Source organism: Virgibacillus sediminis, assembly GCF_042643265.1.
In the GTDB taxonomy this organism is placed as follows: domain Bacteria; phylum Bacillota; class Bacilli; order Bacillales; family Amphibacillaceae; genus Virgibacillus_O; species Virgibacillus_O sediminis.
Window position 1 is genome coordinate 173,014 of record NZ_JBHRRZ010000040.1, and the last position, 57,671, is coordinate 230,684.

Sequence of the window (57,671 nt, forward strand, 5' to 3'; positions counted from 1 at the left end):
ATAAGCAGAATGAATATGTCACAACAAAATTGGCTCATCGTGATGATATATGGCTGCATACAAAGGATATTCCTGGCTCTCATGTAATCATCCGCTCTTCCGATCCTTCAGAGGAAACATTATTGGAGGCAGCAGAGATTGCCGCATATTTCAGCAAATCCCAGGCCTCTTCATCTGTACCGGTGGATTATACAAAAATTCGTCATGTGAAGAAACCGAACGGTGCGAAGCCAGGCTTTGTCACTTATGACCATCAGAAAACTCTCTACGTCACACCAAGAGAGAAAACGATTCAGTCACTTAGGGCGGACTCCTGATCAATTACCGCAATAAATACAAAACGGATGGCTCTTTGAAGCCATCCGTTTTGTATTTTATACAGCTTTAGGATTCAATTTCACTTCTATATTTCCTCTGGTAGCTTTTGAATAGGGACAGAACTGATGAGCTGCTTCTGCAAGCTCTTCAGCCTCTCCCTGGCTGACACCTTGAATTTCAATATTTAAGGTAGCACCAATTTTAAAGCCGCCGTCTTCTTCATCCTTCAGAAAGCTTACTTCGACAGTTGTTTCTGAATCTATTTCTTTATTCTGTTCCCCCGCGACATGGCTTAATGCCCCGTCATAACAGGCAGAGTACGCTGCTGCAAATAACTGTTCCGGATTCGAGCCTTTATCCGTTTTATTATTAACCGGATTGACAAGGTCTAAATCAATTAAACCATCGTCAGATTTTACATGGCCATCCCGGCCATTCTTTGCAGTTGCCTTTGAGGTGAACAATACTTTACTCATCATTAGCCTCCTTTAAGAATCTCTTAAAGAACTATTCCTCCAGGGGAAATATTCTAAACTTCCAGGAAGGATTGTTTGGTCAAAGCTTCAATGAAATGATCCACCTGCGGAAGGCTTCGGACACCCTCCTGATAACATACCCATGTCCCACGGGTAACCGGCTTTCCATTCAGCAACAACGGCAGGTGTGGGTACTCATCCTTCATGCTGTCGGATACGCTTTCCGGGAGCACTGCCATGCCAATCCCCTGCTTCATAAACTGTTTGCATGTTTCAATCTGATCCACGGTAATCGTCTTTACAGGCTTTATCTCCTCCTGATGGTCGTACAGCCATGTATCAACCACTTCATGCATACTATCATCACTGCTGAAAGAGATAAGCGGACGCTCCTTCAATTTATTTTCAGGAAACGGTTCGGTATCGAATATAAATAAGGGATCATCAAATAGACGGACAGAGGTGCACTCCTTTAGTTTTTCTCCGCGTATGATGCATAAATGATAGTTTTTATGCTCCCTACGGATGTTTTCACTGATTCCAGTAACCAGGTCAACCGCCACCTGAGGATATGTAGCCGTATACTCACCCAATATTGCGGGGAGGAACCGCTGGCTGATCAAGGAAGAACAGGCAATGGACAGTGTCCCTTGCACACGCTTTGATGAAGATGCCAGCAAGTTCTCCAGCTCATTTTCTCCCTTTATTACATTATCTGCATGTTCAAGAATCAACTCTCCTGCAGGTGTGGGAAGAAGCCTCTTGGGTGTCCGAATGAATATGGAATGGCCGAAATAATCTTCGATATATTTAAGACGCTGGGTTACTGCCGGCTGTGAAATGAGGATTGCTTTAGCAGTACCCCTTATCGTCCCTACCTCATTTAACTTAAGAAGTAAATTATAGTCATCTATTTTCATACGCTGCAGCTCCTATTTAAGCTTTCTTATTCCCTTATTATAAAACATCTCCCTCCATAATGCATTTTCAGCCCATAAAAAAGATGGCCTGCTTAACAAGCCACCTCTCTCGTATTACATATGGTCACGCCATGCCAGCAGTTCCATTTTACTTTGTTCATCCAATTTCCCATCAGCAGCCAAGGCTTCCAGCAGTTGATCAAACCCAGTAATGGTCGACAGAGGTATTCCAGCCTCCTGGAATGTCTCTTTCGCCTTCTCCAGCCCATAAGTGAAAATAGCTGCAACTCCTGTAACTATTCCGCCTTCCTGACGAATCGCATCGGCAGCTTGCAGGGATGAGCCCCCAGTGGAGATGAGATCTTCAATCACCAGTACTTTTTTTCCTGCCGGCAATTCCCCTTCCACTTGATTTCCTTTTCCATGTGCTTTCGGCTTGGAACGTACGTAAATCATCGGAAGACCCAGACGATCTGCAAGCCATGCAGCATGCGGAATCCCTGCCGTCGCACAACCAGCAATGATTTCCGGCTGTTCTTCCATGCCTTCTACCAAGCTGACAAATTCTTCTGTGATCTTTTTTCGTACATTTGGATAGGACAACGTTAGCCGGTTATCACAATATATCGGTGATTTAATACCAGATGTCCATGTGAAATAGTTATCTTTATCAATTTGAACAGCCTTAATGTCCAATAAATCTCTCGCTAAATTATCCTTCACTTTCATCCTGCCACTCCTTTACAGCTTGTTTATACGCTTTAAGCGGATCAAAAGCTTGTGTAATACTTCGCCCAATCACCAACACATCAGCCCCATTCTCTTTTGCATATGCCGGGGTGGACACCCGCTTCTGATCATTGCTGTCTGTTCCAGCCAGCCGAATGCCAGGTGTAACGGTAAGGAAGTCAGAATTGCAAGCTTCCTTGATCAACGCTGCTTCATGTACAGAACATACAACACCATCTGCACCATTGGCATTTGAAAGTTCCGATAGATGCACTGTGTTGGATTCCAGGCTTCCGGAGAGCCTCAATTCCTGTTGCAATGTTGTTTCATCCATCGAGGTAAGTACTGTTACAGCAATCAGTTTAGGGTCCTTTCCAGGAGAAGAGCCGGCAAGCAGACCTTCTTTTGCGTAATGGATCATTTTTGCCCCGCCTAAGGCATGGACATTGACCATATCAACCTGCAGTCTTGCCAGATTAGTCATTGCTTTCATGACCGTAGTCGGTATGTCGTGCAGCTTCAGATCCAAGAAGATAGGATGTCCTTTATCTTTCAATTTCTCGATGATGGTCGGGCCTTCCCGATAGAAAAGCTCCATCCCTACCTTAACTGGAACACCGTCCAGCTCATTACGTTCTAGAAAGCGTTCTGCTGCTGCCCCTTCTGGAAAATCGAGGGCAATATATATATCCTTACTCATATATGGGCACCCCTTTTCCAGTTGCTGCTTTTACTGAATCAATTCCATAAGTATGCAGGACCTCTGGCAGCTTCTCTATAATTTCGGGGCACACAAAGGGGTTCTGGAAGTTAGCTGTCCCAACTGCCACCGCATCCGCTCCCGCTAGTAAAAATTCAAGGACATCCTCTGCACTGGTAATTCCCCCCATTCCGATAATAGGAATGTTGACCTGCTGTTTGACCTCATAGATCATTCGGATTGCAACCGGCTTAATGGCCGGGCCGGATAATCCCCCTGTGCCATTAGCAAGAAGAGGTTTCTTTGACGGAAGGTCCATCTGCATTCCGGATAATGTATTGATCATGGATAGGCCGGCTGCCCCTGCGTCTTCTACTGCTTTTGCCATAGAGGCAATGTCCGAGACATTCGGAGAGAGTTTTACGTAGACAGGCAGCCTGCTTGCCTGTTTGACCGCCTGCGTCACTTCTGCCGCCATGCCCGGATCGGTACCAAACTGGAGACCTCCTTCTTTCACATTAGGACAAGAAATATTCAGTTCCAGTGCATGAACATCATCCGTATGGTTGAATGCTTCCGCTACCTTTTGATACTCTTCAACGGTGCTTCCTGCTATATTCGCAATAACAGGCACGTCGTAATCTGCCAGAAAAGGAACTTCCGTTTCGATAATTTTCTCTACCCCAGGGTTTTGCAGGCCAATTGCGTTCAGCATACCGGAGGCTGTCTCCGCTACCCTAGGTGTCGAATTGCCATATCTTGCTGTACCTGTGGCCGCCTTCATGATTACTGCTCCTAATCTGCTTAAATCATAAAACTCACTATATTCTCGGCCAAAACCAAAGCAGCCTGATGCCGGCATCACCGGATTTTTCAAGTTAAGGCCAGGCAGCTGTACCGATAAATCTGTCATAGTGCGACCTCCTCTGCACGGAAAACCGGGCCATCCTTACAAATTTTTCGGTAACCTGATGTTCCGGCCTCTGGAATGACACAGGCAAAACATGCCCCGATACCGCATCCCATTCTCTCCTCCAGTGAAATATACCCTTCTTTATCTGTGAGCTGCTTCTTAACAGCCTGAAGCATCGGTAACGGGCCGCAGGTATAATATTGATCGAACTCACCTATGTCCCCAAGCAGATCGGTAACAAAACCGGACGCCCCGTAGGAACCATCATCTGTAACTATATAAGTTTCTGCAAACTCTTGGAATTCCGTCTCATAAAAGACATGGCGGTCTGTTTGAAACCCTAAAACAGCAATGACGTGCTTCCCCTGCTCAGCAAGCGTCTTCCCAAGGTAGTGGAGAGGAGGCACCCCAATTCCTCCGCCGATTAATAGGATAGTCTGTTCTCTCTCATTTGTGAGAGGGAAACCATTACCAGATGGTCCAAGTACGTCGAAACTCATTCCCTGTTGATAAGCGGCCAGACTCTCTGTTCCTGATCCGGTAATTTTAAACAAAATCGTAGTGGTACCGGCATCCTTGTTTATATCGGCAATGGATATCGGCCGGCGCAATGTGTGCCCGGGCACGCTGATATGAAGAAACTGGCCAGGCACAGCTTTTTGGCTGATCCATTGATTTTCCAGCACCATTTCGATGGTGTCTTCCGCTATTTGCTCCCGGCTCTGAATGTACATATTCTCTTTATTTATCATGAAAGCACAACCTCTTTATCGACCATCGCCTGCGCACTAAAGGTCGTTGAATCAATGACATGAAGTATGGCATTCGCCGTGTCCAGATTGGTCAGACATGCAATCCCATGTTCCACAGCTCCTCTTCTAATCTTAAAACCATCAGACCTAGGCTGTTGACCAGACGTGAGGGTATTGATGACAAACTGAACGCTTCCTTCTTCGATAACCGACAGAACATCTGGATTGCCTGACCCTATTTTGGCCACTTCCTTCACAGGAATGCCGGACTGGCGTAGATAAGCGGCTGTTCCTTCCGTTCCAAACAATTGGAATCCGAGCTGATGGAAGTGTTCAGCAATCTGGCTTGCTTCTTGTTTATCTTTATCCGCAACAGTCAGCAGAACAGATCCTTCCTGCGGGATTTTCACTCCAGAAGCAATCAGTCCTTTATATAATGCTTTTTCCAATGTTTTGTCATGGCCGATTGCTTCTCCGGTCGATTTCATTTCCGGTCCGAGGATCGTGTCCACCCTCTGAAGCTTCTCAAAGGAGAAGACAGGTACTTTGACGGAAACTTCTTCCGCCTCGGGAAGAATACCGGTTGTATATCCAAGCGAAGACAATTTTTCACCGAGAATACATCTTGTTGCCAGATTAGCCATCGTCACTCCGGTAATCTTACTCAGGAATGGAATCGTCCTGCTTGCACGAGGATTTACCTCCAACACATATACTTCTTCATTTTGAATAATGAATTGGATATTTATCAATCCTCTTACATCAATGCCCCGTGCTATTTTGGCAGCTGCTTCCATACATTTGTCCTTGACCCTGTCACTGAGCCGCTGAGGGGGATAGACGGCAATGGAATCGCCGGAGTGGACACCCGATCGTTCAATATGTTCCATAATACCGGGAACCACCACTGTGTCACCATCACTGATGGCATCTACTTCCACTTCAATACCTGTAACATATTTATCGATCAGAATAGGATGCTCACTGTTGACATTTGCTGATTTGTCCAGGTAGGCTTTTAGCTCCGTATCGCTGTAGACAATCTCCATTCTACTTCCGCCAATGACATAGGAAGGACGGACAAGAACAGGGTAGCCAATGGACTTCGCCGCTTCAACAGCATGCGCTAGCTTCTTGACGGCCTTTCCTTTTGGACGCAGTAGATCAAGGTCGTTCAGCAAGATTTCAAATTTATCCCGGTCTTCCGCCTGGTCTATAGCCTCCAGGCTTGTACCGAGGATTTTCACTCCACGGCGTTCGAGGCCGGCTGCAAGATTAATAGCTGTTTGTCCGCCAAATTGGACAATGACACCCTCTGGTTTTTCCAAGTCGATGACGTGCATGACATCCTCTAAAGTAAGTGGTTCGAAATATAATTTATCGGAGATGCTGAAGTCGGTCGAAACTGTTTCTGGATTGTTATTCATAATGATAGCTTCATAGCCCATTTCTTTGATTGCCAGAACCGAATGTACCGTAGCATAATCAAATTCAATTCCCTGTCCAATTCGAATTGGCCCGGATCCAAGCACTAGCACTTTCTTTCTGTCTGTAACATTGGACTCGTTTTCCTCTTCGAAGGTGCTGTAGAAATATGGTGTTTCTGATTCGAATTCAGCCGCACAGGTATCAACCATTTTATAGACTGGCAGTATTTTCTCTTCTTTTCTATAGTGGTAGACGTCATCAACAGGTACATTCCAAAGCCTTGCGAGATGGGCATCCGGAATGCCTAACTTTTTAGCCTGTTCTGTTATGGCAGCATTGAATTTATTCTCTTTCAGCACAGCTTCAAACTTGATCAGCTTCTGGATTTTCACTAGGAAGAACCGGTCAATCTTAGTCAGTTCGAAGATTTCCTCGACCGACATTCCTCGCCGGAACGCTTCTGCCAACATGAATACCCGCTCGTCTCCCGGCTTTTTCAGATGCTTGATAATCTTTGAATCTGGCAGATTTTCAACACTAGCCAAGCCAAGCTCTTCTGTTCCGATATCAAGAGAACGTATACCCTTCAGGAAAGATTCTTCAAAATTCCTGCCAATCGCCATCACTTCACCAGTAGCCTTCATCTGGGTACCAAGATAACGGTCTCCGCTGCTGAATTTATCAAATGGAAAACGTGGAATCTTAGTTACTACGTAATCCAAGGATGGTTCGAACATGGCATAGGTCGTACCTGTAATGGGGTTAATGATCTCATCCAAAGTTAACCCCACAGCAATTTTTGCTGCCATCTTGGCAATAGGATACCCAGTTGCTTTGGAGGCAAGCGCACTGGAACGGGATACGCGCGGATTTACTTCTATAATATAGTAATTGAAGCTGTCGGGATCCAATGCTAGCTGGACATTACATCCTCCTTCAATTTTCAAGGCGCGGATAATTTTCAGGGATGCGTTGCGAAGCATTTGGTATTCCCGGTCGCTCAGTGTCTGGGATGGTGCAACCACAATGGAATCTCCCGTATGTATACCGACCGGGTCCACATTCTCCATATTACAGACAACGATTGCCTGATCATTTTGATCCCTCATCACTTCATACTCAATTTCTTTATATCCAGCAATGTTCTTTTCGATGAGACATTGGTTCACCGGTGATAGCGATAAGCCATTCCTGGCAATCTCCCTGAGTTCCTTCTCGTCGTTACACATTCCGCCTCCAGTGCCGCCAAGTGTATAAGCGGGCCGGACAATAACGGGATAACCGATCTCTTTAGCGAAATCGCATGCTTGGTCTACGGAATTGACAATGGAACTGTCTGGCACCGGCTCATTCAATTCTCCCATCAATGTCCGGAATTGTTCACGGTCCTCTGCTTTCTGAATAGCCTCCAACGAAGTCCCAAGCAGATTTACACCATATTGGTTCAGAATTCCCGTCTTCTCCAGTTCCATAGCCAGATTAAGACCGGTCTGCCCGCCGAGTGTAGGCAGCAATGCATCAGGCATCTCTTTCCGGATGATCTTGGTTAGGAATTCGACAGTCAAAGGCTCCATATATACTTTATCCGCCACCGTATGATCCGTCATGATGGTTGCCGGATTTGAATTGGCCAGAATGACTGTATAGCCTTCTTCACGGAGGGCTTGGCAAGCCTGTGTTCCTGAATAGTCAAATTCCGCAGCCTGGCCGATGATAATGGGACCAGAACCGATCACCAGTATTTTTTGGATGTCGTTATTTTTAGGCATAGGTATGCTCCTCCTTTTTAAGTTGGCCGACTTCCACCATTTTCAGAAATTCATCGAACAAGTAGCCTGTATCTTCCGGTCCCGGTGAGCTTTCTGGGTGATACTGAACCGAAAACGCGGGATGTGTCTGATGTCTGATACCTTCGACGGTGTTATCATTTAGGGCAATTTGTGTCAGGTCCAGCTTCGTTTGCGCTAATGACTCCCTGCGTACTGCATAGCTGTGATTCTGTGACGTAATGTATGTCCGCCCAGTTTCTAAATCTTTTACTGGATGATTTGCCCCTCTATGGCCGAATTTCAGTTTTTCAGTATCTGCATCACAAGCAAGTGCGAAAAGCTGATGGCCGAGGCATATACCGAACAAAGGCAATTTTCCAATAATTTCCTTAATCATATTGATAGCTTCCGGTACATCCTTAGGATCACCAGGTCCATTGGTAAGCATGATGCCATCAGGCTTTAGTCTTAAGATGGATGCAGCATCGTAATGGTAGGGAACAACAGTGATGTGGCAGTCACGCTGTGTCAGTTCACGCAATATGCCATGTTTCATACCAAAATCCACCATAACAATGCGCTTTCCCCTGCCTGGTACAACGTAAGGCTTTACAGTAGACGTCCGTTCCACTTGATTTCTGTCCAATTGAGCAGTATTTAGCTGCCTGGCAATATCTTCAGCTGTTTCTTCCACTGGTCTAATTGTCGCTTTCATTGTCCCGTGCCGGCGGATGATCTTTGTCAGCTTTCTCGTATCAATACCGGAAATGCCGGGAATATCGTGAGCTTTTAAAAACTCATCCAGCGTCTCACCGCTTCGGAAATTAGAAGGCTCCTCACACACTTCCTTCACAATAAAACCATGGATGAACGGATGAACTGTTTCGAAGTCATCCCGGTTAATCCCATAATTTCCTACTTGAGGATAAGTCATCATTACAATCTGACCGCAATACGAAGGATCACTGATCACCTCTTGATAACCTGTCATCCCTGTATTGAATACTACTTCACCTGTTATGGCCCGTTCACTTCCAAAACTTTCTCCAATAAATATAGTACCGTCTTCTAGAACAAGCTGTCGTTTAGCCATTATTATAATCCTCCTTATAGACAATCCTTCCTTCTGAGATGGTGAGAATAGGTATCCCTTCCACATCCCATCCATGGAATGGAGTGTTTCTACCTTTTGAATAGAAATGGTCTTTATTGATAATAGACTGTTTATCCAAGTCGATGAGGGTAATATCTGCCACTGCATTCACCTCAAGCGTGCCATAAGGAAGGTTGAATACCTCCGCAGGCCTCACGGTCAGCCAGTCGACCAGTTGCTTTAAGGTGATTTTATTGGTTTTCACCATATATGTATAAAGAAGTGGAAATGCCGTCTCCAGGCCGACAATTCCAAAAGGAGCTTTCAGGAATCCGTCTGCTTTTTCTTCTGAAGCATGTGGAGCATGATCAGTAGCTATGAAATCAATTGTCCCATCCAGAAGGCCTTCTATTAATGCCTGCTGATCCTCTCGGGCTCTTAGGGGCGGGTTCATTTTATAGTTGGCATCGTTCCCTGGGACATCCTCTTCATTAAGCAGCAGGTGATGGGGAGTGACTTCCGCCGTGACCTTGATACCTGCCTTCTTAGCATCCCGGATGACACGCACTGATTCTTTCGTACTTACATGGCAGACATGGTAGTGGCAGTCAGCTGCTTCCGCCAACAGGACATCACGGGCTATCTGCACGGATTCGCTTAAGGAAGGAATCCCCGGCAGGTCCAACCGTTCGCTTACTTTTCCATCATGCAGAACCCCGCCATATACAATGGAATTATCTTCACAATGGGCTACAATCGGCTTGCCGGCTTGTGCTGCTTCCCGCATAGCCCGAAGCATCTGATCAGCCGTTTGGATGCCGACACCGTCATCCGTAAAAGCAAAAATTTCCTCTTTGGCCAGTTCACTGATATCTGTCAGTTCTTTTCCTTTTAGCCCTTTTGTTATCGCTGCATAAGGGAGCACTCGGACGGCAGCATCCTGTTCAATCTTTTCGAGCAATGCCTGTACATCTTCCGTATTGTCGGGTACAGGAGTGGTATTTGGCATGGCGCAAACCGTGGTGAAACCACCGCACGCGGCAGCCAGGCTTCCTGTTCTAATTGTTTCCTTATGTTCTCCGCCTGGTTCACGCAAATGGATATGGACATCAATGAAACCCGGTACAGCCAGCTTCCCTGTACAGTCAATCACCTCGTCTGCTTTTTCATTAATATTTTGGTCCATCTTTTTTATTTGTCTATCCTCTATCAAAATGTCGCAAGTATACTGTTCATCTTCCTGCCAGAGCTGGTTTGTATTTTTCAATAATATTTTCACCCATAATCCCCCACTCTTCTAAAATTTTTGACATTATTGCCATTCGCATATATACACCATTCTCCATTTGCTTAAAAATACGGGAGCGGCTGCATTCTACAAGATCTGAATCTATCTCCACCCCACGGTTCACTGGAGCAGGATGAAGAATAATGGAGTGCTGCTTCATCTTCTTTTCCCTTTGTTTGGTGAGGCCATACTCTGTCAGATAGTCAACGGAAGGACCAGCAACCCCATGATGCCTCTCATGCTGTATACGAAGGAGCATAAGAACATCACTCACTTTAACGGCCTCATCCATGCTGATATAGGGAAAGTCAAGAGACTCATCCTGGAATCCAGGCGGGGCGCAAAGATAGACTTCAGCCCCAAGAGACTTTAATGCTCTCGCATTGGAATGCGCTACCCTGCTATGCCTGATATCTCCTGCAACCACTATCTTCAAGCCCGAAAAGCCTGAGAACTCTTGATAGATTGTCATGAGATCCAGCATACACTGCGATGGATGTTCCGCCTTCCCGGCTCCTGCATTTATTACCGGAATGGAAAGCTTGTCTTGAAGCTCATCTGCCCATACATCCGAGGGGTGCCGAATGACCAGCAGATTTGCTCCTATTGCCTGCAGGGTCCTGGATGTGTCGTACAGTGTCTCCCCTTTTTTGGTACTGGACGTGTCTGTGTGGAAATCAAGGACTTCCATTCCCAATCTCTTTTGTGCCATAGTAAAACTCATTTTCGTTCTTGTGCTAGGTTCAAAGAAAAGGTTCGCTGCATACAACGGCTTCGAAAAGCCCGGTACTCTTCCCATACTAAATTGTTCAGCCCTGTGCAAAAGGTTCCATATTTCTCCTTCAGAGAATTGATCTACAGAGATAAAGTGCCGCATCAAACCACTCCCGCCTTTTAGGATATATTTCTTTTTTCCTTCGGTGCTTCATTTTCATCAAACAATTCTTCTGCCTCGCCTGCCTTCTCTTTGTCAGGAAGAACAAGGTTGAGTATGACTCCCACAATTGCCGATAAAGCCATACCAGCAATTTGTACTTCATTAGTTATTTCAATAAATGCACCGCCAACACCAAGCACCATGATAACGGATGCGATTACCAGATTCCTGTTGTTGCCAAGGTCGATATTACTGTCTGTCAGCATTCTCAGCCCGTTAGATGCAATGATCCCGAATAACAGGATGGAAACACCGCCCATTACTGGGGATGGAACGGAACTGATGGCCGCCGTGATGATGCCGACAAATCCAAATAGAATGGCCAGTATAGCTGCACCGGCTACGACAAAGATGCTGAATACCCTTGTAATGGAAAGTACACCAATGTTTTCGCCGTAAGTGGTATTAGGCGGTCCACCCAGCATAGAACCGATAATCGTTGCAACTCCGTCACCAAGAATGGAGCGGTGCAATCCAGGATCTTTTAGGAAATTGCGCTCGGCGACTTTGGAAAGCACCATTTGGTCCCCAATATGCTCAGCAATTGTAACCAGCGCCACAGGCACCATGATAAAGAGAATTTGCATGCTGAAAACTTCGGTTGGTGAATAATCAACAAACGGAATGATAAATTCTGGCGTCTGGAATACCGCCAAGAAAAACTCTCCAATTGAGCCTGCTTCTGTGATCTGTGCCCATTCCGCTTTTATTCCTGCCGTATCAACAATTCCTTGGAACAATGCAAAAGCATATCCGGAAAGGATACCGATCAAGATTGGCACAAGTCCAAAAAACCCTTTGAAATAAACTGATGCTATTACTGTCACCGCGAGGGTAACCAACGCCGTCAACATGAAACTTCCATTATAAACACCGTCTTCATTCATCGCCATATCAATGGCAGTCGGAGCAAGCCCCAACCCAATGACAATGATTACCGGTCCGACCACTACTGGCGGAAGAAGCTTCATCAACCAATCTGTCCCGATAAATCCTATCAGGAGTGCAACTAATCCATAAACAATACCTGCCATAAAGCTCCCTATCATTGCCCCTGCAGGTCCGGAAGCAGCGCTGGCTGCGAGTATTGGAGCAATAAATGCAAAGCTTGATCCTAGATATGCAGGAATTTTCCCGCGGGTGATTAAAATATAAGCAAGTGTACCTGCTCCACTCGATATAAGTGCAACTGCCGGTGATAAGCCAGTAAGGAACGGAACGAGAATCGTAGAGCCGAACATGGCGAATAAATGCTGAATGCTCAAGAGCAGCCATTTATTAAGTTTGGGCCTTTCATGTATGTCCATTACCATCTTTTTTTCTGTCATATCTTACCCCTCCAATTTTTTCTGTGTTTTATCTTGATGCCTTTATAAGGAACATGGATATTCTGCTCATCCATGGAATAAGGCCATAAAAAAACGTGTACCTCTCTGCATAAGATTGCAAAGAGGTACACGTGTATACAAATTCCACGTCTACTTATACAACCTTATAAATCTCTCTGGATTCATTTAAAGGTCTTTTTCGGTAGATACTCGGCCTCACGGGGCCTTACTGATATGATGCCTATTCTTTCTCATAAATGGACACATGGTCTGCCTGGTCTACCTCATCCAGCTGGACGACTACCACTTCCTTCTCTGATGTAGGGATATTTTTCCCAACGTAATCAGCCCGAATCGGGAGTTCTCTGTGGCCTCGGTCCACTAAAACTGCCAGCTGGATTCCGGATGGACGCCCGCTGTCCATCACAGCGTCCATCGCAGCCCGGATTGTCCTTCCGGTATATAAAACATCATCTACAAGGATCACTTTCTTCTCTGTTACATCTACTTCAATATTGACAGCTTTCAACTCCGGATCCTCATTATCCGAAACTTTTTCCAGGTCGTCCCGGTAAAGGGTGATGTCCAACTCACCAATAGGGACAGTAATATTTTCTATCTGTCTAATCTTCTCCTGCAGCCTACTGGCTAGCGGAACGCCCCTCGTTTTTACACCAACTAGCAACAGGTTGTCCCCGCCTTTGTTCTTCTCCAGGATTTCATGGGCAATCCTAGTCAATGCACGGTTAACCGCTGGCTGGTCAAGAATTTCTGTTTTCTTCTTCATTGATTTGCCCCCCCTGTTCATAAAAAAATCCCTTTTTCCGTGAGGAAAAAGGGATTGGCTGCAAGAATCGAACCCAATGGTTCATCTCCGTTTCCTTTTAAGCCTCACTGGACTATGTTAAAGGGTCATATTCAACTTGTTTAATTATCACAGAAACTCTTCGATATGTCAATACAGTTTTTCAATATAGGAGAGAATCTCCAAAAAAACCTCCGGAGGATCCGTCTCAAATTCCATCCATTCGCCTGAACGTGGATGGGTGAAACCTAACGTTTTAGCATGTAATGCCTGGCCGTCTACATTCAATGTCTTCCTTGGGCCATATTTTGGATCTCCGACCAGCGGGAATCCGGCATAACGCATATGCACTCTGATTTGGTGGGTCCGTCCAGTCTCCAGTTGACATTCAATATGAGAATAATCCGGATAGCTTTTCAACACTCGAAAATGGGTTACAGCATTTCTACCGCCTTCTACAACACCCATTTTTTGCCGGTCTTTTGGATCCCTGCCAATAGGTGCGTCCACCATCCCTGTCTCATGCGGAATCTCCCCATGGACTACAGCCTCATATTTACGGGTGATTTCCTTGTTCGCCAGCTGTTCCGATAGTTCAGCATGTGCATAATCACTTTTCGCTACCACCAGAAGCCCGCTGGTATCCTTATCTATTCGATGGACAATCCCCGGCCTCTCCACTCCATTAATACCGGAGAGATCTGTACAATGATGAAGAAGGGCATTCACTAATGTGCCACTCTCATGTCCCGCAGATGGATGTACGACCATCCCCTTTGGCTTATTGATGACTAGGAGATCGCGGTCTTCATAAAGAATGGAAAGGGGTATATCCTCTGCAACAATGTCAAGTGGTTCCGGTTCCGGGATGGTCCAACTAATTTCATCATTTACCTGGCATTTATAATTGGCTTTCACTTTCCTGCCGTTCACCTGAGCAAACCCCCCTGAAATCCAGGATTGAATTTGGGACCGGGAGTTTTCTTTATTAAGTTCTGTAAGCAGTTTGTCTAATCGTTGATTTGCCTGACTTTCTGTAACTTGATGGCTGAATGAACTCATTTATCTGCCTTTCCTTTCTTTGTTTCCTCCATGATTGTTCCTATAATTACCAGTATGACACCGATTGTCAGAGCAGAGTCGGCAATATTAAAGATAGGAAAATCATATCCAAAGATGATGACATCCAAAAAATCGACCACTTCCTGATATAGCAGCCGGTCGATAAAATTGCCGATGGCCCCGCCTAAAATGAAGCCAAGCGCTGTCGCCAGCAATTTATCCTTTCTCGCATACCTTTGCATATAGTACACAACTCCGACAATCACTAGTAGGGTGATGATGTAGAAAAACAGCATCTGGCCTTGGAATATACCCCAAGCGGCCCCGGCATTACGATGGGATGTAAAATAGAAAAAACCCTCAATAATGGTTAACTGCTCACCAATTTCCATGGTTCGTATAATAGCCAATTTGGTGATCTGATCAATGACAACAACAATCAATGCCAGAAGATAATAGACATACATTCCTTTTCCTCCGATTTCATTTCCTGTGTCCACACTATCTTATACTGTCCGAAATTCTTTTTCAACGAAAAATCCCCCTTGTAGACCAAGGGGGGATGTTTCTAATTATCATAATGTTCTTTGACAACATCTGCACAGCGGGAGCATAATTCCGGATGGTCATGATCATGACCCACCGTCTCAGAGGCTACCCAGCAGCGGGAACATTTTTCCCCAGGATGTTTTTCTACGGTAACATCCACATATTTATAACTCTTTTCCGCTTGATTACTTATTTCCGCTTCGGAAACAATCAGGAATTGATGCAGATGCTCCATAGCTTCAAGAACTTGTTTTGTCTGTTCATCCTTAGGTGCCAGAGTCACTTTTGCTTCCAGTGACTTACCGATTACTTTTTCATTTCTTGCTTCTTCCAATGCTTTTAGCACATCATCACGGATTGCCATGAAATGATCCCATTTTTCCCCAATCTGTTCATAGCCGGCAATATTTCTCGGCTCAGGGATATCGGTCAACTGGACACTTTCCGCTTCAACACCTGGGATATATTCCCATACTTCGTCTGTAGTATGTGGAATGATAGGTGCCAGCAATTTTACCAAGGTAGTAAGGATTTCATAATATCCGGTCTGAATACTGCGACGTCGTTTATGATCCTTCGACTCGATATAAAGTACATCCTTTGCAAAATCCAGATAGAAGGAACTTAAATCAATGGTACAGAAATTATGAATCTGATGGAAAATTGGTGAATATTCATACCTTTCATAGCTCTCTCTAACATTCGTGAGCAACTGTTGCAATCGGTGCAGCATATAACGGTCCACTTCTTCCAACTCTTCCTCTGGGATCCGGTCTGTCTCCGGATTGAAATCAGACAGGTTGGCGAGCATGAACCTAAACGTATTTCGAATCTTTCGGTAGGCTTCGGACATTTGCTTTAAGATTTCCTGCGAGATTCGAACATCTGCCTGGTAGTCCACCGAAGAAACCCAAAGTCTCAAAATATCTGCTCCCAATTGCTTCTGTACCTTGGATGGAACAATCACGTTTCCTAAAGACTTGCTCATTTTTCGCCCGTTGCCATCCAAGACAAACCCATGACTGATAATGTTTTCGTATGGAGCTTTTCCTGTTACTGCTACGGAAGTAGAGATAGAGGAGTTAAACCAGCCTCGGTATTGGTCGCTTCCCTCTAAATAGACATCAGCTGGACGGCGATGGTCCTCTCTGTTCATTAGTACAGCTTCATGAGAGGAACCTGAGTCGAACCAAACGTCCATAATATCCGTTTCCTTCGTAAATTTGCCGTTTGGACTGTGTTCAGAAGTGAACCCTTCTGGAAGAAGGTCTTTAGCTTCTCTTTCAAACCAGATATTGGAACCATGCTCCTTGAACAGATTGGACACATGTTCGATAGTCTCATCGGTAATGATTGGTGTATTATCTTCCGCATAAAATACCGGAATTGGTACGCCCCATGTACGTTGGCGGGAAATACACCAATCTTCTCTGTCACGCACCATATTATGCAAGCGTGTCTGGCCCCACGATGGATACCAGTTAATCCGGTTGATTTCCTCGAGGATATCCTGACGGAAGTCCTTAATGGATGCAAACCATTGGGCAGTTGCACGGAAAATAGTCGGCTTTTTCGTGCGCCAGTCATGCGGATAAGAGTGGGTGATGAATGAAAGCTTCAGCAAGGCGCCCACTTCTTCCAGCTTTTCTGTAATGTTCTTGTTTGCCTTGTCATAGAAGAGTCCTTCAAAGCCAGGTGCTTCGGAGGTGAATACCCCTTTATCATCTACAGGTGATAATGGCTCTAGACCATAGGCCTTACTAACAACAAAGTCGTCTTCCCCGTGGCCAGGTGCCGTATGAACACAACCTGTACCAGCATCAGTGGTAACATGCTCTCCAAGCATGATGAGAGACTCACGGTCATAAAATGGATGCTTGGCAACGATTTTGTCCGCTTCTTTACCCTGGAAAGTTTTTACTACTTGAGGATCTTTCCAACCGAGCTCTTCAGAGACATGTTCAAGCAATGCATGGGCGATGACGAACTTATCCTCCCCAACCCTTACTACATTGTACTCAAGATCAGGATGAATGCTTATACCTAGATTAGCAGGAATGGTCCAAGGAGTAGTGGTCCAGATAACGAACTTCTCATCACCCTCCAGCAGACCTTTTCCATCTACTACTTCAAATGATACATAAATGGATGGAGAACGCTTTTCATGGTACTCGATTTCCGCTTCCGCCAGGGCTGACTCCGAGGAAGGCGACCAATAGACAGGCTTTAGCCCTTTGTAGATATAACCCTTCTTGGCCATTTCACCGAACACACGGATTTGAGCTGCCTCATAATCCTTTGTCAAAGTTAGATAAGGATTATCCCAGTCACCACGTACACCCATTTGCTTGAATTGGGTTCTCTGACTGTCGACTTGGCCCATGGCATATTCTGCACACATTTCACGGAACTCAGCAATTCCAAGCTCTTTCCTTTTGATTTTTTTCTTTTTGGTAAGAGCAGTTTCAATCGGCAGGCCGTGTGTATCCCAGCCTGGAATATATGGCGCATGGTAGCCGCTCATTGACTTATAGCGCACGATAAAATCTTTCAGCACTTTATTCAGCGCATGGCCGATATGAAGGTCTCCATTCGCATAAGGAGGCCCATCATGCAGGACGAACAATGGACGGCCCTTGGTCCTTTCCTGCACTTTCTCATAAATGTTCTCCTCCTCCCATTGCTCCTGTCTTTTTGGCTCTTTATTCGGCAGATTGCCACGCATTGGGAAATCTGTTTTTGGCATTAACAACGTATCTTTATAATCCATCTGCTGTTCCTCCTGTTCTGTATTGAAAACTTAAATGGAATGCCTTCCTTACACGAGATCGATACCCGGCAATTCAGCTGTCCTGCATATTCTGAAAGTTGAATTCCGGATAAAAAAACGAGCCTCTGCATCCCAAAAAGGGACGAGAAGACTCGCGGTACCACCCTTATAAATTTAAAATAAGCATCATTTTAAATTCACTCGATATTCGTAACGGGAATGAACCGTCCATTATTACTATAATTCATAATGGATACTCAGGAGTGATGTTCCAATAGTATCACTGTGCCGGGCTTCCACCATATCCCGGCTCGCTGAACAGCGGTCTCTACTGTACTGTCTCCATCATTGTAACTTATACTTTATTCAATTGAATAATATCTGTATGAATTATATGTAATATTTTACTGCGAGTCAAGTCTATGACCTATTTTCAATCAACTCGAGCTCATCTCCGATTTCTTCATCAAAAAGATCTTCCCAATCATTGTTCTCAATCATTTCCAACTGCGCTTCCACCAGCATCTTCAGGCGCGTACGGAATACTTTTGCCTGTTTCTTCAATTCTTCCACATCCATAGAAATTCTGCGAGACTTGCTCAATGCATCATTAATGATGCGGTCAGCATTCTTTTCCGCCTCTTTTATTATTAATTTCGACTCCTTGGATGCACTGCCTTTCACCTCTTCAGCGGTTTCCTGTGCCACTAGGATCGACTTGTTCAGTGTCTCTTCTATATTGGTGAAATGTCCCAGCTTTTCTTCCAGTCTGGTTACTTTCTCTTGCAAGTCTTTCTTTTCCCGGATGGTTGTCTCATAATCTTTAATGATTTGATCCAAAAATTCATTGACTTCATCCTCATCATAGCCTCGGAATCCTCTGGTAAATTCCTTGTTATGAATATCCAATGGTGTTAATGGCATATAAGCCACCTCCTAAAGAGAAATGATTATTATATATGTTCGACATTCCCTTGATTAATCCTGTCTAGGATAACTATTTTAATACTGCAATAGTTATTTTCCATTTATCTTTTTTCGTACGACCGTTCACTGCAGCAAGTTTACTTCTTCCCTTGCCCCTAAGTGACAGCAGATCTCCCTCCTGCAGTATGAATTTGCTGTCATCCACCACTCTGAAGTTCACTTTCACCTGCTGCCTCGAGATGAATTCAGCCGCGTCCTTCCTCGATATGTGATAAATCTCTTTTAAAACGGCATCCAGCCTGAGGGAAGAGACAGTTTTATCGGATTCCTCCCACTCCTTTTCTTCCTCCAGCAAATATGTAAAAGGTTTTTCTTCCAGACGGACCTTTGCTTTCTTTACCTCCGTAAGATTTGCCAATATATATGGGGCGACTTCATCTGCTGCCACTATTTGAATGATTCCGTTGTCGACCAGCATATCCCCAATTTTCTTTCGCTTTAAACCTAGTGACATGCACGCACCCATCACATCACGGTGGGACAAAGTTACAAATTTAGATGGATACTCCGCCTGCAGAAGAGTAAGCTGATAGTCAGCTGCAGATACTTCCTCGTAAAAAGGAGCAATGATCGCCCTCTTTCTTTCCGCATGCATCCCTCCGCCATTTGCATATAGCTTCACTTCCTCGTTTTGGGCGCCTATAATCGTCTCTAATATTTGTAGTTCCCTGGGATCGAGAAAGTCAGTTAGTTTTGGGACAAAGACCTTCTCTACTTGTTCTTTCCAGGAAAGCGCCTGATCGATGAATGGCTGTTCTTCTTTTCTGAAATGCTGATATATTTCCATGCCAATCCCCTACATACCTACCATATAAAATAGTTCCACTAAACCATACCTCGCGAAATGCAATACAATTATCGCCACGATCGGTGAAAGATCAATCATTCCGAGCGGCGGGATAAACTTCCGGAAAACCTCTAGATAAGGCTCGGTTATTTTTGCCAGCATTTCTCCAAATGAAGATTCCCGGGCACCCGGGAACCAGGACATAAGGATATAGATAATGATGGCATAGCTATACAAAGTTAATGCTGTGTTTAAAATACTGAAGATAAAACCCATCTGCTACCATCCTTTATTATAATCATCTGCTTCCATTAACGTGTCTGTAATCGTTCCTGACACATCGACATTATCAGGGGTGCATAGAAACGTGGCAGCGCCAAGTTTTTGAATATCCCCGTTGACCGCATACACAGTCCCGCTAAGAAAGTCGACAATCCTTTTTGCCTGCTGGGTGTCTACTCTTTGAAGGTTAATTACGACTGCTCTGCGGTTCACAATATTGTCGGCAATTTCCTGTGCCTCATTGTATGTCCGTGGTTCACAAAGCACGACCTTGGATGAAGGCTGCTGCATGCTTGTCAGATTGACAACATTCTGGCCTTTTTGTTTCACCATTGGCTCGTGTTCCTCTTCGGGTGCATCTTCCACATATTCGTATTCATATTCATCATCCACAGTGAAATAATTTTTGAGTTTCTCTTTAATACTCATTTTGTCACCTCGCTATTAAATTTGTGAACCTACCAGACTAGAACCGATGCGAACATGGGTAGCCCCCTCTTCTATAGCGAGCTCATAATCATTGCTCATCCCCATGGAAAGGTATTTGCAGGGAGCTTGGTCCGACTTAAGATTTTTCACATCTTCCCTCAACTCTGCAAGCTTCCGGAAATACCCTCTGATCCGCTCCTCATCTTCGATATGCGGTGCCATTGTCATTAATCCAACGACACGCACTTTTTCATATTGCTCTATCGAATGGAGGAATGGAAGTACATCTTGCGGGGCCAGCCCATGCTTTGACTCTTCTCCGCTCACATTGACTTGTACGAAACAATCTACGGGCTCGTCCGCCCTTTTATTGATCTCCTTAGCCAACGATTTGCGATCGAGGGAGTGAAGGTAGTCCACCTGATTAATGACTTCTTTAACCTTTCTGGACTGGAGTGTGCCGATGAAATGCCATGTGGCATCATTTTTAAAATGACTGTACTTCTCCAAAAATCCTTCCATACGATTTTCGGCAAGATTTTTAACGCCTGCTTCTATCGCCTCTTCTGTTCGCTCTATTGTAACATATTTTGTAACTCCGATAACGGTTATTTCTTCAGGTTCTCTATTACTTTTTTCACATGCTTGTTTGATTTTACTGTTTATGTTCTCTAGATTTGCTGCTACATCCATTACTTCTTCTGCTCCTCCCTATTCAATTATGATTGATAACCGATATAACCCAGCATTCGTCCGCTTTCCCCCTGATCGCGGCGATGGGAGAAAAAGAGATGATTATGTTCATATGTGCAATATTTTGTTATATCTATATTATTACGTAATACCCCTGCTTGTAAAAGGATATCTGCATTAAGCTGTTTCAAATCCAGCAGGTAACGGTTTTCACCTTGCTTCTGCACACATCTCTCCCTTTCCTTAGGGGATAAAGATTGAATCACACGCTCATCGACCTCATAATTTTCCCTGGATATAGATGGGCCGACCACTGCAAGTAAATTGGACGGTTCTGTTCCCAACGAGCGGAATTTATCGACCATTTTCTCTGCCATCCGCTGTACTGTTCCTTTCCACCCTGCATGCGCAATCCCAATAAACCCTGTTACTGGATCAAAAAAGAAAAGCGGCACACAATCCGCAAACACAGCTCCACATAAAATTCCCTTTTCATTCGTAATAAGCCCATCAGTATCCGGCACCGCTGTCTCTAGGGTAAAGGATCCTTTTCCCTTGTCTTGTTCCGTCACTCTTTTTATATTTGTATGGTGCACCTGTTCCCCGACTACCCAATTTTCCATTGGGATTCCCACATGCTTTGCAAGTTTTTGCCGATTGGCTGTTACATGATTCACGTCATCATTGACATGCAACCCCATGTTCAGTGATTGGAAGGGCGGATGGCTTACCCCATTGCTTCTTGTAGTAAAACCAGCCCTGATTTGCGGGTTGATCTGCTGCCACCGTTTTATATGTAAATAGAGATTCTCCTGGTATATGAAAGGTTCCTGCACAAATATCCCCCCTGCTATTGTTAAGGCTTATTTTATCATATTTCCCCATTTTATTCTTTTTCGATATAAGAAGCATCCCCATATAACAGCGGCGTGTGAATTTCCCTTACCAGGATGACATCCGAACCAATTCTCACAATCCTGTTCCAAGGAATCACCAGTTCTTCCGATTTGCTGAACAATGCATCTCTCTTATCTTTGACGATCAATACAATGGCGAGGATTTTACCGTTATCCGGATCAATTTCCAGGTCGGAGATATGGCCGATCCGCCTGCCGTCATCAATCATAATTACTTCCTTGACCTGCAGTTCTGATAATTTAACCATGGTATGCACCTCCTGCTTTGTACAAATATATGCAGCACATCTGATTTTTTTCGTACAAATGAAAAAAGCTACCGATTTGGCAGAATTTTTTCACAAAAAAATCAGGCAATCGAATAATCTAATTCGATCGCCTGAAAGTATAAACAGCTGTCCTTGCCGTCTTGCCATCTATTCAAACATTTGCTTATTCATTTGGCTGATTGCCGCCTTTTCCAACCGGGAGACCTGGGCCTGTGAAATGCCTATTTCGTCGGCAACTTCCATCTGTGTCTTCCCTTGAAAAAATCTTTTATTTAAAATCATTTTTTCACGTTCATTCAGCTGATACATACCTTCTTTTAAGGAAAGTTTATCAATCCAGGTGGAGTCTTTATCTTTATCATCACTAATTTGATCCATTACATAAATGGGATCACCGCCATCATTATAAATAGGCTCAAACAAGGAGACAGGATCCTGGATTGCATCCAATGCAAAGACTACATCTGCATGAGGGATATCCATCTCTTTTGCAATCTCCATAGGTGTAGGTTCTTTAGAAGTTTTGCTGATCAGTTTCTCCCTAACCTGTAAGGCTTTATAAGCAATATCTCTTAATGATCTGGATACCCGGATTGGATTATTATCTCTTAAATACCTCCGTATTTCGCCAATAATCATCGGAACAGCATAAGTTGAAAAACGGACATTATGCGATAAATCGAAGTTATCGATGGATTTCATCAGACCAATACAACCAACTTGGAATAAATCATCCACATATTCGCCACGATTATTGAAACGCTGGATGACACTTAATACAAGTCTCAAGTTACCATTTACTAATTGTTCTCGAGCAGAAAGGTCTCCGTCTCCCTCCTGCATTTTCTTAAAGAGTTCTCTCATTTCTTCGTTTTTTAGTACAGGTAATTTTGATGTATCAACACCACATATCTCAACCTTATGTTTTGTCATTCTGTTCAACCCTCCCAGTTGGTGATGCTGTTCATGGACAGTATCACCGAGAGGGTGGTTTTTTATGCAGTTCCACTCTCCTGCAAGAGAGGGTGAATTGCCCCTAATGACACATGTGGCAAGGCTAGACCATTTTATTAAATTCTTTTTTGAGACGCCTGATTATTTTTTTCTCCAACCGGGAAATATAGGACTGGGAAATACCCAGCATGTCTGCTACATCCTTCTGGGTTTTCTCTTCCTCTCCAACAAGTCCAAATCGAAGTTCCATTATTTGCTTTTCCCGGTCATTCAATTGGGAGAGCGCCTTTTTTAGCAGCGTCTTATCTACATTGGATTCCAGATTCCTTGTAATAATATCTTCATCTGTTCCAAGTACATCCGACAGCAGCAGTTCATTGCCATCCCAATCAATATTAAGCGGCTCATCAAATGAAACCTCTGATTTAAGCTTATTATTTCGGCGCAGATACATTAGAATTTCATTTTCAATGCATCTCGATGCATATGTTGCCAATTTGATTTTTTTCTCCGGATTAAAGGTATTTACTGCTTTAATCAATCCAATCGTACCGATACTGATCAAATCTTCTATATTGATTCCTGTATTTTCGAATTTCCTGGATATATATACTACCAGACGAAGATTTCTTTCTATCAGCATAGCACGTGCCGTTTTATCCCCTTTTTGCAGCAGGCTTAAGAGCTCCTGCTCCTCTTCCTTAGACAAAGGAGGCGGAAGTGCCTCGCTTCCTCCAATATAATAGATCTCCTCCGACCGAAGACCTAATTTCATTAAAGCTTTGTACCACCAGAGCCGCAGACGTAACCGTACTTTCATTATTTTCATGAAGAAGCCCCCTTATGCAGAATATAATGTCTCAAGCTTGATAATTTGAGGATGTAGAAGACAATGATAACTTTCATCCCTTGTCAAACTCGCAAATTGTATGCCTATCAATACTTTTTCCGTGATAATTTTCTGATCATCATAATAAACTGTTAACTGATCTGGCCGGATCGTAAAAAGAAAACTGCTTCTTCCCTGTATCCCTTGATATGGGACAAGTTGGATATCATGCTGCCAGGACGTTGGAAGATTTTCCAAATCCAAATCTTCCTCTGCTTGTTTTAATGCCCTCCACTCCTGTTCCGTGAACCAGTGTCTGAGAAAAGCCTCATCACAAATAATGACGGGCTTCTTAGTAAGCGGGTCTGTCAACTGATTGCCGCTGTCAATGTAGCCTGTCGTCTGATGAGCTTTGTTTTTTATCTGGATGGTAACCGGACAAAACTGTTCGTACTTGATTTTCTCGACTGCATGCTTGTCCATACGGTTCTTAGTAAATTTCCAGGCTATCGGGAAAGCAATGATGACAAACAGCCAGCTGACAGGATCTCCATATCCTGCATTATAGGTAATCAGCCCATTTGCATGAATTCCTACAGGGCTTTGGAAAAGAAAATGAACTGCGACCATTCCTCCTCCCACCGCAAAGGTCGTAAAATAAAACAGAAGCAAAAGTCTCATAAAACGATGAAGGTTTACGAAGCGGAAAGCACAGATAATAATTAAGACGGAATAAAGAAATTTGCCCGCTACACTGCTGATAAATGTATCAGGATAATAGACGGAGATGGGAACGAGCAGTGAAGCCACAAATGCACCTAAACAGATCCTCCACTTCTGTGTGCTGTCCCTGGCAAGTGCTTGTGTCAACAGCAGGAGCATCATGTCCAGAAAGAAGTTCAAAATCCAGATGGCATCGAGATATATGGCCATGACTATCTCCCTTCGGCAGAATGAACATTACTATATTGATAGAATATATGTGTAAGAAGAAGTATATATGAGCTGAAGAGCAAAGTCTGTCACATCCTGAAGCTTAGAAGGGGCTAATTTTAACAAGTTATCGGGGGGTTTGTCGGGGCTTATGGACAGTATGATCCTTTAGCGGGTAGAAATCGCCATTTTTCCCTATATAAAAATTTGCCGAAAATTTCCGGTGCTTTTTTAAACAATAAAAAAAGCAAATGATCAACATTTGCATTGCTGATCATTTGCTTTTCTCAGATGACTTAACGATTTCTGTTTCTGTTACGGTTTCTTAAGAAGGTAGGAATATCAAGGGTGTCATCCTCCGGCTTTGAGCGTTGCGGCTGTTGTTGCTGTTGATGTTGGCTTGTTTCCCTTGGAGTATCCTCTGGAGCATTGGTAGCTGCCTGCTGATTATGATTAATCACCGGCCGTTGCTGCCTCGGCTGCTTTTCTGCCTTTTTGATATTTTCATCAAACCCTGTGGCGATGACGGTAACAATTATTTCGTCATTCAGGTTTTCATTGATGACAGAACCAAAGATGACATTCACTTCATTATCTGCAGCAGAGGTTACAAGGTCTGCAGCTTCCTGTACCTCATACAGGCTCAGATTCGTACCTCCTGTAATATTCATTAAAATACCATGGGCTCCATCAATGGATGTTTCCAATAATGGTGAGGAGATGGCCTTCTTGGCCGCTTCCGTGGCACGAGTCTCACCTGTAGCAATACCAATTCCCATTAATGCTGACCCTTTATCGATCATAATGGTCTTCACATCGGCAAAGTCAACATTAATCAAACCTGGTTTTGCTATTAAGTCTGATATGCCTTGCACCCCTTGTCTCAGGACATTGTCTGCCTCACGGAATGCTTCAAGCATCGGTGTGTTCTTATCGACAATTTCCAGCAGCCGGTCATTCGGAATGACAATTAGTGTATCTACTGCTGTTTTGAGGGCGTCAATTCCGGAGATAGCTTGTGTTGACCTTCTTCTTCCTTCAAAAGAAAATGGCCTTGTCACTACGCCGACTGTTAAGGCTCCCAAATCCTTGGCTATCTGGGCAATGACTGGGGCCGCACCTGTGCCGGTGCCTCCGCCCATACCCGCTGTTACGAATATCATATCTGCGCCTTGGAGCACTTCCTGGATCTGTTCTTTACTTTCCTCGGCTGCTTTCTTGCCGACTTCCGGATTCGCACCGGCACCCAGACCCCGGGTAAGCTTGCCTCCAATTTGCAGTTTTACTTCTGCTTTGGAAAGATTCAATGCCTGTGCATCGGTGTTTACGGCGATGAACTCGACACCTTCCACCCCATGCTCTATCATACGATTGACAGCGTTATTGCCGCCCCCGCCTACACCAATTACTTTAATTGACGCAAGTTCCTCCATATTTGTATCAAACTCTAACATTCTCCGTTCCTCCTAATATGCATAATTACAAGTGTTCCGAGCTAATTATCGTCATGGCTCCTCACCTTCTTTGCCGGGAAAAGTATTACCCGGGACATTTTCTGTCAATCAAAGAAATATTTAAACAAATTAGCTACTTTGGATTCTTTTTTGGTGTTCTCTTTTGACTCATTTGCCTGTTCTTGCTGTTTCTTCGTCCGCTTCGGCTTTGACTGCTGTACAGGATGATCAGCAGCTACGGAAGGAAATAATTCTTTTCCTTGTATTTTCGCATTACGATAGGCAAATTGCAAGATTCCTACCCCGGCGATGAAATGCGCTTCCCTGACACCAATATAGTCGGGAATTGCTACTCGCACGTTGGACTGAAACAAATCCTCCGCCAGCTCGAGAGCTCCTGGCATAGCCATAGCTCCTCCAGTCAGTACAAATCCTCCTGGCAGCTCGCGGATCCCCATTTTACGTATTTCCTTTTCAGCAAAAGCGAATATTTCTTCCATTCTCGCTTCAATCATATCAGATATTTCCAACTGGTTATAGGTCTGTTTCGTATTGCTGCCTATGATGGACACTTCAAAAGTTTCATCCTCTTGGGCAGTATCATAAAAAGCATGGCCATGATTCAATTTTACATCTTCCGCCTCTTCCGTTGAAATCCGAAGGCCGATGGAAAGGTCCTTCGTTATATTATCTCCACCGAGATTCACTACACTGGTGGAAAGAAGATGGCCATTCCCGAATACAGAGATAGTCGTACAGCCGCCGCCTACATCTATCAAAGCAACTCCCATGTTCATTTCATCTTTCGAGAGGGCTGTTGTTCCAGCAGCAAGCGGTTGAAGACAAATATCTGCCACTTGCAGTCCTGCACGTTCCACGCATTTCAGTACATTATGTAAAAGTGTTTTGGAACATGTAATAATAGTCCCTTCCATTTCCAGCCGAACACCAATCATTCCCCGTGGGTCTGTGATCTCATCCAGTCCGTCCACTATAAACTGCCTTGGCACTACGTCGATAATTTCCCTTTCTGGAGGAACTGAAACCACCTGGGCTCCATCAATTACACGGGTAATGTCTTCTTCACCAATTTCCCTGTTATCACTCTGTACGGCCACTACGCCGTGGCATGGCTGCAATTGGACATGGCTGCCGTTTATCCCCACGATAACCCGTTCTATCTGCATGCCTACCATCCGTTCAGCCTGTTCAATCGCACTTCTTATCGACTGCACTGTCTGATCGATATCCACAATGGCACCCTTTTTCATACCATTTGATTTAGCAGTTCCAACACCAATAATGTTCAGTGAATCATTTAACACTTCTCCGATGATTACTTTTATTTTACTGGTCCCTATATCAAGGCTCACCAGAATTTCATTGTTGTTCAACAAAAGGCACCTCCTGATTCCTTAGCATCTCTTTTAGCCGATTTTTTTCTTTTTCATTAACTGTGATTGTTTTGACGTACTCTAATCTACTATTTTAGAGGATTTTCATAAAAAAAGAAAATATATATAGGTTATTCTATATAAAAGAGCTTATTTCCTGCATTTCCACTTATTTTTAGCAGCCATATTATAGGTTTCGTACCTGCCTCAGCAATTCTGACTTATATTAAGAAGTTAATCAGAGAAATCACTCTGCTTCTTCTGCCGCCGCCTCTTCCATTTCCTCTGTATCGAATTCTTCAAAATAAGCGCCGACACCTATATGGATTATCCCTTCACTTTCAGGGTCTAGCTGGGAAACGATGGAAGGGTACAGTTGCATTTTTTCAGCAAAACTCCTGATGGAGCCACTGACTACATAACCATCATTCATATAGAGCAGAATATTATTTTTACTAGATTCTGTCGGTTGCCAATGAATCTCTGAAATTAGATTCAACAGGTTCATTGGGAGCTTATCCAATTCAGTAGTCATCCTATGTAAGTGCTCTTCTTCCGTAAAGTTGAGCAGCAGCGGAGCATCTCCCTTGAAGGTCACATTTTCCGACTGATTCAGAACTCTGCCATTTCCCAAAATTGGAAAATAACTGCTCTCTTCTTTTACATAGCCAATATGCTTATACTCCTTCAGGTCGATCTTCACTGTCCACGGAAAATCCCTGCTGACCTCTGCGGACTCGACCATAGGGTTGGAAGTCAAAGCTGAAATAATCTCAGATTTATCAATGGTCCATATGTTGGTGCTCTCATTCAATCCGCTTTGAGCGATGGCTTTATCCTCTGTCAGCAGGGAATTCCCATTAACCTCGACTGATCTAATATTACTCAGCGGTGACTGCAGGTAAATAATAATGGAAATCAAAATAAAAAAAATAGATAAATAAAAAACCAGCCTTCGATTCGCTTTCTTTTTCCTGGCTTGTTTCAACTTTGGGATACGCTCTTCAATTGAAACAATTTTCTTTTGGCTCATATCTATTTCTTCCTTTATCGCATATTTACCGAAAGGAACTAAAATGGTTCCTTCCAAGATATAAAAATTATATCATATAATATGCCCTAATATATAGTGTACCTCCGACAGTTTACCCGGAATTTCAATTCAATAACTTCCAATTTCCTCCATTATTAGCAGACAATCGGGAAATTCCTATATCCTGGAATACATGCTGACATTCAACAGGATACCAACAGAACATAATGTCAGGGTTAACGAGGAGCCGCCATAGCTTAAAAAAGGAAGAGTGATACCTGTAACCGGTATGAGCCCGATAACTACACTAATATTGATCATCGTCTGGATTACCAACATGGATACAATACCTAGGGCAAGAAAGCGCCCAAACAAGTCAGGGGCGTCCAAAGAAATTTTTATTCCCCGCCAAAACAGGAGAAGAAAGAGACCAATTACCAGCGTGCCTCCGATGAAGCCCAATTCCTCGCCCAGGATTGCGAAAATGAAATCCGTTTGCGGTTCTGGTAGATAGAAGTATTTCTGCAGGCTTTCACCTAGCCCCAGTCCCATTAATCCGCCCGGCCCAATTGCGTACAGCGATTGTATGATTTGAAAACCATCTCCGAGAGGATCTTCCCATGGATTAAGAAAAGCAGTGATTCTGCTGATGCGATAAGGAGCAGAAGCAATGAGAAAAACAAACCCTGCCAAACCAATGAGTCCGAGCCCGATAAAATGGCTGTAACGGGCGCCAGCAACGAAAATGAGCATCATGCACGTTAAAACAAGAACCATCCCTGTACCCAAGTCAGGCTGAAGCATAATCAGCCCAAATGCCGTAAATACCAATAGAACTGTCGGAAAAAAACCCTTTTTAAAAGAAGTAATATACTTTTGGTTTGCTGCCAGGAAAGCAGAAAGGAAGATGATCAACCCGAGTTTCATAAATTCGGAAGGCTGGATACTGAACGCCCCTACACCTATCCAACTCTGAGCGCCGCCTCGAACCATCCCGATTCCCGGAATTAACACAAGCAGAAGCATAATGAAGCATAGCACCAATATAGGCTTCGCATACTTTTTCCATAAGTTATAGGGAAACCGCATAATAAAGAACATTGCGGCGACGCCCGCTCCTGCAAACAACAACTGCCTTTTGACATAATAGAGCGAATCCCCGAATTTGTATTCAGCCCATACATAAGATGAACTGTACACCATAACCATGCCCACGGAAAGAAGGCTGCCAATCACCGCTAATAATACATAATCAGGTACATGTTTCCCTGTTTTCTTCAATAAAAAACACCCCGTTTTTCTGAGATTGAAAAGGGGTGCCAGTGTATTCATGTATGTTTAATTCGTGACCGTCAGACAAGCCCCCTACTTTAACTTATGCACGGCTTGTATAAACATGTCACCTCTTTCTTCGAAGCTCTTATACTGGTCCCAGCTTGCGCATGCTGGGGAAAGAAGAATGATATCTCCTTCACCTGAAATTCCGTAAGCAAGCTCGGCAGCCTTGTGGACGTCGTCAGCTTTAACTATGACCTGGACTCCCGCCTCTTCAGCAAACTCCTCGAGCTTGGATGCAGTTTCCCCAAAAAGAACCATTGCCTTTACATTCTGTAGCGAATCCTTCAATTCGGCGAAAGTGCTTCCCCGATCCAACCCCCCTGCAAGCAGGATAACCGGTTCATTGAAGGATGCCAGTGCCTTCTTGGTTGCAAGGGTGTTCGTGGCTTTGGAATCATTATAAAATAGCCGTTCCTTCACTTTTCCAACATACTGGAGACGATGCTCCACTCCAGAGAAGGATCTCAGCACTTTTCGGATTCCTTCATTACTGGCTCCAGCCAGCTTGGCAGCTGCCACTGCTGCAAGAATATTCTCCAGATTATGCTTGCCGACAAGCACAATGTCCTTAAGGCAGATAACTTTTTCATTTTTAAAATAGATAAAAGATTCATCAGCCCATACACCATGGTTCAGCCTTTGGCTTGTGGAGAACGGGACTTTTATAGATTTGGCTTCTTTTGCCGCTTCCGTTAACAAAGGATCATCCGCATTGTATACCAAATAATCGTCAGGCCCTTGGTTCCGATAGATATTGAATTTCGCCTGCCGATAATTTTCCAATGTTTTATGATAATCAAGATGCGCTTCAAAGATATTCAACAGAACAGCTATTTTGGGGCGAAATCTCTCAATCCCCAGCAATTGAAACGATGACAATTCTACAACCATCTTTTCTTCAGGAGCCAATGAGTCGGCAACCTCACAAGCCACTGTGCCAATATTTCCTGCGACTTTAACAGGCTGCCTGCTCTCTGTCAGCATTTCCGCCGTCAAAGTGGTGGTAGTGGTTTTTCCATTGGAACCGGTGATACCTACAACGGAATTGCCGGCTAAATTACCTGCCAGCTCTATTTCTGTAATAATGCTTATTCCCCTGTCCTGGGCTTCCTCCATTAACGGAGTATCATAAGGAATTCCAGGATTTTTGACAATCAGGTCAATGTCATCGAGAACACGAAAAGGGTGGGAGCCGACAATAACTTCTGCTCCCATTTCCTTCAACTCTTTCACAACTTGATCATCATCTGCTGTGTCTCTATCATTTACCCGTACTTTCACCCCATTTGCCAGCAGGAGCTTCGCCGCTGCTGTACCGCTCCTCGCTAAGCCCAATACCAATACATGAGAATAATGAAAGTTTTGTAATTGTTTATTCATCCTATCCCCACCTCGATATACACGCCGAGTACGGCAAAGATAAGGCCAATCAGCCAGAAAGTAGTGACCACTCTCCATTCCGACCACCCATTAAGCTCATAATGATGGTGCAGGGGACTCATTTTAAAAACACGCTTTCCAGTAGTTTTGAAAGAGATCACCTGGATAATTACGGACAGGGTTTCAATCACAAACACTCCACCGATAATTATTAAAATGACTTCCAGCTTGGCAAGTATGGCAATTGCTGCAATGGCGCCTCCAAGTGCAAGGGAGCCCGTATCACCCATAAAGACCTTAGCAGGGTGGGCATTAAATACCAGAAAACCTAATAATGAGCCGACAACTGCAAGAGAAAAAGCAGTCACCTCACCCGAAGGAAATCCGTACCATGCCAGGATGGCGAATGCTCCAAAAGCGATGGCAGCCGTTCCAGCCAATAACCCATCCAAGCCATCTGTAAGGTTGACTGCATTTGATGCACCGACCAGCATAAAAATAATCAGCAGAGCATAACCCCATCCCAGCTCCCATTGGATATCGGTACCGGGGATGTGGATAGTCGTAGGGAAGCCTTGACTCTGCAATATAAAATAAAATACAAGAGCAATGAACACTTGTCCCAACAATTTTTGAAGGGAGGTTAATCCTAGATTGCGCTTCATTACCACTTTTATAAAATCATCCAGAAATCCCAGCAGTCCGTAGCCTACCAGTACGAACAGCAGCAGCCATAATTCATAGCCTATTCCGCCACCCGCCGTCTTTCCAGCCATAATCAATGAAGTGGCAGTAATGCTGAAAACTATCATGACACCGCCCATTGTCGGCGTACCCGTCTTCTTCATATGTGATTGGGGTCCTTCTTCTCTAATGCTTTGTCCAAACTTTAAGCGTCTTAAAAATGGAATGATAAGCGGAGATAAAAGGACGGTGATTAAAAATGCAATTGCTAGTGTAATCACTGCTACAGTAATACTCACGTTAATATCCTCCTCAGACTTTTCCCGTCCAACTAGTTTATGCTTTAATAAGTTTCTCTATAAATTTCTCAAATTGCAGGCCTCTGGATGCCTTGAATAGCAATACAGCATCTTCCCGAAGATACGAGTGTAAGTCTTCGGCAAGATTCTCCCTGTCTGTATAATGGCGGCATAAAATTTCCGGTTGGCGTTCCTTCACAGCAGCTGAGATATGTTCTGCTTCTTTCCCTAAAGTCAAGACAGCAGTAATCGGCGCCTCCACTACTTCCGCTATTGACCGGTGATATACTGCAGAATGATCCCCCAGTTCAAGCACATCCCCCAGTACAAGGACCCTTTCATTGAAGCCTTCCAATTGTTTTACCAATTCTATAGCAGCTTTCATAGAGGTGGGAGAAGCATTATAAGCATCATTTATAATAGAAGCTCCCTTTTTCCCCTCCAGCATTTCAAACCGCATTCCAGTTTGTTTCAAAGATGTCAATGCTTGCCTGATGGCCTCAACTGATATATTGAGTTCTCTTCCCAGCGTAACGGCAAAGGCAGCATTCAAGGCATGGTGTTTACCAAGCAATGGCACTTCATACTCGTTGGAATCCAGCTCGAAGGCTGTGTGATGTGCCCCGATTTCCACCCCGCGGATCACTTCATCATTGTGTTCACTGAACCCACAAGTGATGGTGTTTTGCCGCTTTCGTACATGGCTCAAGAGTTCTTCATCTCCATCAATGAACAGCAGGCCGCCCGTTTTAAGACCGGCAGTTATTTCCAATTTCGCTTTGGCAATGCCTTCTCGCGACCCCAAATATTCAATATGTGATTCCCCTATATTGGTGATGATTGCATAGTCGGGTTGAGCCAGATCGGAAAGAAGCTCTATTTCCCCATAGTCGCTCATACCCATTTCGAGCACAAGAACCTCTGTATCTTTCGGCATGGACAAGATGGTCAGAGGGAGGCCGATATGGTTATTATAATTACCATCCGTATAATGTGTACGATAGGTTGATTTCATTACTGAAGCAACCAGATCCTTTGTGGTCGTTTTACCATTTGATCCAGTAATGCCTATTACTAATGGTTGGACCTCATTCCTGTATGCATGAGCAATTTGCTGCAGAGCAGTGGTCGTATCATCCACATAAAAAACTGGAAATCCTGCCGGTAAGCCGTCCGGCAGGTTTGTCATACGGTTCCACAATGTGGCTGTTGCTCCATTATCTACCGCTTGCAACAAAAAGTCATGTGCATCGAACTTCTCGCCCTTTATTGGGACAAACAATGCATTCTCTGTCTCTTTCCGGCTGTCTGTCATAATTCCATTTATTCCCATATGCCCATTTATTTCCCCGTCAAAATCTTTTAATATACGGGAAATCCATTCGGTTGTAAATATCATTATCATTTCTCCTTAGCCCTTATCGCGTCTTTTGCAACTTTTCGGTCATCAAATTCATATTTTGTATGTCCTATCTGCTGATAAGTCTCATGCCCTTTACCAGCAATGAGGATAATGTCCTCTTCTTCTGCAAGGGAAACTGCTGTCTTGATAGCCTGTTTCCTGTCTATGATCACTTCATAGTTTCCCTTTTCAAGCCCCTGGGTCATATCATGCAGTATGGATGCAGGATCCTCGGTACGAGGATTATCAGAGGTGAATAATGCATAATCTGCATACTTTAACGCAGCCTTAGCCATTAATGGGCGTTTTGACCGGTCTCGATCCCCGCCGCAGCCAACTACTATATAAATTTTTCTCCTGGCAAATCTAGAGATTGCCTGTAACACATTCTCCAGAGAATCAGGTGTGTGGGCATAGTCAACAATGACAGAGTATGACTGGCCGGCAAATACCGGTTCAAACCTTCCGCTCACCCCCTGGATTTTCTCCAAGCCATCCCGGATAGTGGCAAGTGGTACTCCCGATACGATAGCCGCAGTACACGCAGCCAGCATATTATATACATTGAACATCCCAATCAATTTGCTTCTGATCTTCATATTTCCCTGAGGTGTCACCAATTCGAAATACGTTCCTTCTGCAGTCAGCCTTACATGCTTTGCCATTACTAGTGCATTTCTTTTCATCCCATAGGTGACGACATGCTGAGCAGTACTTTTAGCAAGCTTTCTGGAAGCAGGATCATCTTCATTCAGAACAGCAAACTTAGGGTTTCCTGCCTCATATTTATTTCCCATCTGAGAAAACAAGAGGCTCTTGGCCCACAAATAATCTTCCAGATTCTTATGATAATCCAAATGATCCTGCGACAAATTAGTAAAAACTGCTATATCGTAATCACAGCCATAAATTCTTCCCATATCAAGGGCATGGGAGGATACCTCCATGATCGCCTGATCTATTCCTCTTTTCTTCATCTCAAAAAAAGCACGCTGAAGAAATAAGGCATCTGGCGTCGTATTTGGTACAGGAAAAGTATCTTCCCCTACCTTCATTTGAATCGTCCCTACTATTGCGGTCTTTTTATGCCATTGGCTAAAAATGGATTCCAACAAATAGCTTACGGTTGTTTTCCCGTTGGTTCCCGTCACCCCTATAAGAGGGATATTGCTAGTTGGATTGCCATAAAACCGGACAGCCAGCATTGCCAGTGCCCTGACAGTATCAGGAACAATGATTGTTGGGGTTCCTACCTCCAAACGTTTTTCTGAGAGGATGGCCACTGCCCCATTTCGTGCAGCTTCCTCTGCATAATGGTGGCCATCCTTTTCTGAACCTTCAATACACACAAACAAACTTCCAGCCTTTACTTTTCTAGAGTCGATTTCTATGGAATTGACAGCGATGTTTTCAAGGGAAGATGCAGTTTCATAGAACGGTATGCTCCAAAGAAGTTCCATTAATTTCATGTAGAACCATCCTATCCGAAAAATACCCCACTAATATTTCCGATAACATCACTCACAGAGTTCAGCCAGGGTCGCCGCCCTTCCTAATTTATTTATTATAGCAAAATTCATCTGGCATCTCGATTATTTTCCTTAGATAAATATATTCTGACTTTTGACCCTTCCTCCAGCTTTGTTCCAGGTTTGGGCTGCTGATCCATAATAATGTCCCCTGTACCATTTGCCTCAACAGAAAGGTTGATCATCATTTCCGATAGCTCCGCCTTAGATAATCCAATCAAATCAGGCACTTCTACTTTTGGTTGATCCGGCCATTGATATTCTTTCTCCATCCCTCCAGTCCGCGGTTCTACCTCCAGAGCCCGCAAACTGTCTTCTATAATGGTCCCTACAACGGGTGCGGCTACGACTCCACCGAATTGAATAGTATCCTTTGGATTATCCACGGCTAGATATACCACAATTTCCGGGTCATCCGCAGGGGCAAAACCGATAAAAGAAACAATATAATTATTTTCCATATACCTGCCATCAGTCCCTACTTTTTGAGCGGTCCCTGTTTTTCCGCCTACTCTGTACCCTTCAACATATGCAGGGCGGCCTGTACCTTGTGCCACTACACTTTCCAGCGAATGCCTGACTTCTTCGGAGGTGGTCTCTGAAATAACCCGATCCTTCAATTTTGGTTCGTATTTCTCCACTGTCTCGCCAGTAACTGGGTCTTCCCATTCCGCAGCAATGCGCGGTTCATACAAGTACCCGCCATTGACGGCTGCTGAGACCGCCATCACCTGTTGGATCGGTGTCACTGATACCCCTTGACCAAACGCTGTGGTAGCTAATTCCACCGGACCGACGTTTTCTGGCTTAAAGAGTATTCCCTTCCCTTCCCCACGCAGGTCAATCCCAGTTTTTTTACCGAAGCCGAATTCTTTAATATAACTGAATAATCTTTGTTCACCCAATTTTTGGCCCAAACTGACAAAACCCGGATTGCAGGAATTCTGCACTACTTCCAGGAAAGTCTGTTCGCCATGCCCTCCGCTTTTCCAGCAGTGCAATTTGGCACCATCCACTTCAATATGGCCATGATCATGAAAGTGATCATCTTCCAGATCTACCAGATTTTCTTCCAAAGCTGCGGCAAGTGTTATGATTTTGAAGGTGGAACCAGGCTCATAAGTACTCCAGATTGGCAGATTGCGGTCAAATACATCTGCGTCCACCTCCTGATAGTTCTCCGGATCAAAATTCGGCCTAGACGACATACCTAGTACACCGCCCGTTTTTGGGTTTACTGCAATGGCCAGGGCCCCATCCGGATTATACCGGGAATCAACTAAATCAAGCTCTCGTTCTAAGATTGTCTGGACTTTGGAATCAATGGTAGTCTTAAGATTCAACCCGTCTTTAGGAGGAGAATATACATCTGCAAAGCTATCCAACCTTTTCCCTTTTGCATCAGAGTAAAAGGATAGGCTCCCTTCCTCTCCGCCAAGCTGTTCATCATAATGAAGTTCTAGTCCCATCAGCCCCTGGTTGTCAATACCAGTAAACCCGAGTACATGAGAGAGATAATCACCGTATGGATAATAGCGTTTAGAGTCCTTGGCAAGGTAAATTCCATTCAAATTCAGCGCTCTGATAAGATCTTCCTGTTCCTCCGAAATTTTGATTCCTTGCGGTCGAAGGTTGACACTTGAAGCATTTTTAGTCAATGTTTCCAGCACCTTTTCCCTCGGCATGTCCAATACTTCCGCCAATTTGCGTGCCGTCTCCTCAGGATTCTCGATCTGCCTCGGAACAGCGACAATGGATGGAGCTGTTACATTTTCGGCAAGCACTTCCCCATTAGTATCCAAGATGTTTCCGCGTTCCGGCTCAAATACAATATCTCTTGTCCATAGATTGTTTGCTTTGGACATCAATTCGTCCCCTAAGACGAACTGTACATAACCAAGTCGAATATCAATAATGGAAAAAATCAAAATGCCAAAAAGAAAAACAGCTACTATTCGTTTTTTGACCGTTACAGTGGATACGCGCTTCATGGTTCATCCCCTTCTCCAGGTATGCTTGTATCCACTATATGAATGTCATAAACGTAATAGAACACTGTTTCATGTTGACCGGATTCTTTCTATTCTGCCTCTGTCTGCTCATTACTGGTGCTTACTTCTTCACCAGTTTCATTATCTTCCTCTTCCGACCCAGGTGGAGACAGCTCCAGACCTAAATAATCATTCTCCTTCAACGGTGTTCCTGTTTCAATATGTTGTGCTTCCACGTAGCCGTGTCCGAAAGTTTCCACCTTCAAGTTCAGCATATCTGCAAATAGGCGGACTTCCCGTAAGGACCAGCCAATCACATCCGGCATGGTGGGTTGGTCGGTCACTAGAAGAACTCTTTCATTCGGGAGGATTTCACTGCCTTCCTCCACACTGCTCTCAACCACTTCACCTGTTCCGATAACTTCTGATTTTAAGCCTGCTTTTTCCATAATTTCCTTCGCTTCTTCAGCATCTTTTCCAATAATTTGAGGGAGCTCTATCTGATGAACTTCATGCTCATTCGATTCACTTGGCTCGATATTCAGATAATGAAGGCTGTTCTCCATTACATTGGTGAAAATAAAGGAAACAGGGTCAGAACCGGATTGGGTCGGCTCCAATTCAGGCTGCTGCACGGAAACAAACATCAGTAATTGGGGATCCTCTACTGGCGCCATTCCCAAGAATGAGAATATATGGTTTTCCCTTCCTGTCAAATACTTGCCATCAGGTCCGGGGATCTGGGCCGTACCTGTTTTCCCTCCAACTGTATAATCATCCAGCTGGTTCTTGCTTCCTGTAGCATCTTCTCCATTCACTGCGTCATTCAGAAGCTGCCTAACATGTGTTGCCGTTTTTTCAGAAATGGGTTGCCCTACCACATTCGGCTTCTTTTCTTCCACGATATCACCGGTAGCAGGATCTACTATGCTCTTAATAACATATGGTTGGAGCATCTTCCCATCATTCGCAATGGCAGTGGCGGCTTTCATCAATTGTATCGGGGTCGCCGTAGATCCCTGCCCAAATGATGTAGTTATCTTTTCCAACGGCCAGTTGTATAAGATTTTTCCCGTTTCTTCATTTGGCAGGTCAATTCCTGTTTCTTTGTCCAAATCAAATTTTTTCAGGTATTCCAGATAAGTGTCTGCCCCGATTTTTTCCCACAGCAATTTAGCGGCTGCGACATTGGAGGAACGCCTGAAACCTTCATCGTACGAAATGGCTCCCCAACCTTCACCATTATTATGGTCATGAATCGGAGCAATTCTTTCATTTGGCTGGTAGCTTCCTGATTGAAACTGTTCCTCGCCATTATAAACCCCTTCTTCAATAGCCGCTGCCCACGTAAACATTTTCACCGTAGATCCAGGTTCTATAGGAGTTGAGACGGCGTCATTATACCAATTTTCCACGTCGGAAGGATTATTTGGGTTATAACTTGGACGGGAACCCATCGCGACAATCTCACCGGTATCCGGATCCATGACTACTGCCGTCATGCGTTCAGGATCATACTCTTCCTGCACCTCGGAGAGTGTATCTTCCAGCAGTGTCTGTATCTTCTGGTCAATGGTCAGATAGACGTCATTTCCATCCTCCGGCTCCTTTACCACTTCTTCGGGGTCCAATAACTTGGTATTATACCTGTCACGCTGATAGGAAATATATCCATCGCTGCCGGATAAGAGGTCATTCATTTCCTTTTCCATCCCAGCAATGCCCTGGATTTCTCGTCTCGGACCTTCTTCTGTTTCAACTTCAGTTTCTCTCGCAAAGCCAATGATATGAGAAGCAAACATTCCATTTGGATAATAGCGTGTTGATTCTTCTTCAAAATAAATCCCCGGCAATTCAAGCTCTTCTATTTCTTCTTTTTCCTGTTGTGACAATTCCTTGCCTGCATTGCCAAATTCCACTTGGAAGCGGCCATTTTCCATTCCCTGCCGCAGCCGCTCTAGTATATAGCTTTCTTCTATACCTAAAATAGGAGCCAAGGCCCGGGCAGTATGCTCCGGATCTATCACATGCAATGGCTTTGTTGAATTGGCTGAATGAGCTTCATCTACAACGGCATACAGGGAAAAGGCAGGTCTATCATAGGCCAAAGTCATTCCATTCTGGTCATAGATTTTTCCTCTTTCGGCACGGAGAGTATAACTTGAAGTCCGTTTCTCTTCCGCCCATTCCTCCAAGGAAACATCATTGACTTCCCCGGAGGCCTGAATATAAAGGAACCGGCCGGTCAGGACAAGGAAAATCCCAATGAACAGGATCATCAGAATCCCTGCCATGAGATTGGTTTTCTTATTCTTCCTCATCTCTTTGTTCTCCTCGCTTAATTGCTATACCCCTCTGCCTGCTTAACTTTCGCATCCTGTACTTTAAGTCCGTTCTCTTTGGCAATAGCAGTAATGCGTTCAGGCCTGCTCAGTTCTTTCACCTCGAACATCAGGTTTTCATTTTCAGCCTTTTGCTGCTGTACCGTTTGCTCCAACGATTGAACTTCTCTATTCAATGTGTCAGTGCTGGAAGAAAAGGAGACCACAAACAAACCCGTCCCAACAAGGCATGCACTTACCATCGAATATAATACTTTTTCACCTTTAGTGATCCATCCCTGTTTTCGAACCTTGACATTTACTTTCTGTTTCTGATCCGGCGTTTGCTGCGCCTCCATCTGTTGCCAACTTCTGGCATGGTTTGCACTCATTACTTTTTCCACCCTTCCCCATAGGTAAATTCTTCTCTCCATTTATTTATCTTTTTTGCAATCCGAAGTTTAGCTGATCTGGACCTTCGATTATCTTCCAGTTCCCCGCTGTCTGCCACAATCGGTTTCCTGTTCACTAATTCAAATGGAGCTTCATGGTCCTTGGGAAGCACCGGCAGATTCTTTGGTGTTTCCTTCGGCGTGCTCCATTTTTTGAAGGCTTGTTTACAAAGCCGGTCTTCTAATGAGTGGAAGGTGATCACAGCTACACGCCCATTGACATCTACTACTTCAGCAGCTTGATGGAGTGCATCATTAAAGGCTTCCAACTCATCATTCACCGCAATGCGCAATGCCTGAAAAATACGCTTGGCGGGATGCCCGCCTTTTCTTCTGGCCGGTGCTGGTATCGCTGATTTGATAATTTCCACTAATTGATGGGTTGTTTCAATCTCCGTGGTTTTTCTATATTCTTCAATCTTTCTGGCTATCTGTTTGGAGAACTTCTCCTCCCCGTATTTAAAGAAGATAGACACCATATCGTTGTAAGGCCAGTGGTTGACGATTTCATAGGCAGTAAGGTCGGCAGATTGGTCCATTCTCATATCCAGTTTTGCATCATGTTGATAGCTGAATCCCCGTTCTCCCCTGTCAAGCTGGGGTGATGACACCCCTAGGTCGAATAGAATTCCATCCACCTTTTTAATCTGATGTTTTTCAAGCTGCTGTTTCAAGCCTCTGAAATTGGAATGGACGAATAAAACTCTGTCTTGATACGGTTCCAGCCTTTTCTTAGCTGCTTCTAATGCATCCATATCCTGATCAAATGCGATAAGGAGACCGGATTCTCCCAGCCGGGAAGCGATTTGCTCCGAATGTCCCGCGCCGCCCACTGTACAATCCACGTATGTACCATCCGGCCTCACGTCTAAACCATCGACGGTTTCATCTCTTAATACACTATAATGTTCAAACATTCTAACACCCACTTCTGACCATTTTCCTATTAGTTGCAGCATCAAATATTTTCTGCAGGTTTCATTTAAATATCAAAATCCAAAAGATTTTCAGCAATTTCGGCAAATGACTCCTCAGATTCTTCGAAGTAATCATTCCAATTTTCACTTGCCCAAAATTCGATTCGTTCGGAGACACCGATGACTGCACATTCTTTCTCCAGCGCTGCATATGACCTTAATGGCTGGGGAATGTTTATTCTCCCCTGTTTATCCACTTCACATTCAACAGCACCTGAAAAGAAAAAACGTGTAAATGCCCTAGCATCTTTTTTGGTCAGTGGGAGTTTCTTCAATTTCTCTTCCAGTGACTTCCATTCATCCATGGGATAGGCAAACAAGCATTTATCAAGTCCACGGGTTATTACAAAGGATTCTCCCAGGCCATCACGAAACTTGGATGGGACTATGATTCTTCCTTTGGCATCAATATTATGCTGGAATTCCCCCATGAACATATAGTCCGCCCCCACTTTCTTGTTTCCATATTACCACAACCCCCCACTATTCACCACCAAATTCCACTTAAAAATTTCATTACATTAAAGTTACAGAAACAGCTACCAGTTACAGGGTAATAAAAAAGCTGCTCCTCCCTTGGAAGAACAGCTTTTAAGCATTTTATTCATTTGGTGGGGGAAAGTGGGGCATTACAGCCAGACAACGTAATGTTCCGCCTCAAAGGACCAATCGGTTTCCAACATTTCCCGGATAAATTCCACGCCGTGTTCATTAATAAACGGAATCGGGTTCCATGTCCTCTCCTGAAGTCCTTCATTCGGATGCATCATTACCTGAATGTAATCAAATTCGCGGAAATCCTTTTCATGGGTTTCCTCCACTGCTTTCATCATCCTGTTATATAGAAAATCAATTTCCCGATGCAGATGTCTGAGATTCTTTTCCGCGAGCTCTCCAATATCCGCACGAATAACTTGGGCAGTTGTCCTTAATGGCCTATGTGCCTGGTCCAGCGTACCCTTCAATTCATCGACAAGCTGAGCGACAGGTGGGTTGTTCAAAGAAGCCAGCCACTGTTTCCTCCGTTCAGCAACACCTTCATTTATTGCCGTTTCCACCTTGATTCCATACTTATCCAGTGCTTTTTGCACCTTTCTATCCACGAGTGTAAACGATAAACGCGGTACCACAGGAGGCATGCTCATGCCTAAAGAGCGGAATGCTGGTCTTAATGCCGCCCAGTAGGCCACCTCTCCAGGTCCTCCCACAAAAGCCAGGGACGGAAACAGCAACTCTTGCATAATCGGACGTGTCACCACATTGTTGCTCAGCATCTCAGGATGGTTTCTGGCTATGGATACCAACTCTTCCGTGGTAAACTCCACTTCATCCTGCTTGCCCTTCCATCGTCCATCCTCATTACGGTATAACAATATCCGTTCGTCATCTAGATGATAAAAGAGATGCGCCTGGTCAGGTTCCACTTCCAAGGATAGAGAATAGCCTTTTTCCCGAAGCTGGTCATAGGCTTTCATAACTCCTTCACTTATTTCTGGCTGGCGTTCAATTATCTGGACGAAATGGCCGCTTTCCAAGCGTCGAAGTTCCGGATTTCCCGAATCAACCAGTACAACTCCTTCATTATAAAACATCCTGGAAATCAGTTGCGCGAAAAAGTCTACATATGTCCGGGAATGATCCAGACATGACCTAACCGTCTCGTATATATCTTTAGTATATACCGTTTCCTGAAGTCGTGAAAACAGGAAATCAGTCCACTCTGAACTGATCTCCTTATCCATGCTTAGATTGGAGACCGATTCCTTCCCATAATGACGATGAGGAATTTTACTCTTTTTCATACCTGAGTTTTCGGGCAGATAGATATGATTGATTTCCTCGAAATCATGATCTTCTCCGGCAATCCAAAAAACAGGTATGACCGGCCTCCCCAATTCGCTCTCCTGTTTCCTGGCAAGAGTAATAATGGAAATAACTTTATTGATCGTGTAAAGCGGTCCTGTCAATACACCAGCTTGTTGTCCTCCGATTACTACCGTGCTGTCTTTATCGCGAAGACGCTCAATATTCTCCAAAGCTGCTTGAGGAGCCCCCCATCCCCGGTTCATTTGCAGCAACACATCTGCCAAGCCTTCCCGATTGTATTCCACCCCTTTTAAATCGTCGGCCCTTTTATAAAAATCGTTATACGGGTGGTAATCGAAAAAGCTGCTTAAATCCCCCTCCATTAGGCGGTAATCTTTCATCAGTTTATTTTGCTTATGTATATTTATAGAGTCGCTCTGCATTACTTTCGTGCTCCTTCACTAAGGTAAGTCCATTCCATTATGTATTGTACAGAATTCATCCAAGTTTTTCATTTAATCTGTTTAGGCCGGGAAGACTTAATAAATAACGAATTTGCCTACTCCAATGATTATCAGGATCACATAAAGAAAGAAAAAAAGTAAGAAAGAAAACCGCCAAAGAATTTTGAAAGCCTTACCGAACACTACTTCGCTGTTTAATTTCCATTGTAATAGAATCAGGACAGCTAAAATACCGAGCAGCACTGCCATCATAATGCCCCAAATCTGGACATCAAAAACAATCATAAATTCAAATCCGACGGCTGCAATATAAAAAATAGTCGTCCAGTTGATAGCCCGATGGAATGCTTTCCTCTTCCGTGTACCCATGATAAGAGAAAACTGATAGACAAGCCATGATGCAATAAATGGCGCTGCAATGAAAAAAGCAATCAAATAAATTATATAATCGGCCATTCCTCTTATCCCCCTTACTGCCTAGTACAGCTTGAATGTAACCCCCAATTAACCGAGCCCCGCTTCATATTTATCTATTGTACCAAAGTCAACAGGGTTTGCGAGGATTTTTCGAGAGGGATGGTGGAATTATACCTCTTTTATTTCATTACAGATGCTTTTATATTATAATATATAAATAGGGAAAGTATTCAGACATCAAGGGGGAGATTAGAAATGATGACCGATGTAAAAGTAGAAAAGCTATTGATTAATTATAAAACACTTGAAAAATTTAAGCGCTTTAAGGAATATGGCAATCAAGAACTTTCCATGTTGGAGGACTTGGAGAATAATATCGTGGAGAACAACAGTGAATCACCTTTTTATGGCATCTATTTCGGCAACAATCTGATCGCAAGAATGAGTCTTTATCGGGTAGATGCAAAATATGATGCTTATTTTCAACCGCCGCAGGATTACCTGACACTATGGAAGCTGGAAGTTCTTCCCGATTTTCAGGGTCAAGGATATGGAAAATTGATGGTAGACTTCGCTAAAAGCTTTAACCTGCCAATCAAGACAAATCCTCGAATTAATTCCCATGGGTTTTGGGAGAAAATGGGCTTCCAGAAAGCCCATTATGAGATGGAAAGGGACTTAGGGGAAAATCCATTGATATGGCTTCCGGAAGGAGTTAAGGAGAAATCCCAGGAACAGGGTCAGGAGCCAAAGCAGCAATAATACCTTCATAGGGGTGAAAGGCGCTTTTCGGAGCCGGCAGAAATGCCGAAATCCTATACTTTCCCGGATATTCAATATAATAAGACATGAATGGAGTATCATTCATGTCTTCTTTACATGCCTTAACCTGAACGGCCAGATTTTGCCCTTTCCCAAAGCCTTCCCATTTCTTCCCATATCGCTTCATATTGCTCCAGCTGCTGTTTAAGTGCTCTGTTTTCCTTTTGAAGCAGTTCCAGCAGCTCTCCCTGCTCCTTCATCAGTTCCTTATTTTCAGCCGGGAAATGCGCCTTCATTTTTTCCAACAGCAAAATGGCTGTTTCAATGGTTGTTTTATCATGTTCCATGTATGTCGCAGCTTTTTTGTCACCTACCCTCCCTCCAATTTTCCGTTCTTTTTTCGCCTTTTGGATTTCTTCTTCATATAGTTTTCGGATGGAAGCATTCCATCGGAAGCCACAGGCCGCAGAAGTCCGGTCTAATTTCCCGGCTACTTCCTTGAATGCTTCCAATTGGGTCCTTCCTTCACGAATATAGGATAGGACTGTATCAGCCAAAAGAAGATCTTCGTCTTTCGACCATGCATCCTGTCGAGTCGCATTCATAGCATCCCTCCTTACGCATTTGCTATCAATGTATGCAAGAAATAGGGATGATAGAATAGATACTTTATAGTAAATGTTTCATGCACATCAACAAAGGTCAGATGGCCCAAACAATGAAAAGACACGGCTGCTGTCAACTCCACACCTTTTTTTGAAAGGGAGGGAATTGTGAACACACAACTATTGATCAGTTCTGTTTTCGAAATTCAAATCGCTTCACTGCTGCTACATGCTCCGACGATGGCCAAAGGCTTGCACTATTCCTTACCCCTTCTTCCATAAGGGAGACCAGTTTGTTACAGGAAATTTTCTTCTTGTATTGGTCCTTGAGCAATTTAATCTGCTCATATGATTTTCCAGCACCTTTTTTTGCTGCTCCCAGCCTTCTTCAGCAACAAGATGATGAAGCCAGCCTTTTTCTTTTAATTGTTCGGCACTGTACATCGTTCCCTCTACAAGCCATTGAAAAGCGAAGTCCCGCATTACTTTTTCGTAAAGAAGGACTCCTCCTCCCCACCCTGGTAGAATACCTAGAGTAGATTGCACGAAGCCAAAAGAAGATGTACCTTTGGAAATACGAATATCACAAGCGGTTGCTATTTCATATCCTCCGCCAACTGCGCTGCCGTTAAGCAGGCGGATAACCGGTACAGGGAAAGGATACAAGTTCGTATAATACCTTCTTCATAGGGTGGAGAATGGAAAAAGCTTCATCCGTTGACAGGCCTCCATGCAGTTCTTTTAAATCACCGCCTGTACAGAACATTTTATCTCCGACGCCGGTAATTACCAGAAATTTAATAGTTTCCTGTCTGGCATTTTCCAAAGTTTCCTGCAGTTCCTTTGCCATTTCTATTGAAACCGCATTATGCTTCCCAGGCCTATCCAGCCGGATTTCAGCATACCCTTCTTCCATCTTATTGTAACTAATCGTTTTTCTCATCTTTTCCTCTCTCTATTAAAAACAGCTTGTCTATAACCCAGTACCTTTTAAGAATATGTATATAAAAAAACAGATCACTATCTGTTGTGATCTGTTCTTCGGTCGTTCATTTAGTTGCTGACAACTTCCTTGCCATCATAGTGTCCACATGATCTGCATACATGGTGAGGCTTTGTCAATTCACCACAATTTGAGCATTCTACCATGCCAGGCACATGCAATTTTTTATGAGTACGACGCTGGTTCTTAACTTTTTTAGAAGTTCTTCTTTTTGGTACTGCCATGACCTGATACACCTCCTTCATATTTTCGAAGCAAAACAGAAAAGTTCTGCTTATTGTTTCCGGTTGTCATCTTTCAATAAAGATTCGAGCTTTTTCAAGCGAGGATCAACTGTCTGTTCCTTTTCTTTCTCTGTTACAAGCTCCCAGTCATTCCCTTTAACAGGGGCTTCTTCCTGACCACTTGCTCCATCAGAGAATACACGAAATGGAACTTCAAGCAGAATATTTTCCTTGATATACGGGGTTAAATCAAGCACTTCTCCTTCAATTGGATGGATTTCATCTTCTTCCTCTTCCCGGCTGTAATGCGAAGAAGTAGTAAAGACCTCATCAGCCCCAATATCAAAAGGATAAGGCACATCAACCAAGGTTCTTGCACATGGCAATATCATTTCCCCGCTGATACGAAAGGAAAAAATAATCTGTTCCCCTTGCAGAAAACATTTGCCGGCAACATGAACAGGCCCAATCTCACGTATATCATTGTTCATTGTCTCCAATTCGGAAACATCAACCTTTTCATCAAAAGTGTAAGGTTCATTGTAAGCATTTTTTCTGATTTGGCCCAATGTAAATTTCAATATAATCACCTCAAGGCAACAAGAGTAATTTTAAAAGAAAAAAACGATTTTGTCAACATATTTTCTTTACAGGTTTAAAACATATGAAATTCCAAGTTGGATATACGTATGATTCCCTTCCTGCTTCATGTTAATCATTCTGTCAAACAGCTCTCCTCCATACAAAACGTGCTTATATCCCGTGTTTTTGATACAATTATTACCATTATATAAAACAGGAGCTGGTTTCATGAAAGCATGCGGTTTAATCGTGGAGTACAACCCATTTCATAATGGTCATCTCTACCACTTGAAGGAAGCCAGAGAAATATCCGGAGCTGAGTGTATGATTGCAGTAATGAGCGGTAATTTTCTCCAGCGAGGAGAGCCTGCCATAATGGATAAACATTATCGGGCAAAGGCCGCTCTTATAGCTGGGGCTGATCTAGTGCTTGAACTGCCATACCCTTTTGCAGTACAAAGCAGTGACCTTTTTGCAAAGGGAGCGGTATTTACACTGGCTCAGATCGGCGCCTCTACATTATGCTTCGGCAGTGAATCAGGGAACATAAATGATTTCATTTCAAGCTATCATAATTTCAGGAAAAATGAAAGAGAATATCAGCAATCACTGAAAGATCATCTGCAACAGGGGCTTTCTTTTCCTGAAGCCAGTAGACACGCCTATCAGACAATCGGTTTAACTGGGCAATCGATGGACCTGACCAAACCAAACAATATACTTGGTTTCAGCTATGTAAAAACGATTTTTGAAAATGGTTTAAAGATAACTCCACTGACTATCAAACGAACAAACAACCATTATCACGACCAAGCCATCACCGGGGCTATTTCAAGCGCCACAAGTATTCGTAAAGTCATATTGGAGGCCGGCCGGATCACCGAAGAAGTTGCTGAAGCACTCCCGAAAGTGTCTCTAGCCCAGCTCGAGGCCTATAGAAAGGCAGCATCCACCTGGCATCACTGGGAAAAATACTTCAATCTCCTTCATTATAAAGTCATGACGATGAATACAGAGCAGATTGCTGATATCCAAGGGGTAGATGAAGGGCTGGAATACAGAATTAAAAAGACTGCAAAGCAGGCGGAATCCATGCATGAATGGATGCACGCAATAAAAACCAAACGATATACATGGACAAGGCTGCAACGCATGTTCACCCATCTATTGACAAATACAACCAAAGGAGAAATGGAGGAGATCCCGTCACTTGCTCCACTTCCTTATATTCGTCTCCTGGGTATGTCGCAAACCGGCCAGCGCTATATCCATCAAGTTAAGAAACAATTGGAAACCCCGCTTATTACCAAGATTAAAAGAAATGGTGATCCTCTTCTTGCTATGGAAGAGAGGGCAGCACAGGCCTATTATAGCATACTCCCTCCGGCACAACGGCGTAAATTCCACCAGCAGGAACTCGAGCCCCCACTAAGGATCTAATTTAGTAAAAAGGGATAAAGGGCATTAACCTGCCCTTTATCCCTTGGGTTCGAGCTGTTTCAAAAAGTTCAAGGCATCTTCAAAGGTATCTACGGGAACAATTTCCATATCCGTACCAATTTCCTCCGCCGTCTCTTGTGCTATTTCATAATTCGACCTTTCTGCTCCATTTCCATGTGGAGCAAAGAAAATATCAATTCCCTCCCTGTCGGAAGCAACCACTTTTTTATCAATTCCTCCAATCCGGTAGACAGTACCTTCATAATCAATCTCACCAGTACCGCCTATATGGTAGCCTCTTGTGATATCCTCTTCTGTCAACTGGTCGTAAATTTCCAGCGCAAACATTAAACCGGCACTAGGTCCGCCTATTCGGCCACTGGTGAAGTTGATATCTGGATCCACTTCCACACTTCTATCGGTTACAAGGCTAATACCTATTCCGACTCCGCCATCAGTCTGGTCAAACTTTTCCAGAGCGAGTTCTGTTTTGAATTGCTCACCATCCCGGACAACATCTAAGGTAACCGTCTCACCAGCTTCCTTCTTTTCTACATAACTGGTCAGATCTGTAGACTCCCGCACTTCTCGGCCGTCAATCCCTATGATCCGGTCACCTGTCTGGAGCTTTCCGTCTGCAGGCATTCCTTCCAGCACCGATACCACATAAATCCCTTCATAATCTATGTTGATATCTCCATCAGCTGCTTGATAGGCGACTACCGTCGAGGCTTCTTGAGAGCTTTCCATCATCTCCAACTGTGCCTCCATATACTCTTCCTCCGATATACCATGAGGGCGGACTTGATTTAACGGAAGAATATCATGGTGAGGAAGTATCTTTGCCATCAAGTACTGGATGGGAGTTGCCTGGCTGCCGCTTACTGTGACCAAATGCATATCTCCACTACTGTCATACCCACCGCTGACTTCCACTATCGAATTCAATGCATCTGCGCCGCCGGGCCGTTGGATATAATAATCCAATTGGTATACGGAAAGGAAATAAGCAGTCAAGACAACCAACAGTAATGAAAAAACATGTCCCTTTGTAAATCTCATAATATATCCCCTTCCAGTATTTAAAAAAGTGCTTTTTTAGTGTAGCCCAGCTTATAACATATCCATTAATATAAACTATTCCGTGCCCTTGTAAAAAATAATACGTTTTTGCGCCGAAAAGTATCTGGCATAAACCAGACAGGTAACCGCGTATATTGATATAGACTTGTACAATGTATGGAACAAGCTAGCATTATTCTACTACTAACACATAAAGATGTACAGACCAAGGCTCTGCCTGTAGGGGGCTTACTAATTGAAACAAATTATAAAGACAATATTATTATCCGGTTTTGCCACCTTTCTGACAGTCGCATTAATCCGATTTCCCGATCAGGCGTTTGAAGCAAGCATCCGCGGTTTAAATATTTGGTGGGAGGTCGTATTTCCTTCCCTCCTGCCATTTTTTATCACAGCGGAACTGCTAATCGCTTTTGGCGTCGTCAAATTCATTGGTGTTCTCTTTGAGCCAGTGATGAGACCATTGTTTAATGTACCGGGAACCGGCAGCTTTGGCTGGATTATGGGTATGGTAAGCGGATACCCAACCGGTGCGAAGATAGCGGCAAGACTCCGGGAAGAAGGGCAATTGACACAAGTTGAGGCGGAGCGGCTCGTCTCCTTCACTAATGCCTCCAGTCCTTTGTTCATTTTCGTGGCAGTATCCATCGGCTTTTTCCATGATGCCTCCCTTGGAGTACTATTGGCGGCATGTCATTATATTGGCAATGCCCTTGTTGGGATATGTATGGGGTTCTATAAAAGAAATAGCGGAAGAAAACCCAAACACCCCACGAATAAAAAACAGAAGCCTGCAGTAGTGCGAGCCTTTCTGGAGATGCATGAAACACGATTGAAAGATAAACGCCCTCTAGGAGAAGCTATAAGTGATGCAGTTTTGAACTCCATCCAGACACTTCTCATGGTTGGAGGGTTCATCATCTTATTTTCTGTGCTGACTAAATTGCTGTTTCTTTCCGGAATTTCCTCCCTTTTGGCAAGGTTTATTGAAACCACTTTTGTACTTGTCTCCCTGCCGGCCGATATGGCACTTCCTTTTATATCCGGCTTATTCGAAATAACCTTGGGGGCCCAAATGATCTCGCAGACACCTGCCGACAGCATGTTGGCCAAAGCTATAATTGTAAGTTTCATCCTAGGTTTTAACGGTTTTTCCGTACAAGCGCAAGTAGCAAGCATACTGGCCAAGACTGATATCCGTTTTGCTCCTTATTTTTTCGCAAGGTTTTTACATGGATTGTTGGCGAGTCTATTGGTATTGCTTTTATACAAACCACTCTATCTTAATAAGCAAGTGATTCAGATGGACTCGATTCCTGTGGCATCGCCTTCTGAAACGTCCAGTCAGTGGATTTATGCCCTTGAATCCCTCACCCATGCGGGTCCGCTTTTCACCATAGTATGCCTCGGACTGGCGGCAGTCATTTTATACCGTAAAATCAGAAAAGATGCTGCATAGCAATGACAGCATCTTTTTCATCAGTAATTATATTTCTTCTTAAGGGCATCTTCTATCACGGGCGGCACAAGATCAGAGACATCGGCTCCATATTTTGCAATTTCTTTTACAATGCTGGAGCTTAAGAAGGAATATTGGTTATTGGTCATCATGAAAAATGTTTCAATATTCTCATCCAGCTTGCGGTTCATAGAGGTAATCTGCATTTCATATTCAAAGTCGCTCACCGCTCTAAGCCCTCTAATAATGGCGTGAGCATGATTTTCTTTAGCATAATCCATAAGAAGATGGTCGGAGGAATCCACTGATACATTCGGAATGTCACTGGTGGCCGATTTTATTAAGTCCATCCTTTCTTCAACGGAGAACAATGGGGATTTTGACTGATTATTAAAGACGGTAACTACTACCTCGTCAAAAATCTTGGCCCCTCTCTGAATGATGTCCAGATGCCCATGGGTAATCGGATCGAAACTCCCCGGGCATATTGCTTTTTTACTCATAGGAAATTGCTCCCTTCTCTTTCTTATCCAAAAATAGAAATCTCATGCAGATATCCGGTTCTCCGCTTACCCTATTACAATAAGCAGATTATATAAGTAGTTCGAATGGTTACTTTCTTTGATAAATGGTTACCGAAATGCTTCCGCCATAGTTCTCCTTCTTGAGGAGAGAAAATTCAGTATGTATGTCCGAAGGGCTGTCAGCCGGGTCATGCTCACAATAGACAATTCCTCCGCGTGAAATCAATTCTAGGCGGAGTATTTCATTTAATAATTTGCCATAGTCCACTTTCTTATAGGGCGGGTCAAGTAAAATAAGGTCAAACTCCAACCCGCGTTTGGAAGCCGCTTGAATTGCCCGGAAGGCTTCTGCACGAAACACTTCCGCTCTTTCTTCCAACTTTAACATCTTGAGGTTCTCATATATTGTCTGAATTGCTTTCGGATGCTTATCTACAAAAACGGCTTGGTCCATCCCTCTGCTGACCGCTTCGATACCAAGAGAGCCGCTGCCTGCAAAAAGGTCGAGCACTGCCCCTCCATCAAAGAATGGGCCCATTGCCTGGAAGACAGCTTCCTTGACTTTGTCAGTTGTTGGCCTGGTCGACTTGCCGGGTACTGCCTTTAGCTGCCTGCCCTTATGTATTCCTGCTATTACGCGCATTATCCCACCTCATTTGCCACTATACGTTCCTAATCCTAGCATACCACAAGTAATGCGGACAGCAAAAAGATCGAAATTACCGACGGATTATCAATCCAGCTCATAAATAAGTATGTTCTTAGAAAAAAATTGACAGTACATGTATATAAAACAAGCTTTTGACTATAATAACATAATGAAACAGCTGGTAGTTAGCTTGGCTGTTTCAAAACTCGGAGAAGACTTAAACTTCCCCATAAGTTCTTCCTCCGGTTTCTCCTCTCCCTTTGCCTTTTGTTTTATTGAAAGGGGCCTGCAGAGATGATCTCTGCAGGTTTATTTTTTTTTAGAAAGCCAAAAGGCCCGGAATTTAAAAAAGCCTGAACGGATCGTCCGCTCAGGCTCTTTTAAATTCCCATCTTATAATCAAACTGTTTCGCTTCATCCGGCTTCTTATTTTCAAAGTCTGTTTCGAGGAAAGGCTTCTGGGACCTTTCAACTTTAAAAACAAAGGACAGCTTCTTCAGCTTCTTTTCTGCTTCTTCTATATCCGGCTGATTTACATAGATGACAGCATATTTCAATCTCTTCGAGGTATAAATAATATGGCCATAGCGCTTCAGTTGTTTAATGTTCTTCATATGCTGAAACCAGACAATCAACCCTTGTCGATTTACTCTCATAAGCTCTCCCCATTACTTAATAAAATTCCTTCTCCGAGTAGATCAAGATGCACAACCGCATCCCCCGCCGCTCCCGCATCCGCAGCCGCCGTCCGTTAAAGCCGCACCGTCTTTTGGCGCTTTAATATTGTCACTTGCGCTTGATGCAACATACTGGCTAATCTCGTCCAAGAGGCTTTGCAGGTTTCTTTCAGCTATTTTAAACGAGGCTACTTTCGCATTCATATCCATTTCCCGCTTGGTGGAGCGCACCCTTTTCATAATATCATTATAATCTGGATGGTATCTGCCAAAGCGCTGGACATCCTCGTAATGGCTCTTTATATCAGCAAAAGCCTTTATCAGCTTTTGAGCTTCTTCATCGTCATTAAGTGCTTTTCTGGAATGATTGTATGCTTCCATTACCTCGGACTCCAGGACCATTCTGCCTAATTGTTCCGAGCGATCAAGAATGTCTACATATTCCATGGTTGCTATCATTCATGAACACCTCCATTGTTATCATATCACTTAATTGTTTGTAAGAAAACAATGGAACTGTCAATCTTTCATTGCTTCGGCAAATTGAAGCATCATCCCGGCCATCTGAATTTGCTGGTTCACCTTTTCCATCTTCTGTGGAAAAGTCTTTCCATGGAATACTTTTGCTTGCTTCTCCATCCGCCGGATATTCTCCGGATGTCGGGAAAGATACCGGTACCAGACTGGGTTATAACGGATGAAACTGAGTAATTCTGGACGCGATTTTAAATATTGGTACGTGTAGGAATCCATGTCCCCCCCCCCTTAGTCGCCGAACCAGTTAAACGGATCCCTTGGCTGTGGTGGTGTATGTTTCGTTTTCTGGTACTGCCGTATTAATTCCTGAACAGCCCCTATGGAATGGTTCAACTGACTGACCTGGCTTTGTATTTTATTAAAATCCATGTGCTCTGTCAGCTTCATAAGCTGGCTGAATAGCTCTGGCGACTTTTCTTTTGACCCGGAAGAGGCCTTCGTTTCTGTCTCTGTTTTATAGGGCTCCCAAACCTCATCATTCTCGCCGAGTAAAGCCCACTTTTCATAAAACTCCTGCCATGACCTTCCGCTCCTTCTTATTTCCGCTCTTAATGCTGGATATTTATTGACGAAGTGCTTGAATTCTACCACCGAAGGATGCAGTTTATCCTCACTCATCGTTTCACCCCTCTTTTGCATGGTCACCTGTACTGGTAATTTATGCTGCAGTCCTTTCAGACGTGAAGCCTAGTACGCAAGCCGCTCAATGAAATTCTGGGTATAATGGAAACGATGCACCCCGACCCCCAGGTGAGTGTATTCCTCGTTCAGAAGTGCTTGCCGATGCCCCTCACTGTTAAGCCAGCCGTGCATGGCAGCAGGGGCATCTGGATACTGGGCCGCTATATTCTCTCCCGCCGTAATGTATGGTATGTCAAGCACCCCCAAGCGTTCCTTTAATCCGTCACCATTTAGGCTGGTATGGGAAAAGTATTCCTGTTCAGCCATATCTCTACTGTGTCCATAGGCAACTTGGCTGACAGACTCTTCCCATTCTAAAGCCGACCTGCCATGCTGGTGACGAATAACATTGGTAATATCAAAGATTTGCTGTTCCTTTCCATCCTCTATCTCCGTCCACTTATCATCGGTAAAATCAGGCTCTTCTGGAAGACTCCCTCTATATTCAACCTGGTACGGGCGATGGGATAGAAGCATGTCTCCATTCATAACCCGTATAGAGGATAATTGATCCGTAAATATATCAAAATATGCTTGAACAAATAAATCATCAGATACTTTGGCCAGTGGCCGCTTCTGCAAATCTTCCGGCCCCAGATGAAATGTATAAGAGGATAAGCCGTCCTGAAAGTCGACTTCTTCTGAAAAGGATAAGTGCTCTGACACCCGTGAATAGCTGTCCCCCATAGAAACAGGCTCGACGTCAAAGCCCTCTCCTACCGCATAGACACCTACAATCTCTTGTTGCTCGTCAACCGCGAATTGAACATAGTAGCTTATTTGATCTGTATATATCCACCACTTATAGCCATATGGACTATCATCTTTTCGAGAAGGATCCCCCATCTCAGACGTCAGAGCATCCGTTGTCAAACCAGTCCAATGGAATAAACTTCCTTCTAGTGGATTCTCCTCCGCCTCCGGGGCTTCCTTAGACCCCAGCTGCATCTTCTTCTCTTTCACTACATTGCTGATTTTTTCTATAGGGTCCTCGGTAGGTAATTCAAGCCGTTCCAACAAATAATACCCTCCAAAGAGAACTACAGACAGAACAAACAGCATTTTTAACAAACGCATCATTTATAGCTCCTTCTCTTTGATCTATACTAACCTATATGCTTAATTCCATGGTTCCATTCTATTCCCTCTATTATAGTAAAAAGTAGAGGGAAATAAACAGTTACATCAAAAAAGTGACAGATAAACGTTTACTTCATTTCAATTGCAAGTTAATGGATTTCGTACTATTATAAATAAGGAAGGATAATTAGGAGAGGTGAAGAAGATGAAATTGGAAAATACAGGGATAGAGGATATCACCATCGACTTAAAGCCCCTGGACCATATAACAGGGAATCATGCTTTTATACGTGCCGGCCAATGGGATTATGAAAGAGTGACATATGATTATAAAATCAATTCAAATGAAAAGAATATTACATACTATATCCGTGTCCAAGGATATGCCATCGAAGGTGATGTAGATAGGGGCAACGCTATAATTAAGCTGATGCCGCCGCTTCTTGGGAAGCACTACTATCCGCATGGAGTGGAATACGGAGAAGAAGAAAATTTCCCGGAAAGCCTGATAGAACGTTCCCAAAACCTGGTGGCCAAGCTCGCAGAAGACATTGCCGAATATCAAAAATAATGTAGGGCCAAACCAACTGTTCAAAAATGTAGGGCAGTTGGTTTTTATTCGCATTTCTTCTTTTATTATTCAATGATGGTTAAACAGGTATGTCTGAAGGGTGCCGCCCTCATACGGGATATCTGATCTTTTTCATTTCTAAAGGAGGCAATGTACTAACTTGTTCCGATCTATAACAAAACGCCAATGGAGTTTAATTTTATTGGCTATAGTGCTTCTCTTATTCGCTATATTTATTTTACCGGTGTCTATTCCTCTGATTCTTGCATTTTTGACAGCTTTGGTTCTTAATCCTTTAATAAGATGGATGCAGCGAAAAGGAAGAATGAACAGAAAACTTTCGGTAACTGTTGTCTTTCTTATTTTCCTCCTGTTTATCGGGGTTGTTGGAACCTTTACAGTTACAAAGGCTGTGACACAGGTAGTTAATTTCGTTGAAGATGTACCCGCATATGTGAATCAGATGAACCGCATCTATCAGGACTGGGAAAATCGAGTGCAGCAATATACAGACACACTCCCCCCTGAATTTGTCGACCAGGCATCCGAAAGTATTGAGGATAGTCTCACTTCTCTTAGCAATACTGCTAAAGAAATTATCACCATTGATAATATTGCACAGATATTCGCAAAGGTGCCTCAATATCTTGTCAGCTTTATTGTATATTTAATTGCCCTATTTCTCTTCATGCTGGAGCTTCCCAACCTGAAGTCTAAGACGTACCATATGCTTACAAATGAAACAGCTGAGAAAGTTTCTTTTATGAATGATCGGCTGAAAAGCGTATTTTTCGGCTTTTTCAAAGCTCAGTTCCTGGTAAGTCTCATTATTCTTGCCGTCACATTGTTAGGCCTATATTTAATAGTGCCAGAAGTAGCATTGATCATGGGTTTAATCATTTGGATTGTAGACCTGATTCCCATAATCGGATCAATTGCCGTACTCGGCCCTTGGTCATTATTCCTGCTGCTTGCGGGTAATGTTTCTACTGGGGTTCAGCTGGCAATTCTGGCAATCATCCTGTTGGCTATCCGTAGAACTGTAGAGCCGAAAGTAATGGGACAGCATATTGGCCTTTCCCCCTTAGCAACATTAATTGCAATGTTCCTGGGACTTCAGCTGATAGGCATACTTGGGTTTATTCTAGGGCCCCTGCTTGTGATTGCATTTAACTCTGCAAGGGAAGCAGGAATTATCAAAGGTAAAATTAAAATCTAAATAGATGAAATCAGTAACTTTTTGATAAAGTGGCAGACCATAATAGCCTATTCGTTCCGTACATCTAGTTGTTGGCCTTATGGTCTCTCTATTCCATAACCGAAAAAAACCTAGCATTTGACATAAAAAAGAATAGCACACCCTTCTTTGGAATCATGCAATTGTAATTGCCATGGGACGAAGAAGGGCGTGCTATTTATTTTGTTTTATGGACAAAGGACACTGGCTGACGGCTTCACCTAAGACAATAAGTAAAATGGCTTGGATAATCCAAGCCATTTCAAAATAATAATGATAACCGTTCATGACGAGTTGCTGTGTTCTATGTTCCGAAAATTGCTTTCAGCATACTGGTGGTTTCTCCACCGTCATACAAGATATACAGCAGAAGATAGACCATCACACCAGTAATTGCAGTGAAAAACCAAATGATGCTTGTGTATGGTCCTAGTTTCCGATGTTTTATGATCTTCCTTTTAAATGCCAGAGTAAGAGATACGATCCCGAATACAGCTCCGGAAGTGGCAAGAATTATATGAAAGACTAGGAAAATTGTATAGTAAATCTCCAATTCTTCCGGTCCACCGAAACTAGTATTCCCTACGAAAATGGTACGGGATACATAAATGATGAAAAACAGCAACGCACTGACAGCAGCTGCAATCATCACCTTCCTATGCCCTGCTGCATTTCCCTTGCTGATCAATCTCCATCCGA

The 57,671-nt window shown here is 43.7% G+C and carries 60 protein-coding genes and 1 other annotated feature (2 of these 61 only partly in view); of the genes, 6 read left to right on the plus strand and 54 right to left on the minus strand.

Annotation, left to right across the window (positions count from 1 at the left end):
- A protein-coding gene (locus tag ACFODW_RS17715; RefSeq protein WP_390308204.1) for an Rqc2 family fibronectin-binding protein crosses the window boundary here: on the plus strand, positions 1 to 317 show its final stretch. It extends 1,396 nt beyond the left edge of the window; 317 of the gene's 1,713 nt are visible here — the last part of the coding sequence; its start codon lies beyond the left edge, outside the window; the stop codon is at positions 315 to 317.
- Positions 318 to 374: 57 nt separating this feature from the next.
- On the opposite strand, the gene ACFODW_RS17720 is transcribed toward ACFODW_RS17715, so the two are convergent.
- The 40 genes from ACFODW_RS17720 to ACFODW_RS17915 all read right to left on the minus strand — a co-directional run bounded on the left by ACFODW_RS17720 (position 375) and on the right by ACFODW_RS17915 (position 43,897).
- On the minus strand, positions 375 to 794 hold the full coding sequence (locus ACFODW_RS17720) for an organic hydroperoxide resistance protein (RefSeq protein WP_390308206.1): 420 nt from the start codon (positions 792 to 794) through the stop codon (positions 375 to 377).
- Positions 795 to 847: 53 nt separating this feature from the next.
- Positions 848 to 1,714 (minus strand): LysR family transcriptional regulator, encoded by an 867-nt coding sequence (locus tag ACFODW_RS17725; protein WP_390308208.1) that lies wholly within the window; start codon positions 1,712 to 1,714, stop codon positions 848 to 850.
- 114 nt (positions 1,715 to 1,828) lie between these two features.
- Positions 1,829 to 2,443 carry an orotate phosphoribosyltransferase gene (pyrE, locus tag ACFODW_RS17730; RefSeq protein ID WP_390308210.1) on the minus strand — a complete coding sequence of 205 codons (615 nt, stop codon included), beginning with the start codon at positions 2,441 to 2,443 and terminating at the stop codon, positions 1,829 to 1,831.
- Positions 2,427 to 3,143 (minus strand): orotidine-5'-phosphate decarboxylase, encoded by a 717-nt coding sequence (gene pyrF, locus ACFODW_RS17735; RefSeq protein WP_390308214.1) that lies wholly within the window; start codon positions 3,141 to 3,143, stop codon positions 2,427 to 2,429. Before pyrF ends, pyrE begins: the two co-directional genes overlap by 17 nt.
- Entirely contained in the window at positions 3,136 to 4,056 is a 921-nt protein-coding gene (locus ACFODW_RS17740) for a dihydroorotate dehydrogenase (RefSeq protein ID WP_390308216.1), read from the minus strand. Before ACFODW_RS17740 ends, pyrF begins: the two co-directional genes overlap by 8 nt.
- Positions 4,053 to 4,808: a dihydroorotate dehydrogenase electron transfer subunit gene (locus ACFODW_RS17745; protein ID WP_390308218.1), complete on the minus strand. Its 756-nt coding sequence runs from the start codon at positions 4,806 to 4,808 to the stop codon at positions 4,053 to 4,055. Before ACFODW_RS17745 ends, ACFODW_RS17740 begins: the two co-directional genes overlap by 4 nt.
- Complete coding sequence (gene carB / locus ACFODW_RS17750) at positions 4,805 to 8,005, minus strand: carbamoyl-phosphate synthase large subunit (protein WP_390308221.1); 3,201 nt, start codon at positions 8,003 to 8,005, stop codon at positions 4,805 to 4,807. The genes ACFODW_RS17745 and carB overlap by 4 nt, the downstream gene beginning before the upstream one ends.
- On the minus strand, positions 7,998 to 9,098 hold the full coding sequence (locus tag ACFODW_RS17755; RefSeq protein ID WP_390308223.1) for a carbamoyl phosphate synthase small subunit: 1,101 nt from the start codon (positions 9,096 to 9,098) through the stop codon (positions 7,998 to 8,000). Before ACFODW_RS17755 ends, carB begins: the two co-directional genes overlap by 8 nt.
- Positions 9,091 to 10,377 (minus strand): dihydroorotase, encoded by a 1,287-nt coding sequence (locus ACFODW_RS17760; protein ID WP_390308226.1) that lies wholly within the window; start codon positions 10,375 to 10,377, stop codon positions 9,091 to 9,093. Before ACFODW_RS17760 ends, ACFODW_RS17755 begins: the two co-directional genes overlap by 8 nt.
- Positions 10,331 to 11,263 carry an aspartate carbamoyltransferase catalytic subunit gene (locus ACFODW_RS17765; RefSeq protein WP_390308229.1) on the minus strand — a complete coding sequence of 311 codons (933 nt, stop codon included), beginning with the start codon at positions 11,261 to 11,263 and terminating at the stop codon, positions 10,331 to 10,333. Before ACFODW_RS17765 ends, ACFODW_RS17760 begins: the two co-directional genes overlap by 47 nt.
- A 17-nt stretch (positions 11,264 to 11,280) precedes the next feature.
- On the minus strand, positions 11,281 to 12,651 hold the full coding sequence (locus tag ACFODW_RS17770; protein WP_390308231.1) for a solute carrier family 23 protein: 1,371 nt from the start codon (positions 12,649 to 12,651) through the stop codon (positions 11,281 to 11,283).
- 241 nt (positions 12,652 to 12,892) lie between these two features.
- Positions 12,893 to 13,438, minus strand: a complete 546-nt coding sequence (gene pyrR, locus ACFODW_RS17775) for a bifunctional pyr operon transcriptional regulator/uracil phosphoribosyltransferase PyrR (RefSeq protein ID WP_390308234.1) — start codon at positions 13,436 to 13,438, stop codon at positions 12,893 to 12,895.
- Between the two features lie 168 nt (positions 13,439 to 13,606).
- Positions 13,607 to 14,518 (minus strand): RluA family pseudouridine synthase, encoded by a 912-nt coding sequence (locus tag ACFODW_RS17780; protein WP_390308236.1) that lies wholly within the window; start codon positions 14,516 to 14,518, stop codon positions 13,607 to 13,609.
- Positions 14,515 to 14,985, minus strand: a complete 471-nt coding sequence (gene lspA / locus ACFODW_RS17785; protein ID WP_390308239.1) for a signal peptidase II — start codon at positions 14,983 to 14,985, stop codon at positions 14,515 to 14,517. Before lspA ends, ACFODW_RS17780 begins: the two co-directional genes overlap by 4 nt.
- Positions 14,986 to 15,086: 101 nt before the next feature.
- On the minus strand, positions 15,087 to 17,837 hold the full coding sequence (gene ileS, locus ACFODW_RS17790; protein ID WP_390308241.1) for an isoleucine--tRNA ligase: 2,751 nt from the start codon (positions 17,835 to 17,837) through the stop codon (positions 15,087 to 15,089).
- Positions 17,838 to 17,972: 135 nt separating this feature from the next.
- Positions 17,973 to 18,195, minus strand: a binding site (T-box leader).
- 62 nt (positions 18,196 to 18,257) lie between these two features.
- Entirely contained in the window at positions 18,258 to 18,761 is a 504-nt protein-coding gene (locus ACFODW_RS17795; protein ID WP_390308244.1) for a DivIVA domain-containing protein, read from the minus strand.
- Positions 18,762 to 18,834: 73 nt separating this feature from the next.
- Positions 18,835 to 19,611, minus strand: a complete 777-nt coding sequence (locus ACFODW_RS17800; RefSeq protein ID WP_390308247.1) for a YlmH family RNA-binding protein — start codon at positions 19,609 to 19,611, stop codon at positions 18,835 to 18,837.
- A 9-nt stretch (positions 19,612 to 19,620) separates the two neighbouring features.
- Complete coding sequence (locus ACFODW_RS17805; RefSeq protein WP_390308250.1) at positions 19,621 to 19,887, minus strand: YggT family protein; 267 nt, start codon at positions 19,885 to 19,887, stop codon at positions 19,621 to 19,623.
- A gap of 3 nt (positions 19,888 to 19,890) precedes the next feature.
- Positions 19,891 to 20,322, minus strand: coding sequence for a cell division protein SepF (locus tag ACFODW_RS17810; RefSeq protein ID WP_390308252.1), 432 nt, complete (start codon positions 20,320 to 20,322; stop codon positions 19,891 to 19,893).
- A 15-nt stretch (positions 20,323 to 20,337) separates the two neighbouring features.
- Positions 20,338 to 21,015 carry a YggS family pyridoxal phosphate-dependent enzyme gene (locus ACFODW_RS17815; protein ID WP_390308254.1) on the minus strand — a complete coding sequence of 226 codons (678 nt, stop codon included), beginning with the start codon at positions 21,013 to 21,015 and terminating at the stop codon, positions 20,338 to 20,340.
- A gap of 26 nt (positions 21,016 to 21,041) precedes the next feature.
- Positions 21,042 to 21,851, minus strand: coding sequence for a peptidoglycan editing factor PgeF (pgeF, locus tag ACFODW_RS17820; protein WP_390308258.1), 810 nt, complete (start codon positions 21,849 to 21,851; stop codon positions 21,042 to 21,044).
- Between the two features lie 50 nt (positions 21,852 to 21,901).
- Positions 21,902 to 22,180 carry a YlmC/YmxH family sporulation protein gene (locus ACFODW_RS17825; RefSeq protein WP_390308260.1) on the minus strand — a complete coding sequence of 93 codons (279 nt, stop codon included), beginning with the start codon at positions 22,178 to 22,180 and terminating at the stop codon, positions 21,902 to 21,904.
- A gap of 168 nt (positions 22,181 to 22,348) precedes the next feature.
- On the minus strand, positions 22,349 to 23,134 hold the full coding sequence (gene sigG / locus ACFODW_RS17830; protein ID WP_390308263.1) for an RNA polymerase sporulation sigma factor SigG: 786 nt from the start codon (positions 23,132 to 23,134) through the stop codon (positions 22,349 to 22,351).
- A gap of 124 nt (positions 23,135 to 23,258) precedes the next feature.
- The gene (sigE, locus tag ACFODW_RS17835) at positions 23,259 to 23,978 is read right to left on the minus strand and encodes an RNA polymerase sporulation sigma factor SigE (RefSeq protein ID WP_390308428.1); all 720 of its coding nucleotides are present in this window, start codon (positions 23,976 to 23,978) and stop codon (positions 23,259 to 23,261) included.
- An 18-nt stretch (positions 23,979 to 23,996) separates the two neighbouring features.
- Entirely contained in the window at positions 23,997 to 24,917 is a 921-nt protein-coding gene (spoIIGA, locus tag ACFODW_RS17840) for a sigma-E processing peptidase SpoIIGA (protein ID WP_390308266.1), read from the minus strand.
- A gap of 296 nt (positions 24,918 to 25,213) precedes the next feature.
- Positions 25,214 to 26,371: a cell division protein FtsZ gene (ftsZ, locus tag ACFODW_RS17845; RefSeq protein ID WP_390308268.1), complete on the minus strand. Its 1,158-nt coding sequence runs from the start codon at positions 26,369 to 26,371 to the stop codon at positions 25,214 to 25,216.
- 104 nt (positions 26,372 to 26,475) lie between these two features.
- The gene (ftsA, locus tag ACFODW_RS17850) at positions 26,476 to 27,765 is read right to left on the minus strand and encodes a cell division protein FtsA (protein ID WP_390308270.1); all 1,290 of its coding nucleotides are present in this window, start codon (positions 27,763 to 27,765) and stop codon (positions 26,476 to 26,478) included.
- A gap of 247 nt (positions 27,766 to 28,012) precedes the next feature.
- Entirely contained in the window at positions 28,013 to 28,798 is a 786-nt protein-coding gene (locus ACFODW_RS17855; protein WP_390308271.1) for a cell division protein FtsQ/DivIB, read from the minus strand.
- A 177-nt stretch (positions 28,799 to 28,975) separates the two neighbouring features.
- The gene (gene spoVE / locus ACFODW_RS17860; protein WP_390308273.1) at positions 28,976 to 30,079 is read right to left on the minus strand and encodes a stage V sporulation protein E; all 1,104 of its coding nucleotides are present in this window, start codon (positions 30,077 to 30,079) and stop codon (positions 28,976 to 28,978) included.
- Between the two features lie 84 nt (positions 30,080 to 30,163).
- Positions 30,164 to 31,516 carry a UDP-N-acetylmuramoyl-L-alanine--D-glutamate ligase gene (murD, locus tag ACFODW_RS17865; protein ID WP_390308274.1) on the minus strand — a complete coding sequence of 451 codons (1,353 nt, stop codon included), beginning with the start codon at positions 31,514 to 31,516 and terminating at the stop codon, positions 30,164 to 30,166.
- Entirely contained in the window at positions 31,513 to 32,499 is a 987-nt protein-coding gene (gene mraY, locus ACFODW_RS17870; protein WP_390308276.1) for a phospho-N-acetylmuramoyl-pentapeptide-transferase, read from the minus strand. The genes murD and mraY overlap by 4 nt, the downstream gene beginning before the upstream one ends.
- Before the next feature lie 37 nt (positions 32,500 to 32,536).
- Positions 32,537 to 33,898: a UDP-N-acetylmuramoyl-tripeptide--D-alanyl-D-alanine ligase gene (locus ACFODW_RS17875; protein WP_390308277.1), complete on the minus strand. Its 1,362-nt coding sequence runs from the start codon at positions 33,896 to 33,898 to the stop codon at positions 32,537 to 32,539.
- Between the two features lie 2 nt (positions 33,899 to 33,900).
- Entirely contained in the window at positions 33,901 to 35,370 is a 1,470-nt protein-coding gene (locus ACFODW_RS17880) for a UDP-N-acetylmuramoyl-L-alanyl-D-glutamate--2,6-diaminopimelate ligase (RefSeq protein WP_390308278.1), read from the minus strand.
- 107 nt (positions 35,371 to 35,477) lie between these two features.
- Entirely contained in the window at positions 35,478 to 37,421 is a 1,944-nt protein-coding gene (locus tag ACFODW_RS17885) for a stage V sporulation protein D (protein ID WP_390308280.1), read from the minus strand.
- An 89-nt stretch (positions 37,422 to 37,510) separates the two neighbouring features.
- Positions 37,511 to 39,742, minus strand: a complete 2,232-nt coding sequence (locus ACFODW_RS17890) for a penicillin-binding protein (RefSeq protein WP_390308281.1) — start codon at positions 39,740 to 39,742, stop codon at positions 37,511 to 37,513.
- Positions 39,743 to 39,759: 17 nt separating this feature from the next.
- Positions 39,760 to 40,134, minus strand: coding sequence for a cell division protein FtsL (gene ftsL / locus ACFODW_RS17895; RefSeq protein ID WP_390308283.1), 375 nt, complete (start codon positions 40,132 to 40,134; stop codon positions 39,760 to 39,762).
- Positions 40,134 to 41,111 (minus strand): 16S rRNA (cytosine(1402)-N(4))-methyltransferase RsmH, encoded by a 978-nt coding sequence (rsmH, locus tag ACFODW_RS17900; RefSeq protein WP_390308285.1) that lies wholly within the window; start codon positions 41,109 to 41,111, stop codon positions 40,134 to 40,136. Before rsmH ends, ftsL begins: the two co-directional genes overlap by 1 nt.
- A gap of 65 nt (positions 41,112 to 41,176) precedes the next feature.
- Positions 41,177 to 41,608: a division/cell wall cluster transcriptional repressor MraZ gene (gene mraZ, locus ACFODW_RS17905; RefSeq protein ID WP_390308287.1), complete on the minus strand. Its 432-nt coding sequence runs from the start codon at positions 41,606 to 41,608 to the stop codon at positions 41,177 to 41,179.
- Positions 41,609 to 41,800: 192 nt separating this feature from the next.
- Entirely contained in the window at positions 41,801 to 43,420 is a 1,620-nt protein-coding gene (bshC, locus tag ACFODW_RS17910; RefSeq protein ID WP_390308289.1) for a bacillithiol biosynthesis cysteine-adding enzyme BshC, read from the minus strand.
- A 96-nt stretch (positions 43,421 to 43,516) separates the two neighbouring features.
- On the minus strand, positions 43,517 to 43,897 hold the full coding sequence (locus ACFODW_RS17915; RefSeq protein WP_390308291.1) for a DUF3397 domain-containing protein: 381 nt from the start codon (positions 43,895 to 43,897) through the stop codon (positions 43,517 to 43,519).
- A 219-nt stretch (positions 43,898 to 44,116) separates the two neighbouring features.
- Here ACFODW_RS17915 and ACFODW_RS17920 point away from each other — a divergent pair, with 219 nt between their 5' ends.
- Complete coding sequence (locus ACFODW_RS17920; RefSeq protein ID WP_390308430.1) at positions 44,117 to 44,620, plus strand: N-acetyltransferase; 504 nt, start codon at positions 44,117 to 44,119, stop codon at positions 44,618 to 44,620.
- Between the two features lie 122 nt (positions 44,621 to 44,742).
- Here the strand turns inward: ACFODW_RS17920 and ACFODW_RS17925 are convergent, their stop codons facing one another.
- From ACFODW_RS17925 to ACFODW_RS17945, 5 genes are all read right to left on the minus strand, one after another.
- Positions 44,743 to 45,225 carry an RsfA family transcriptional regulator gene (locus tag ACFODW_RS17925; RefSeq protein ID WP_390308293.1) on the minus strand — a complete coding sequence of 161 codons (483 nt, stop codon included), beginning with the start codon at positions 45,223 to 45,225 and terminating at the stop codon, positions 44,743 to 44,745.
- 264 nt (positions 45,226 to 45,489) lie between these two features.
- Positions 45,490 to 45,891: an enoyl-CoA hydratase/isomerase family protein gene (locus ACFODW_RS17930; RefSeq protein ID WP_390308294.1), complete on the minus strand. Its 402-nt coding sequence runs from the start codon at positions 45,889 to 45,891 to the stop codon at positions 45,490 to 45,492.
- Positions 45,854 to 46,168 (minus strand): enoyl-CoA hydratase/isomerase family protein, encoded by a 315-nt coding sequence (locus ACFODW_RS17935; protein ID WP_390308296.1) that lies wholly within the window; start codon positions 46,166 to 46,168, stop codon positions 45,854 to 45,856. Before ACFODW_RS17935 ends, ACFODW_RS17930 begins: the two co-directional genes overlap by 38 nt.
- Before the next feature lie 110 nt (positions 46,169 to 46,278).
- Positions 46,279 to 46,452, minus strand: coding sequence for a 50S ribosomal protein L32 (rpmF, locus tag ACFODW_RS17940; RefSeq protein WP_390308298.1), 174 nt, complete (start codon positions 46,450 to 46,452; stop codon positions 46,279 to 46,281).
- Between the two features lie 50 nt (positions 46,453 to 46,502).
- A complete protein-coding gene (locus ACFODW_RS17945) occupies positions 46,503 to 47,033 on the minus strand; it encodes a YceD family protein (RefSeq protein ID WP_390308300.1) in 531 nt (176 codons plus the stop codon).
- 229 nt (positions 47,034 to 47,262) lie between these two features.
- Here ACFODW_RS17945 and ACFODW_RS17950 point away from each other — a divergent pair, with 229 nt between their 5' ends.
- A complete protein-coding gene (locus ACFODW_RS17950; RefSeq protein ID WP_390308301.1) occupies positions 47,263 to 48,474 on the plus strand; it encodes a nucleotidyltransferase in 1,212 nt (403 codons plus the stop codon).
- Positions 48,475 to 48,510: 36 nt separating this feature from the next.
- On the opposite strand, the gene ACFODW_RS17955 is transcribed toward ACFODW_RS17950, so the two are convergent.
- Entirely contained in the window at positions 48,511 to 49,536 is a 1,026-nt protein-coding gene (locus ACFODW_RS17955) for a SepM family pheromone-processing serine protease (protein WP_390308302.1), read from the minus strand.
- Between the two features lie 256 nt (positions 49,537 to 49,792).
- Here ACFODW_RS17955 and ylbJ point away from each other — a divergent pair, with 256 nt between their 5' ends.
- Entirely contained in the window at positions 49,793 to 51,016 is a 1,224-nt protein-coding gene (gene ylbJ / locus ACFODW_RS17960) for a sporulation integral membrane protein YlbJ (protein ID WP_390308304.1), read from the plus strand.
- 20 nt (positions 51,017 to 51,036) lie between these two features.
- Here the strand turns inward: ylbJ and coaD are convergent, their stop codons facing one another.
- From coaD to ACFODW_RS17995, 7 genes are all read right to left on the minus strand, one after another.
- The gene (gene coaD, locus ACFODW_RS17965) at positions 51,037 to 51,519 is read right to left on the minus strand and encodes a pantetheine-phosphate adenylyltransferase (protein WP_390308305.1); all 483 of its coding nucleotides are present in this window, start codon (positions 51,517 to 51,519) and stop codon (positions 51,037 to 51,039) included.
- Positions 51,520 to 51,628: 109 nt separating this feature from the next.
- Positions 51,629 to 52,183 (minus strand): 16S rRNA (guanine(966)-N(2))-methyltransferase RsmD, encoded by a 555-nt coding sequence (gene rsmD / locus ACFODW_RS17970; RefSeq protein WP_390308307.1) that lies wholly within the window; start codon positions 52,181 to 52,183, stop codon positions 51,629 to 51,631.
- A gap of 386 nt (positions 52,184 to 52,569) precedes the next feature.
- Positions 52,570 to 52,845 (minus strand): YlbG family protein, encoded by a 276-nt coding sequence (locus ACFODW_RS17975; protein ID WP_390308308.1) that lies wholly within the window; start codon positions 52,843 to 52,845, stop codon positions 52,570 to 52,572.
- Between the two features lie 42 nt (positions 52,846 to 52,887).
- Positions 52,888 to 53,325, minus strand: coding sequence for a YlbF family regulator (locus ACFODW_RS17980; protein WP_390308310.1), 438 nt, complete (start codon positions 53,323 to 53,325; stop codon positions 52,888 to 52,890).
- Between the two features lie 60 nt (positions 53,326 to 53,385).
- Positions 53,386 to 53,619 carry a YlbE-like family protein gene (locus ACFODW_RS17985; protein WP_390308312.1) on the minus strand — a complete coding sequence of 78 codons (234 nt, stop codon included), beginning with the start codon at positions 53,617 to 53,619 and terminating at the stop codon, positions 53,386 to 53,388.
- A 12-nt stretch (positions 53,620 to 53,631) separates the two neighbouring features.
- Positions 53,632 to 54,021 (minus strand): YlbD family protein, encoded by a 390-nt coding sequence (gene ylbD, locus ACFODW_RS17990; protein WP_390308313.1) that lies wholly within the window; start codon positions 54,019 to 54,021, stop codon positions 53,632 to 53,634.
- A 69-nt stretch (positions 54,022 to 54,090) separates the two neighbouring features.
- Positions 54,091 to 55,161 carry a CAP domain-containing protein gene (locus ACFODW_RS17995; RefSeq protein ID WP_390308316.1) on the minus strand — a complete coding sequence of 357 codons (1,071 nt, stop codon included), beginning with the start codon at positions 55,159 to 55,161 and terminating at the stop codon, positions 54,091 to 54,093.
- Positions 55,162 to 55,369: 208 nt separating this feature from the next.
- Here ACFODW_RS17995 and ACFODW_RS18000 point away from each other — a divergent pair, with 208 nt between their 5' ends.
- On the plus strand, positions 55,370 to 55,735 hold the full coding sequence (locus ACFODW_RS18000) for a YugN family protein (protein WP_390308318.1): 366 nt from the start codon (positions 55,370 to 55,372) through the stop codon (positions 55,733 to 55,735).
- Positions 55,736 to 55,895: 160 nt separating this feature from the next.
- Positions 55,896 to 56,954, plus strand: coding sequence for a sporulation integral membrane protein YtvI (gene ytvI, locus ACFODW_RS18005; protein ID WP_390308319.1), 1,059 nt, complete (start codon positions 55,896 to 55,898; stop codon positions 56,952 to 56,954).
- A 322-nt stretch (positions 56,955 to 57,276) separates the two neighbouring features.
- Here the strand turns inward: ytvI and ACFODW_RS18010 are convergent, their stop codons facing one another.
- Positions 57,277 to 57,671, minus strand: the 3' portion of a protein-coding gene (locus ACFODW_RS18010; RefSeq protein ID WP_390308321.1) for a DUF420 domain-containing protein. It continues 61 nt past the right edge of the window; only the last 395 of its 456 coding nucleotides appear in the window; the start codon falls outside the window, past its right edge — the gene reads right to left on this strand; the stop codon is at positions 57,277 to 57,279.

Coding starts and splice junctions, on each gene's coding strand:
- ACFODW_RS17720 (WP_390308206.1), bottom strand. CDS start 794: ATGAGTAAAGTATTGTTCACCTCAAAGGCAACTGCAAAGAATGGCCGG.
- ACFODW_RS17725 (WP_390308208.1), bottom strand. CDS start 1,714: ATGAAAATAGATGACTATAATTTACTTCTTAAGTTAAATGAGGTAGGG.
- pyrE (WP_390308210.1), bottom strand. CDS start 2,443: ATGAAAGTGAAGGATAATTTAGCGAGAGATTTATTGGACATTAAGGCT.
- pyrF (WP_390308214.1), bottom strand. CDS start 3,143: ATGAGTAAGGATATATATATTGCCCTCGATTTTCCAGAAGGGGCAGCA.
- ACFODW_RS17740 (WP_390308216.1), bottom strand. CDS start 4,056: ATGACAGATTTATCGGTACAGCTGCCTGGCCTTAACTTGAAAAATCCG.
- ACFODW_RS17745 (WP_390308218.1), bottom strand. CDS start 4,808: ATGATAAATAAAGAGAATATGTACATTCAGAGCCGGGAGCAAATAGCG.
- carB (WP_390308221.1), bottom strand. CDS start 8,005: ATGCCTAAAAATAACGACATCCAAAAAATACTGGTGATCGGTTCTGGT.
- ACFODW_RS17755 (WP_390308223.1), bottom strand. CDS start 9,098: ATGGCTAAACGACAGCTTGTTCTAGAAGACGGTACTATATTTATTGGA.
- ACFODW_RS17765 (WP_390308229.1), bottom strand. CDS start 11,263: ATGCGGCACTTTATCTCTGTAGATCAATTCTCTGAAGGAGAAATATGG.
- ACFODW_RS17770 (WP_390308231.1), bottom strand. CDS start 12,651: ATGACAGAAAAAAAGATGGTAATGGACATACATGAAAGGCCCAAACTT.
- pyrR (WP_390308234.1), bottom strand. CDS start 13,438: ATGAAGAAGAAAACAGAAATTCTTGACCAGCCAGCGGTTAACCGTGCA.
- ACFODW_RS17780 (WP_390308236.1), bottom strand. CDS start 14,518: ATGAGTTCATTCAGCCATCAAGTTACAGAAAGTCAGGCAAATCAACGA.
- lspA (WP_390308239.1), bottom strand. CDS start 14,985: ATGTATGTCTATTATCTTCTGGCATTGATTGTTGTTGTCATTGATCAG.
- ileS (WP_390308241.1), bottom strand. CDS start 17,837: ATGGATTATAAAGATACGTTGTTAATGCCAAAAACAGATTTCCCAATG.
- ACFODW_RS17795 (WP_390308244.1), bottom strand. CDS start 18,761: ATGCCATTAACACCATTGGATATTCATAACAAGGAATTTACCAGAGGA.
- ACFODW_RS17800 (WP_390308247.1), bottom strand. CDS start 19,611: ATGGAAATATATCAGCATTTCAGAAAAGAAGAACAGCCATTCATCGAT.
- ACFODW_RS17805 (WP_390308250.1), bottom strand. CDS start 19,887: ATGGGTTTTATCTTCAGTATTTTAAACACAGCATTAACTTTGTATAGC.
- ACFODW_RS17810 (WP_390308252.1), bottom strand. CDS start 20,322: ATGAGTATTAAAGAGAAACTCAAAAATTATTTCACTGTGGATGATGAA.
- ACFODW_RS17815 (WP_390308254.1), bottom strand. CDS start 21,015: ATGGATGTAGCAGCAAATCTAGAGAACATAAACAGTAAAATCAAACAA.
- ACFODW_RS17825 (WP_390308260.1), bottom strand. CDS start 22,180: ATGGTTAAATTATCAGAACTGCAGGTCAAGGAAGTAATTATGATTGAT.
- sigG (WP_390308263.1), bottom strand. CDS start 23,134: ATGACAAAACATAAGGTTGAGATATGTGGTGTTGATACATCAAAATTA.
- spoIIGA (WP_390308266.1), bottom strand. CDS start 24,917: ATGGCCATATATCTCGATGCCATCTGGATTTTGAACTTCTTTCTGGAC.
- ftsZ (WP_390308268.1), bottom strand. CDS start 26,371: ATGTTAGAGTTTGATACAAATATGGAGGAACTTGCGTCAATTAAAGTA.
- ACFODW_RS17855 (WP_390308271.1), bottom strand. CDS start 28,798: ATGAGCCAAAAGAAAATTGTTTCAATTGAAGAGCGTATCCCAAAGTTG.
- murD (WP_390308274.1), bottom strand. CDS start 31,516: ATGAATAAACAATTACAAAACTTTCATTATTCTCATGTATTGGTATTG.
- ACFODW_RS17875 (WP_390308277.1), bottom strand. CDS start 33,898: ATGATATTTACAACCGAATGGATTTCCCGTATATTAAAAGATTTTGAC.
- ACFODW_RS17880 (WP_390308278.1), bottom strand. CDS start 35,370: ATGAAATTAATGGAACTTCTTTGGAGCATACCGTTCTATGAAACTGCA.
- ACFODW_RS17885 (WP_390308280.1), bottom strand. CDS start 37,421: ATGAAGCGCGTATCCACTGTAACGGTCAAAAAACGAATAGTAGCTGTT.
- ACFODW_RS17890 (WP_390308281.1), bottom strand. CDS start 39,742: ATGAGGAAGAATAAGAAAACCAATCTCATGGCAGGGATTCTGATGATC.
- ftsL (WP_390308283.1), bottom strand. CDS start 40,134: ATGAGTGCAAACCATGCCAGAAGTTGGCAACAGATGGAGGCGCAGCAA.
- rsmH (WP_390308285.1), bottom strand. CDS start 41,111: ATGTTTGAACATTATAGTGTATTAAGAGATGAAACCGTCGATGGTTTA.
- mraZ (WP_390308287.1), bottom strand. CDS start 41,608: ATGTTCATGGGGGAATTCCAGCATAATATTGATGCCAAAGGAAGAATC.
- bshC (WP_390308289.1), bottom strand. CDS start 43,420: ATGCAGAGCGACTCTATAAATATACATAAGCAAAATAAACTGATGAAA.
- ACFODW_RS17915 (WP_390308291.1), bottom strand. CDS start 43,897: ATGGCCGATTATATAATTTATTTGATTGCTTTTTTCATTGCAGCGCCA.
- ACFODW_RS17920 (WP_390308430.1), top strand. CDS start 44,117: ATGACCGATGTAAAAGTAGAAAAGCTATTGATTAATTATAAAACACTT.
- ACFODW_RS17925 (WP_390308293.1), bottom strand. CDS start 45,225: ATGAATGCGACTCGACAGGATGCATGGTCGAAAGACGAAGATCTTCTT.
- ACFODW_RS17935 (WP_390308296.1), bottom strand. CDS start 46,168: ATGAGAAAAACGATTAGTTACAATAAGATGGAAGAAGGGTATGCTGAA.
- rpmF (WP_390308298.1), bottom strand. CDS start 46,452: ATGGCAGTACCAAAAAGAAGAACTTCTAAAAAAGTTAAGAACCAGCGT.
- ACFODW_RS17950 (WP_390308301.1), top strand. CDS start 47,263: ATGAAAGCATGCGGTTTAATCGTGGAGTACAACCCATTTCATAATGGT.
- ACFODW_RS17955 (WP_390308302.1), bottom strand. CDS start 49,536: ATGAGATTTACAAAGGGACATGTTTTTTCATTACTGTTGGTTGTCTTG.
- coaD (WP_390308305.1), bottom strand. CDS start 51,519: ATGAGTAAAAAAGCAATATGCCCGGGGAGTTTCGATCCGATTACCCAT.
- rsmD (WP_390308307.1), bottom strand. CDS start 52,183: ATGCGCGTAATAGCAGGAATACATAAGGGCAGGCAGCTAAAGGCAGTA.
- ACFODW_RS17975 (WP_390308308.1), bottom strand. CDS start 52,845: ATGAGAGTAAATCGACAAGGGTTGATTGTCTGGTTTCAGCATATGAAG.
- ACFODW_RS17980 (WP_390308310.1), bottom strand. CDS start 53,325: ATGATAGCAACCATGGAATATGTAGACATTCTTGATCGCTCGGAACAA.
- ACFODW_RS17985 (WP_390308312.1), bottom strand. CDS start 53,619: ATGGATTCCTACACGTACCAATATTTAAAATCGCGTCCAGAATTACTC.
- ylbD (WP_390308313.1), bottom strand. CDS start 54,021: ATGAGTGAGGATAAACTGCATCCTTCGGTGGTAGAATTCAAGCACTTC.
- ACFODW_RS17995 (WP_390308316.1), bottom strand. CDS start 55,161: ATGCGTTTGTTAAAAATGCTGTTTGTTCTGTCTGTAGTTCTCTTTGGA.
- ACFODW_RS18000 (WP_390308318.1), top strand. CDS start 55,370: ATGAAATTGGAAAATACAGGGATAGAGGATATCACCATCGACTTAAAG.